Source organism: Cupriavidus sp. IK-TO18 (assembly GCF_015549295.1).
Lineage (GTDB): Bacteria > Pseudomonadota > Gammaproteobacteria > Burkholderiales > Burkholderiaceae > Cupriavidus > Cupriavidus oxalaticus_A.
This window is the reverse complement of record NZ_JADGMP010000035.1, coordinates 56,735-113,175: the sequence shown is the minus strand read 5'-3', so window position 1 is coordinate 113,175 and position 56,441 is coordinate 56,735. Positions and strand designations below refer to the sequence as shown.

The window sequence follows — 56,441 nt, the reverse complement described above, 5'->3', positions numbered from 1 at the left end:
CCATGGGTAAGCCTGCCGGGCCGGCGAGGTAGCCCGCCGGCGCGCCCAGGCCTGTCGTCAGTACGGCGGATTGACCACGACGTACTGCGCGCCCTGCGGCATGTACCAGGTACTGCCGCACTGCTGGTAGACCATGCCGCCGTAGTTGACCGGCACGCAGCTCGGCGGGACCGAGCGCACCATGGAACCCACCACCGCCGACGTCACGGCGACAGTGGCCGTGACCGCAGCGGCCGTCGCCACCGGGTGGTAATCGTTGTCCCAGCCGCAGCAGCCGCCATGACTGTCGACGTTCACGTTGACGTTACGGCTCGTATTGACGTTGACGTTGCGGTTGGCGTTGACGTTGTTGACGCTGGTGTTGCGGACGTTGTTGGTGCGCGCGTCGGCACGCTGGTTGTTCACCTGTCGCGCTTCGCGGTTGGCGCCGCCGGCAGCGGCGCGCTGGCCGCCGGCAGCGTGTCCACCGCCCGCGGCAGGTCCGCCACCGCCGCCATGCCCGCCGCCACCGCGGGCGGCCTCGGCCACCGGTGTCCAGCCGGAGGCCACCAGCACGAGCGCGGCCGAGCACACTGCGAGCGGCTTTGCGAATGTGTAGGTCATGGCAATGCTCCTTTTGTCCATGGTCCCGTTACCGGGTGGCCTTCAGTGGAACGAACTCCGCCTTCCTGGCGTCCTTGGGCGGCGTGAAGGCGAACGCCGAATTGCCGAACTTCGGATTGAGGTTCCACTTGTACAGCGTGACCGATTGCGGCCTGGCCTCGTCGGCCCGGTTGGTGATGACGAGCTTGCGCGGCAGCGGACGGTTGCCGCTGGCGATCCATATCTGCCAGTCGAGCTGCCCCTGGCGGAAGGCATAGTGGTCGCACAACTCGCCGCCGATGATGTCCTGGCCGGCGTTCATCGCCGATTCCATGTTGTCCAGCGGCGCCGCGGGCGTGCCCCACAGGAACAGGTCGGCCGACGGAATCTCCACGCCGAAGCGTTCGCGCAGCCGCTGCGCCAGCACGCCCAGGTTGTCGCTGAAGTTGACCTGCGAGTACGACTTCTGCGCGGGCGAATACAGCGTGACCTGCTTGCCGTCATAGATCAGGTCGCGCTGCGAGCGCGCGCTGCGCATCAGCGCGCGCAGCCGGTCCGGCCGCTGCACATCCAGGTCCGCCATGGCGGTGTGCTGCAGTTTCTGGCCGTCCTGCAGCACCCGTTCACCAGACAGGTCGATAAAGACCTCGAACTGGCGCAGGGATTGCAGGTACTTGCCCATGTCGTTGAGCGCCTGGATCGCTGCAGGGTCGACTGCGTTCGGCTGGGGTTGCGCCTGTGCCTGCACGTTACCGGCCGGTCCCGCGGCGGATGCGGCCGATGACGCGGGCGTTGCGGGTGGCGGCGCGGGCGGCGTACTGCTGCAGGCCGCCAGCGCGATGACAAGCAGGGTCAGGGCCGGTATGCGTGCCATGGTGAACTCCCAATTGACTGGACAATCGCCCGGCCGCATGCGGCTTCAGGCCGGAGATGGAGATGCTGGGGAATCTTCTATGACGGAAGGTGGGAAGTGAAGTGAATCTTTTTGTGGGAGCGGTAAGCCGTGTTGTAGTGGGGGTGCAGTGGGTCGTACCGGCGGGCGGATGGAAGCCGAGCCAGACCGGAATGCCGTGCAAGTCATTTCGGATTCACCCCAGGAACGAGGAGGCGGTCAAGAAAAGCGAAATTCTTGTGTGCCGGGGCTGTTGCTGCTGACCAAGAAGTCGCCGAAGGAACTACTGGCCGCAATCAGGAAAAACGCGCCAGAACAGGCGCGTTTTCTCTCAACCGGCTCCGCTCGATACAGAGGGACGACAGGCCTCAGTCTTGCGCAGCCAGCGCGGAATCCGGTGCGCGGCGAAAGCTGATGGCAAGCCGGTTATAGGCATTCATCAGGCTGATCGCCATCGTGAGGTCAGCGAGTTCTTTCTCGCTGAACACCGCGGCCGCGGCCTTGAAGTCCTCCTCGGGCACATGTGTGTCCGCCACCAGCGTGACCGACTCAGCCCATGCGAGTGCGGCCTTCTCGCGGTCGCTGAACAACGGCCCTGCTTCATGCCAGGCTTGCACGAGCGCGAGCTTTGCAGGGGTGATGCCCTTCTTGATCAGGTCACGGGTATGCATGTCGAGGCAATAAGCGCACCCGTTGATCTGGCTCACGCGCAGATAGACCAGTTCGACGAGCACGTCTTCAAGGCCCGATTGCATGACATAGCCGTACACGCCGCCAAATGCCTTGACACCGCCCGGCGATGCTTTGGTGTAATCCAGTCTCATTTCAAACTCCTAGTTGTCGTTGATCGTCAGTTCCTTGTCGGCCGAGTCGACCACGAACACGGCCAGCAGCTTTGCCGGCTTTGTCTTGCTCGCGTTGCGGCTCACCGGATGGCGGGAGCCAGGCTCCTCGAAGAAGCTCTCCCCCGCCTTGTACACACGTTCCGGTTCGTCATTCACCTTGCTCGCGATGCTGCCCGAAACGACGTATGCATAGATGAACGACGATTTGGCATGGCTATGCGGCAGCGAAGCGCCACCGGGCGGATAGAAAACCTCCACGGCAATGAGCGACTTGCCTGGGATATTGGGAATCTCTTTCGAGAAGTTGGGCTTGACCGTGTCGCCCGCGCCGTGGGCCGAAGCGACCCCGGTAAAGGCCATGCCCGTAGCCGCCACCAGCGAGAGAAGAAAGCGTTGCAGTTTCATGTTTGGCTCCTTGGAGGCTAGAATCATGCGCTCCACCTGGTTCACAAAAAAGAACCAAAAACGCAATTTCTGAATGCACCAGAAGCGATGACGAAGATCCTGGCGCTGAAGCTGGACCGTGCGTCCAGGACTTCACTGGCGGAACAGATACGGCTGGGTATCACCGCTGCCATCGAGAGTGGCGTACTCGTTCCGGGCGCCAGATTGCCTTCGTGGATGGACCTCGCTGCCCAGCTTGGAGTGGCTCGAGGCACCGTCAAGACAGCGTACGAGCGGCTGACCGATGCGCAACTGGTGGTCTCGTCGCGCGCCGGCGGGACCAGGGTTTCCGACCATACCGCGGTCGCAAGGCCTGTCGCGGAACAGGCGCGCTCGGTCGAGTCGGATCTGCGCTCGGAGCTGTACCAGCACTTCCTGCCCGGTCCCGCGGTCTTTCAGATGGGCGTGCCGGCATCGGATTGCTTCCCTGCCACCTTGTTCGCGCGGCTGCGATCGCGTGCGGCACGTGACGAGGTGGAGGCGCCGGCGGCCTACCCGGATCCGCGCGGCGAGCATGAACTCCGGCGAGAAATCGCCGCACACCTGGCCTTGTCGCGAGGTATTGAATGTCAGCTCTCGCAGATCTTCATTACCACAGGCTTTTCGGGGGCGCTCGGTGTAACGCTGCGGGTGATTCAGGCCGAGGGCCGAAAAGCCTGGGTCGAGAACCCCGGATTTATGCCCAGTCGCAGGGCCATGTCACTTTCCCGGCTCACGACCGTTCCCGTTCCTGTGGACGAAGATGGCATCGACGTCAGCTATGGCGAAGAGCATGCACCGGATGCCGCGGTGGCCCTGGTCACCGCAGGGCAACAGGCGCCTCTGGGCCCGACACTGTCGCTCGGTCGTCGCGTGCAACTGCTCGAATGGGCAAGCCGCGCGGGTGCCTGGATCATCGAGGACGACTACCTTGGCGAACTCCAGCTCAGGCGCCGGGCGGCTCCCGCACTGGCATCGCAGGATCGGGCGGGACGGGTCATCCATATCGGGTCTTTCAGCAAGACGCTCAGCCCGACGCTGCGGCTCGGCTTCGTCGTCGTGCCGCCCGGCCTGGTATCGCGCTTCGATGAAGTCGTCGCCTGCCTTGCTTCCGCGCCCGGGCCGGCGGTGCAGATGGCGACGGCCGAGTTTATGCGCGATGGGCACTATATGCGGCATCTGCGTCGTATGAAACGCATTTACGCAGCCCGCAGCGATGCGCTTCTGGCGGCGCTCAGTGCCAGGGGATTCCAGGCCTATCCGGCAGGCCTTGCCGTAGTGGTGAGGCTGCCGGACGGCGCCGACGACAAGAGGATCGCCCGGGAAGCCTATGCCTACGGGCTGGCGCCCGCACCGTTATCGGGCTGGTACTGCTCTGCCTCCACGCAGCGGTCTGGCCTGCTTCTTGGTGTCGCGACAGCGATTGAACACCAGGTCCCGGCCGCCTGCGATCGCTTGCAACACCTGATCCGCAAGTTTTCGTAGGGCAAGGGCACTGGACCCGGCGCCGCGGCCTGGCCGCCTGGCTGGCGTGGCGGCTGCATTCCGTCTATGGCACGCCGTGGGGCGACGCCGCCTGGAACGGGCTGTTCCATGCCATTTCCCGCGTGAGCGCGGCGCCGCCAGCCGCGCCTGCCCTGCCCGCCTATCGCGCCGGCGCCGACCGCAGGAAGCCGGCCGAAATCTCCGCCGCCAGCTGGACGATCGCGTCGGCCTCCTCCGCGCTCAGCGCACCGGTGAAGCGCGCGTCGCCCCAGTCGCCGCAGATCAGGGCCACGCAGCGATTGCGCACCCGCACCGGGATCAGCAGCAGCGCGCGGGCATCGGGCATGGCTTCGCGATACCAGCGCGGCACGCGGTGCGCGGCCTCCCTGTCAAAGGTGTCCTCGATCAGCAAAGGCCGGTCCGCCAGCGTGGCGAAGTGGAACACGTCCGGAACGAAGCCCTCTTCGAAGGACAGCTGGTCGAGCTTCTCGCGCATGCCCTCGCCAAAGCCGAGCCGCGCGCCGAAGCGCCTGGCCGATGGGTTGAGCAGCATCAGGAAGCAGCGCGAGAAGTTCAGCGCGCGCATTGCCGACTCCAGCGCAAAGGGCGCCAGCTCGGCAATGGACATCGCCCCGCCCTCCTGCCGGACTTCCGCGACGGCGCGCTGCAGCCTGGCCAGCGCATCGGCGGGCTTGCTGCCTTGCTGGCCGGCGTCGTCGCCGGCCTGGCTGGCGGCGTCCGTGGCTGCCATCGAGGTCGTCAGCGCCCTGGCCTGTGCCAGCGCCTGCCCGAGATGCGCCGGCTCCAGGCCGAGCCGTTGCGCCGCGGCCAACAACGGATTGGCGGCCTGCAGCGGACTGTCGGCGCGTAGGGAACTGTTGGCCCGAACAGGGCTTTCGGCCAATGGATCATCCTGCCCCGCCAGGATCGAAGCGGCCGCCTGCGACGACAGCCGGGCAACGGCGCCCAGCCAGCCGGCATGCGTCTCCGGCATGGCGCCTTCCGGTAACGGGGGCGCGCTCATGGCGCCGGCGATCAGCGGGGGTAGGCGCCATTTGACGGCAGCCGCCCGGGCGATCTCGCCCAGCGACACGCCCAGGACTTCGCGGCAGGCATCGTCCTCGCCGATCTGCTCGCCGGCCTCGCACACGGCGGCAATGCGGTCCCACGCCTCCGGCACATACAGGACCAGCAGCAGCCGGCTCACATGGTGCATCAGCGTGCAGACCACGGCCTCTTCCCCGTCGGCGATGCCGCGCGCTTCGGCCAGTGTCCGGGTGAATTCCGCCGCCACCATGGCCTGCTTGAGCGCTTGCGCGGCCCGTGGCCGGTTTTCCGGCATGGTCTGGAAAAAGTCGAGCACGCGCACGCCCAGCGTCAGGTGGATGACCGTATCCACCCCCAGCACCATGATCGCGCGCGAAACGGTGGTGACCTCGCCGCCGAACGACCGGTACATGGCGGAATTGGACAGCCGGATGATCTTCTGCGACAGGCTGAAGTCCGACAGGATGCTGCTGGCCATTTCGCCGACGTTCCGCTCCGCATCGAGCGAACTGAAGACATGATCGATGCAATACTGCAGCGTCGGGAAATCGCCCTGCTCGGCGAGCCTGGCCCATAGCTGGTCGAGGAATGCCTGCTTATCCATGGCCATGCCTCACCGCGGCAGCAAGGTCGGGGCGTCCAGGCGCCACCTGCCCGCGGCGAAAGCCGCCTCGAGGTCGGCGGGACTCATCGCGCGCCCATAGTGCCAGCCTTGCGCCATCTCGCAGCCCTGCGCGGCCAGCAACTCGCGCTGGCATGCCGTCTCGACGCCTTCGGCGATTGCCGCCAGCCCAAGCTCGCGCGCCAGCGAGAGCACCGCATAGACGATGGTCTGCGCGTGCGGCGAGTCGGCCATGTCGGCGACGAAGCTGCGGTCGATCTTCAGTGCCGACAACGGAAACCGGCGCAGATACGACAGGCTGGAGTAGCCGGTGCCGAAATCGTCCACGGCAAAGCGGATGCCCAGCGCCCGCAATTCGGTCAGCACGCTGCCCGCCGCTTCGGGATCGATCATCAGCGCGCCTTCGGTAATTTCCAGCACCAGCCGGCCGGCGCTGACACCGGTATCGCGGATCGCGCTGCGCACCTGGTCGGCGAAGCCGGGATGGCTGAACTGTACCGGCGACACGTTGACCGACACGTAGCCGACCTGCGCACCCTTCGCATCCCACATGGCAAGCTGGGCGCAGGCGCAACGCAGCACCCAGGCGCCGAGATGATGGATCAGGCCGTTGTTTTCCGCGACCGGCACGAAAACCTCGGGAGACACGGCGCGGCCGGCCCGCTCCCATCGCATCAGCGCCTCGACCGCGCACAGGTTGCTGCCGTCGAGGCTGACGATGGGCTGGTACTGCAGCGACAATTCGCCGTGATGCACGGCCTCGAACAGGTCTTGCTCGATGCGGAACTGCTCGTTCAGCTTCTCGTCGAACTCCGGCGAATAGCGGAAACAGCGATTGCCGCCCAGCGCCTTCGCCTCGTACATGGCCCGGTCGGCGCGTCGCAGCAACTCGGCGTCGGAATCCTCGCCGCCGGTGGCGAAGGCCAGCCCGATGCTGGTGGTGACGCGGATCTGGCGCGCCGATAGCTGGAAGGGCTGCCGGCAAATCCGCATGACCTGGTCCAGGATGTCTGCGGCGGCCTCGTCGGTTGCGATGTCTTCCAGCAGCAGGACGAATTCATCGCCGCCCAGCCGCGCCACGGTGTCCGTCCCGCGCAGCACGCCGCGCAAACGGGCCGCCATTTCCTTCAGCAAGGCATCGCCGGCGCCATGCCCGAGGGAATCGTTGATCTTCTTGAACCCGTCCAGGTCCATCAGCGCGACAGCGAGCCGGTGTCCCGCCGGATGCTGCCCGGCCAGGTACTGTTCAATCCGGCCGCGAATGAGGTCGCGGTTGCCGATCCCGGTCAACGGATCGATCTGCGACTGTTCCGTCAGCTGCTGCAGCTTCTGCGTCCACGCCGTGACATCGGTCCCGAACAGCAGCAGCGACGCCTGCCCCGCCTCGTCGGTGTCGCGGCGGATCCGCATATCGAAATAGCGGCTTCCCGCCGAGGCATCCGTGAACCGGACGGTGGTCCGGCGGGCCTGGCCATCCAGCAGGCAGGCCTGCCACAGCGCGGCGGTGCGTTCGTATTCTCCCAGGGGAAGAATGTCGCGCATGGCCGCACGGGCCAGGTACTCGTACGGAACGCCCAGCAGCGCCCCCGACGCACGGGTGGCGTGCAGGATCTGGCCGGTCGCGCTGACATGCAGGGCCAGTCCTTCCGACGCTTCCAGCAAGGCCCAACCGTGCCGCCCGGCGGGGGATGGCGGCGCGCGATCCGCCTCGTCGTCGCGGGCCCATTCCGCTTCGTCATTCGCCAGGACGGCGTCATACGTGAATGCGTGCATACGGTGAATCGACCCGCCCTGCCCGGCCACGCTGTCGCCGGGAATCGTTGTCATGCCGGGACCTTGACGACAGGGCGCGTCAAGCCTGTCGGTACCCCGCACGGTATTTTGTGAAGGCCCGATTCTATTACGGCGCAAGGCGAATAAGGAAGCACACGAGCCGGGCTGTGGAAACGCCGCGACGCCCATGCGGCCAGCGGCGCTCGCGGCCGGATTGCCGGCAACGCGCCGTATGCCGAAAAACCGGATCTAACGTACAGTGAGCCGTCCCGGCGATGGACAAACCGTTGTGGATTGCCGAGACTTGACCAGGTCCGCGTGCGTCGCCCTTGATTACCCCTGTGCCGTCCTCTGCCATGCCACCGTTGCCCGCACCTTCCCTACTCGATGCAACGCTTCGCACCGTCGCGCGCCGCTACCGCCTGCCGGCCAGTGCCGCTGCAATTTCCGGACTGCAGTCACCCAGCCCGGCCACCACGCTCGCGCTCGCGATCGAACAGGCGCGCGCCACCGTGGCACGAGGCGAAGCACCCGCCGCGGCACTGAAGGAACGCTTCATCGACGCGCTCGCGCAACTGATCCGCGAAGCGCTGTGCGCGGATGCGGGCGACCCGGTGTTCCTGGCCATGGTCATGCGGCACCGGGCGCCGCACGTGCGCGAGTACGCCTCGCTGTCCGCCGGCGCCGACCAGGACCGCCGCGAAATCCGGGCCGCCGTCAATGCGATCGCCCATCCGGGCCGGCAGCAACGCCTCGTGCCAGGTCCGTGGCGCGAGGCATTGGCCCGGCTCCACGCCTGCGCCGCCGCGTCATCGTGGTCCGCGCTGCACGATGCCGTGCGCAGCCTGGCCGATCTGCCGGAGATCGCGAACGGGGCCCCGGGCCTCGCCAGGCTGCTCGACAGTCCCGCGCTGAAGCGCTTGCAGCGTCTTGATGCGCTGGCGTCCGATGACCAGGTGCGCCAGTACCAGCTGCTGTGGGAACGGCATGGCCCCCGCTCCGGCAGCGCCGGCGCCAGTGCGCAAGGCGTCGCCGCCCGCCAGCGTGGCGCTGCCACCGAAGCACAGACCGCACAGGCACTGGAGGCACTGGCGCGGCAACTCAATGAGGCCGAGCGAGCGAGCGCGTCATACCGCGTCGTGACCTCGATGCGCGTACCGGCTTCGATCCCCGCCGAGCATGAACGCGCCAAGACCGAATGGGATGCGGTCCTGCTCAGGCAGCTGCCGCCGATCGAGGAAATACCGGTTTGGGAGATCTGCCTGCTCGCGGAGGCCAAGGCCTCCGTCGATGCCGCCACTACCGACCTGCCCAAGCTGCTGCGCGGCTTGCGCTTGCTGGCGCATGCCGACAAGGACGCGGTCTATGCGTTCGAGACGCGGCAAGGAACGGTACGCCTCCATGGTGCCTCGCTGAGCGCGCTGCGCGCCGACGCGGCCGGCGTTGCCGGCACGGTGCTGTATTGCTGCGATGCGCCAGCCGAAGCCGGACCGCGCCTGCTCGGCGCCGCCAGCCGGATGCAGCTGCTGTCGGCGCACGCCAGCCTTGAATTCGCCAGCGCGCTGGCGCTCGCGCAAACGGCGCAAACCTCGGATACCGCGGATACCGCGGATATGGCCGTACTTGAGCCGGTCTGGCACCAGCTATTGGAATCGCCCCGCTGGCACAGCGTGCTCAACCAGTATCCCACGCTGTGGCAAGTGCGCGAACTGATGGTCCATCCTGATGACCTGATGGCCGCGATAAACAGTATCCGCGACTGACGTGCCCGGGGCGGCAACGCTGCCCTACTGCGCAAACAACGTCATCTGCCCCGTCAGCAGCCGCTCGAAATCATCGTCCAGGAACGGCAGGATCGCGTCGGCAATCGGCTGCAGCTGCTTGCCGACGTAGTGGTCGTAGTCAATCGGGGCCGAACGGCACTCGAGCGGCTCCGGCCCTGCCATGGTCATCACATAGCTGATCCAGCCGCCCTGCTGGTACTGGCGCGGGCGCCCGTGGCGCTGGTTGTAATCATCGGCGATGCGGGCGGCCCGCACGTGCGGCGGCACGTTGCGCTGGTACTCCTCCAGCTTGCGCCGCAGCCGCTTGCGATAGACCAGCTGCGCGTCGAGCTCCCCCGCCAGCGTGCGGCGCACGATGTCGCGCACATAGTCCTGGTACGGCTCGCGGTTGAAGACCTTTTCATAAAGCGTCTGCTGGAACTGCTGCGCGAGCGGCGACCAGTCGGTGCGCACCGTCTCGAGCCCCTTGAACACCATCTCGACCGTGCCGTCTGGCCGCTCCACCTGGCCGGCGTAGCGCTTCTTGCTGCCAAGGTCGGTGCCGCGGATGGTCGGCATCAGGAAGCGGCGGAAGTGGGTCTCGAACTGCAGTTCAAGCGCGCTTTCCAGGCCATAGGTCTGCCACAGGTGGTCGCGCCACCAGTCGTTGACGTAGGCCACCAGGCTGCGGCCGATCTGCTGCGCATCGGCTTCGGTGCGCGCGCGGCGCAGCCACACGAACGTGGAATCGGTGTCGCCATAGATCACCTCGTAGCCGCGTGCCTCGACCAGCGCGCGCGTCTGCCGCATGATCTCGTGCCCGCGCATGGTGATCGACGAGGCCAGTCGCGGATCGAAGAAACGGCACCCGCTTGACCCCAGCACGCCGTAGAACGCATTCATGATGATCTTGAGCGCCTGCGCCAGCGGCTTGTTGCGGTCGCGCTTGGCCGCCTCGCGTCCCTGCCAGACCCGCGCGACGATCGCCGGCAGGCAGTGCTTCGTGCGCGAGAAGCGGGCGCCGCGAAAGCCGGGCACCGAGTCGGCATCGTCCGGATGCGCCAGTCCCTCGACCAGGCCGATGGGATCGATCAGAAAGGTGCGGATGATCGACGGATAGAGGCTCTTGTAGTCCAGCACCAGCACCGATTCATAGAGTCCGGGGCGCGAATCCATGACGAAGCCGCCGGGGCTTGCCTCCGGCGCCAGCTCGCCGAGGTTGGGCGCGACATAGCCCTGGCGGTGCATCAGCGGCATGTAGAGATGCGTGAAGGCCGCCACCGAACCGCCACTGCGGTCCGCCGCCAGCCCCGTGACCGTGGCGCGCTCCAGCAGGAACGACAACAGCTCCGTCTTTTCGAAGATGCGCGTCACCAGCTCGCAATCGCGCAGGTTATAGCGCGCCAGCGCCGGCTTGTCCTGCTCGAACATGCGGTCGATGGCATCCATGCGGTCGTACGGATTGTCGATCGCCTTACCCTCGCCGAGCAGGGCCTGCGCCACCGATTCCAGGCTGAACGACGGGAAGCTCCACGTGGCCGACCGCAGCGCCTCGATGCCATCGATGATCAGCCGGCCCGGCGGGCTGGCGAAATAGTGCTGCTGCGCGTTGTGCTCGCGCCATTCCATCTCCGCGCCGCCGCGGCCGAGGCGCAGCGGTAGCTGGAACCGCCGCGCATGCTCGACCAGCACGCGCAGGTCGAACTGGACCAGGTTCCAGCCGATGATCGCGTCGGGGTCGTGCCGGGCCAGCCACTGGTTCAGCTTCTCCAGCAACTCTGGCCGTGTCGCGCAGTATTCAAGGGAGAAATCGGCAGCGGCCGGCTCCTGCGGCGCAGCGCCCAGCATGTAGACCTCGCGCTGGCCGCAGCCTTCGAGCGCAATCGAATAAAGCTCGCCAAATGCATTGGTTTCGATATCGAGCGACACCAGCCGCAGCGTGGGCCGGTAGTCCGCCGCGGGTTTCAGCTGGGCGCTGCACAGCACGCCGTCGCTGTCCGGTTCGCCCTCGAACCAAACCGGCGCCGTGATGAAGCGCTCCATCAGGTAGCGCTCGGGCGGGCGGATATCGGCTTCATAAACGTCGATGCCGGCGTCGCGCAGCGAACGGCCGAGCTGGATCAGTTGCCGGTGCTGCTGGCAATACAGGCCCATGACCGTCCTGCCCCGAAAGTCCTGCAGCTTCAGCGGGCGCAACTCGACCTCGCGCTCGCGGCGTAGCAGCGCCTCGGCACGTTCGCGCTGTGCCTCGGGGATGAATGCGATCGACGGCTGATACGGCAGGCGCAGCCGGCGCGGCCCCTCGTCGGTGGCCAGCCAGACCTCGACCTCGGTGCCGGCCGGGGTATCGCGCCAATGCCGGGTAAGGATGAAACCCTGCTGGAGTGCCACGCTTAGGCCTTCTGTGATGAAACCATGATCGAGGCGATTTTAGCGTCACAGCATGCGCGCAGCCTCATCGAGCAGCTGCATCGGCGACAGCATCCCGGCGCGGGCCACGCACACCAGCGAGAAAGTGCGAACCAGCGGCGGATTCCCCGGAACCCGCGCGGTCATCAACTGGAGGTCCGCGCCGGGCCCGGCACTGCCCGGCGGCACGACGATGTTCATGGGGCTCAGCCGCACCGCCTCCCGCTCCACCACGAAGCTGGCTTCGGCATGCGTCAGCACGTCGACCAGCGCCTGCAGCTGCCTGTCCGGCATGCCGGCCCGGCCGCCCGGTGCGTCAGGCGCTTCAGTTTCACTAAGGGCGGCGAGCGCGGCCTCGTTCTGTGCCACCTGCTCGCGCAGCCGCTCCGACTCGTCGGCTTGCGTGTCGGCGCTTTCGCCAAGCACGCTGCGCATGCCGACGCCCTGCTTCTCCAGCAGGTGCAGCCGCGTGGTCAGCAACGCCTGTTCGCGCTCGATGCGGTCGCGGCGGGTCGTGCCGCCGGCGACCTCGGCCAGTGCCTGCAGCGCGAACTGGTCCAGCATGCGGCAGGCGATTTCCTCGCGCAGCGCCGCTTCGGTCGCTGCGCAGATCCTGACCCGGTGATCGACGAAGCTGACCGTGGTCTGGGGCACCTCCGTGCGCATCACATCGCCTTCCAGCGCCACGCCCAGCGTGCGGCGTTCCTGCTTTTCCATCCCGAGCACGCAATAGGCCTCGGTGGCGGACGCCGAGCCGCTGAAATAGTCGCGCAGGTCCGATGACCGGCTGAATACCGGCATGACGTCCTGGGCCGTGGCAAAGAAGGCATGGATGTACGGATCGCTGTTCCAGGTGGCTTCGCTTGCTGGCGAAGCCGGCGGCAAACCCGCCACGACATCGCGCACGTACCGGTCTGCGATGGCCAGCGCCGGGGCAAGCCGCTTGCGATAGCCGCCGACCAGCCGCACGTAAGGACAGAGCCGGGTCACGCGCTCCGCCAGCGCGGCGCGCTCCGCATCGCGCGCTCCGTCAGAATGCTTGCCGCGACGGCGCAGCCAGTTGAGGACAGTCATCGCATGGCACCTCCATGGCGCGATCGGTTGGCTTGCGGCGCAGGCAAGCCCGGCAGGCTACTGGCCATCCGCTTCGGCCTGCCGCGGTGCCGCGCGAGTGCGCGGCAGCTTGCGGTGGGCGAGCAACAGCAGCGGTGTCGTCGCCATCGACAGCGCCACGACGACCGTGACGACGGAGAGCTGCTCGGCATCGATCAGGTTCGCCGCCTGCGCGGCGCCCATCACGACAAAGGCGAACTCACCGCCCTGCGACAGCAGGATGGCGAAGTAGACGCGATGCTGGCGCGGCATGCCGATCTGGTTCGCCAGGTACATCAGCGCGAGGAACTTGCCCACTACCAGCGCGACTACCAGCACCGCCACCAGGAGGGGCCTGTTGGCCAGCACCGAGAAATCGATCGACATGCCGACTGCGATAAAGAACAGGCCGAGCAGGATGCCCTTGAACGGGGCCATGTCCGATTCGATCTCGTGGCGGCATTCGGACCCGGCCAGCAACAGGCCGGCCAGGAAGGCGCCAAGCGACATCGACAGGTGGACCACATGCATCAGCAGCGCGATGCCGATGACCCACGCCAACGCAAAGATGGTAAAGATCTCGCGGGTGCCGCTGCGCTGGATCATGCGCAACACGTACTTGAGCACGAAGCGCCCAACGAGGACGACCGCCGCGATCATGGCCAGCGCCTTTGCCGCCGAAACCCACCCGCCCGACATGCCGTCGCCCGCCGCAACCGGCGCAAGCAGTGGTAACAGCGCGATCATCGGGATCGCGGCGATGTCCTGGAACAGCAGGATGCCGAAGCTGGATTGCCCGACCGGCGCCTCCATCAGCCGGTTCTGCTCCAGGATCGCGATCACCATCGCCGTGGAAGACAGCGACAGCGCGAAGCCGGCCGCCACGCCCACGCGCCACTGCACGCCGAAGACAATGAAGATTACCGCCAGCAGCGCCGCGCACAGCGCAACCTGGATCCCGCCGTAGCCGAAGATGGAGCGGCGCATTGCCCACAGCTTCTCGAAGTCCATTTCAATGCCGATGATGAACATCATCAGCACGATGCCCAGCTCGGACACGTCCAGGATCGAGTTGACGTCCGTGACCAGCCTCAGCCCCCAGGGGCCGATCACCGCGCCCGCAACCAGGTAGCCCAGCACGGAGCCAAAGCCGAAGCGCACCGACAGCGGCACGGCGATCAGCGCCGCGGCGAGGAAGATTACCGCGTCAACCAGCAGTTGTTCCACATTCCCCTCCCGAGGAGATGACGGGGCGATAGCCCGCGTCGTTTCGTGGTTCCCCGCTGCAAGTCGGGCACAGGCCGACCTTTGCGCGAGGTAACGGCTTGGATACGTATTACATCATCCACGGCGAAGTATAGGCCGGACGGCGCCCGCCGGATCGGCGTTCCGCTATGCGCCCGGCGCCACACGCGGCTGTCCTGGCCGGTGTCACCGCTCAGTCCAGCCGGTCGAACAAGGGCTGAACCAATGCAAAGAGGGCGACCCACCGGATCGCCCTCTTCTCTTCCTGCGCCCCGTCAGGCGACAACGATCCGGCGCGGGTCAGCCAGCGCCAGCGCTTCGGCGCGGTCCGCGCTCGGCGGGTAGATCCACTCGGAATTGATCCGCGTCTTCAGCGCCTTGGCGACGCCTCCGGTCAGCTTGACTTGCCGGTTCCAGCCTTCCGTGTAGACAGCACCCCACGGCCCCAGGTCCAGGCAGGTCACATACTTCGGCTGGCTATACGGGATCAGCGTCTCACCCACGAGGTCCGCCGCCACGTTATGCCCTGCCGAACGGCCGAGGTTCATCGCATGCTGGCAGGACATTGCTGCAAAGTTGCCTTCGTCATCGGTCGCGGCGTAGGCGCAATCGCCGGTGGCGAACACCGACTCGACACCCTTTACCCTGAGATCGCGGTCGACGTGCAGCCGGCCAAGGCCATCGCGCTCGGCCGGAATCTGCGCGGTGAGCTCGCTGGCGCGGGCGCCGGCGGTCCAGATCACCGTATCCGCCTCGATGCGCTCGCCGTTCTCGAGGGTGACGCCGGTCGCATCGACGGCCGCGACGCCGGAGCCGAGCTTCCAGGTCACGCCCAGTTCGGTCAGCGCCTGCGTGATCACCGGCCGCGGCCCCGCGCCCAGGTCAGGTCCGACCTCGGCATTGCGCTCCACCATGATCACGTTCACGGCAGCGTCCTCGCCCAGGACTTCACGCAGGCGGGCCGGCATTTCCGCGGCAGTCTCGATGCCGGTGAAGCCGGCACCCGCGATCACCACGGTATTGCGACCGGCGCGCTCCGGGCGGCTGGCCAGCCCATGCAGATGCGATTCGAGCTCCGCGGCGTCGGCGATCTGGTCGACATTGAACGCATGCTGGTCCAGGCCGGGAATCTGCGGACGGAACAACCGGCTTCCCGCAGCGAGCACCAGGCGGTCATAGCCGACGCGCTGGCACGAGCCATCCCCACCGGCGGCCGCAATGCTCACTTCGCGGCTCGCGACGTCGATGTGTTCCACCTTGCCCCGGATAAACCGCACGCCCACGGCCTTGAAGATCTCCTGCAGCGGCGCCTTCATCCCGTTCGGGTTCTGCTCATAGAGACGCGGGCGGACGTGCAGTTCGGGTTCCGGTGCGACCAGCGCGATTTCCACGTCGGTGCGCCCGACCTGGTCAAGCAGACGGGCCGAAGCCAGTGCGCTCCACATGCCGGCAAAGCCGGCGCCAATGACAAGAATACGTTTCGACATCCTCAAGCTCCTGAATCAAACCTCGGTTTCATGTAACAGGGCCGGTGCGAGAAGCGACGACCCTTAACTACGATCATATGAGTCGTAGTTTAAATGCGCAAGATCTTTTTTCGCCGGTGACGCAAAGCGAACCCGCGCGCCGGGCTTGCGCTTTTGCGAACGATCCACTGAAACGGCGAAGGAGGAAGGGAGCGGGAAATGAGACTGAACTGCGCGTGTGTCGGCAAAGCCTCATGCGGCATGTACCCGCCTTCACATTGGCGCCTGTCCTTGACAAAAATACCGATTGGTATATTCTGGCCTGCATGAACAAAGCCGAACGCACCCGCCAGCTGATCGTCGAGAAGACAGCGCCCATTTTCAACACGAAGGGCTATGCCGGAACATCGCTGGCAGACATGACCGCGGCCACCGGCCTGACCAAGGGCAGTGTCTATGGCAACTTTGCCAACAAGGAAGAGGTAGCGCTGGCGGCATTCGACCACAATTGGAAGCAGGCGCAAGCCGCGGTTCGGGACCAGATGGCCACCAAAAGCACCAGCAAGGAAAAGCTGCTTGCCCTGACTGGCGTGTTGGGGAATCTTCCTGCGTGCTTCCCGAAGGGAGGATGCCCGCTGCTCAACACTGCGATTGAAGCCGACGACACCCACCCTGCCCTGCGCGACAAAGCCATGGAAGCGTTCCGGGGCTGGAAGGCGAATCTCGTCTCGGTCATCAAGGCGGGCATTGCCTCCAGCGAGTTCCGGAAGGACGTCAACCCCGAGGAGACTGCCATCACGCTGATCGCATTGATCGAAGGCGCGATCATGATCTCCCGGCTCACCGACAACCCGGCCTACAACCTGGCCGTCATGTCGGCGGTGAAGAAGACCGTCATCGATCTCACCTGATTTTTTTGAGCAAAAATATACCAATCGGTATTTTTTACGGAAAGGAAGTAGCCATGAACGTGCAACTGAAACGGAAAGTCGCCTTCGCGCTGTCGATGGGTGTCGTGACGACGGGGATCATCTCGTTCGCCCTGCTTGCCCTCAACATGGGATTCTCGGAAGGCTTTGCGCTGACCTGGCTGCGCTCGTGGGGCATCGGCTATGTGATCGTGATCCCCGCGATCCTGCTGGTCGGGCCGCGCCTGCAAGCGCAGGTCGAGCGCTGGGTCCATTGATGCCGCATGCCGTTTCCACGAACTACTGACATGCCCAGACCCCTGCTGCAGCGGCTGCTTGCCTTCGTGTTCATCCTTGGCGCTGCCATGGCGTCGGCCATCGCCCATGCCGCCCCCGGCGCCAGGATGCCTGCACCACAGCCCGAAATCGGATGGATCGAAATTGACGCGGACATTTCGCTGAGACGGATGGTCGTGCACCAGCCCGGCGCCAAGGGAACCGTCCTGTTCCTGCATGGATTCCCGGAAACGCTGTACGCATGGAAGGACATCGCCCAGTCGCTGGGCGACGAATTCGAAGTGCATGCCATCGACTGGCCTGGCTACGGGCTCTCATCGCGTCCAACTGCCGACAGGTTCTCCTATGCGCCCCGGGACTATGCCCGTGTCCTGCAGGCATACATCCGCAAGGCTGGCATCGACACGTCGCAGCTGGTCATCTACGCCACCGATATCGGCGCGCTGCCGGCATTGCTGCTCGCGCTCGAGGCGCCGGACATTGCAAGAGCGATCATCGTCGGCGACTTCGCCCCGTTCGACAGGCCGCAGTACATGTACGAAAGCCTGCAAAGCCTGAAATCGCAGCCGTCGGCCGAACTGGCTCGCGTCCAGCTGAACAAGAACCGCGACGATGTCCTCAGGAACGCCTACCGGCGCGGCCTGCCGGCACACGAGCAGTTCGACATCCCGCCAGAGCTCCAGGACGACATGGCGCGCGGATGGAGCCACGGCGCGATGACGTCTGCCGACGCCTTCTATTACTACTACTCGCACTTCACGCGGGACCAGGCGTACCTGGAGGCGAACCTGCACCGGCTCAAGACACCGGTCAAGGTGGTCTGGGGCGAGAAGGACCTCTATATCCGGAAAGAAATGGGCATCGAATTCGCGCAGAAGGCGCATGCGGAATTCACCGTTCTGCCAGGCATCGGGCACTACCCGCATCTGCAGGATCCCCGTCGAACCGAGGCAGACGTTCGCGCCGCATTTCGTTGAATCGCATCAGCAGGCGGCACACGTCAGCAGTCCGATCCAGTCCGCCTGCATCGCGCCGCCGGTACGGCCACCCCGGCGACGCTCGACTCCGCGTGGCAAACCAACTCTCACTCTGGACCATCCTGTTCCAAACCTGCCTCATGAACATGTCCCGACTTTTCCGCCCTGCCAATTGCCGGCGGCAGCCTGCCCATGCTGAACACGCAGCCCCATACCGATATCGAGCGCTGCTGGTACCCGCCAAGCCGTCCCGCCCGACGAACGCGCAATGAAAGAGCATTCCATGAACGCCAAATCGTCGAATAACGCCACCGACCTGTCGCGCCGGTCCCTATTGCTGGGCGGCGTGGCAAGTGCGGCGCTCTCGCTGTTTTCGTCACGCCTGGCTTTCGCCGCGCAGCCCGCGCCAGCGCGCGCCGTGGCGTCGGATGCGATCCGCCCGTTCCGCGCACGCATTCCGCAGCCGGCGCTGGACGATCTGCGCCGCCGCCTGATGGCGACGCGGTGGTCCGATCCGGAAACCGTCGCGGACCGGTCCCAGGGCGTGCAAGTCGACAAGCTGCGGCCGCTCGTGCGCTACTGGGCCACGGGGCATGACTGGCGCAAGGCCGAGGCAAGGCTGAATGCCTGGCCCCAGTTCGTGACGAACATAGACGGTGTGGACATCCACTTCATCCATGTTCGCTCGCGCCATGAGAACGCGCTGCCTCTGGTCATGACGCACGGCTGGCCCGGCTCCGTGTTCGAACTGCTCGACAGCATCCGCCCGTTGACGGATCCGACCGCTTACGGCGGCAGCGCGGCCGATGCGTTCCATCTCGTGATCCCATCGCTGCCGGGCTTCGGCTTTTCACAGAAGCCCAATGACACCGGCTGGAATGCGGACCGCATCGCCCGCGCGTGGGACGTGCTGATGAAGCGGCTTGGCTATGCGCGTTACTTGTCGCAAGGCGGCGACTGGGGCGCGATCATCTCCGACGCACTTGGCCGCGCCGCGCCCGAAGGGCTGCTCGGCATCCACGTCAACCGAATCGAACGCGGCACGACGCTGCCGCCCGCGCTCGCCATGGCGCTGAAGACCGGCGAGCCCGCACCCTCTAACCTGAGCGCCGGGGAAAAGCAGGTGTTCGACGAGGCCAGGGATTTCCTGAACAAGGGATTCGGCTACGCCGCCCTGATGCAGACGCGTCCGCAGACCATCGGCATTGGCCTGGCCGATTCGCCGGTGGGGCTGGCGGCCTGGATCTATGACAAGCTGGCCGACTGGGTCTACACGCGCGGCGATCCCGAACGGGCGCTGGGCCGTGACGCGATCCTCGACAATATCTCGCTCTACTGGCTGACGAACACCGGCGAATCCAGCGCCCGGATCTACTGGGAAACGAGCAACACACCGGCAAGGACCGGCCCCGTTACCGTTCCGGCGGCAGTGACAGTCTTTCCCGGCGAGGTCTACCGGCCACCGAAGGCCTGGCTGGCGCGGGCGTATCCCAACCTGGTCTATTACAACCAGGTCGCCAGGGGCGGTCACTTTGCGGCCTGGGAAGAGCCGGAGTTGTTCAGTGCGGAGGTCAGGTCGGCATTCCGGCCGTTGCGCCAGACAGCCCAATAGATCGGGATAGGCCGTGTCGTGAACTGGTCCTGTACTGCATTTATGCAGCCTGTGACTGTCCCGGCACGGACTGGCTTCTGGCAGCCATCAGGCCCGGGATGGAGTCCTATGGTAAGGTTGGCAGCATGATTTCACGGACTTCGACTGGTGATGTATGGGGCGCATTTGTTTGGTGCCGGGAGAGTGATGCAGCGTGAGTGATGCGAAGCGGGAAACGCAACGCACGCTGGCCGAGAAGGTTTCAACCAGCAGGGCCTTGCGCCTGAGCGTGCCGCCAGAGGCCAGGCCCGCGCCGGTCAACCGGAGGGACTGGCTGCGCCAGAGGAAAGAGCAATTGCAGGCTGCCCGCGCCGCCGCAAGGAAGAGGCGCGAACTGCTGAGAGCCGAAATCATGTCGGCCGTGCAGGATATTGCCCGCGAAGAGCGCGCAGCCGCGCGGCTGGAAGCCGAACGCCTGAAGGCGGAAACCAGGACCGCGCAGGCGTTCGCGCGCGAGGACGCGCGTGCCGCCGCCAAGTTCGAGCGCGGCCAGCCAGCCCGCCCGACGAACAAGCGAAAGACGCTTTCCAATGAGAAACGCAAGCTGGTCTCCTACGGCGACCTGTTGCGGATGCGCGGGTGATCGGGCAGAAGTTTCGACAGAGCGGAAGCGGGCTTCTCACCCATCGCAGTCCTGCTCATCCCGCGGGCTCTGCGGGATAAGCTACGTCAGCGCTCCGGGCTCCTGGCAAACCACTTCGATGTTGTGCCCGTCCGGGCCAATGACAAACGCTGCATAGTAGTTCGCGTGGTAGTGCGGGCGCAGACCAGGCGCTCCATTGTCCTTGCCGCCCGCCTCCAGCGCCGCGCGATAGAAAGCATCGACCTGCTGGCGATTCTCGGCCGTGAATGCCAGGTGAAGATGCGCGGGCTTCTCCTCGGTCTGGAACAGGCACAATGAGGCCTTGCGCTTCGAGCTAAGCTCGACACCATACGTTGGCACCCCCTCCGAGACCACAGCAACACCGAGCGGTTCTAGTGCCTTGAGGAAGAACGCCTTGCTCGCTGCATAGTCGCTGACGCCGAACTTGACGTGGTCAAACATGAGTTCTCCTGAGGTCTGTAGGCCTGCGCGAGGATTCTAACCCTTCCATCCAGGGACTCAGTGCCGGCCAGGGCGCCCGCTTGCTGGCCGTGCCGGAGACGGGGAGCGAACACGCCGGTGTTGGTACTCCGCCCATCCCTGATCGCACCAGTGTACGGCGCCACCCAACACCGCATGGGATGCGCGCGCCGTCAGCATCACCCCCGAGCCGCTGGCATGTTGAAAGCTGCGCCAACCCCCGACAGGCACGATGATTGCGATTCCCGGTCAGAGCGCCCCGCTCGCCAATCCTTGGGAGAACTGCCATGAGTACCCTGATCATCCGCGACCTTGCCGGTTACCGCACCCTCGACACCAGCGCCATGTCTTCGATTCACGGCGGCATCTATCGCACGCCGCCGCAGATCCTGGCGTTCGAGCTCACCCATCTGCCGGCGACGCCGGATGGCCGTGTGCTTGGCACCGATGGCCAGTTGCATGTCCCTGTGATCTGACGGCTTTCGCCCGGGGGCGGGTACGTACGCTGGTCAGTTGAACACGTCCTGCCGATAACGCCCCGCCGCAACCAGCGCCGCGAGCCAGTCCGAAGCCGCCGCTTCCGTCATCCCGCCCTGCTCCGCGGCGATCCGGATCAGCGTTTGCCTGACCGCCGGCGCCATGTGCCGGCCGTCGCCGCAAACATAGAACACAGCGCCTGCGTTCAGCTGCGCCCAGACGTCCGCCTGCCGCTGCCAGAGCAAATCCTGCACGAAGCACGGTGCGCCATCGACGACCGAATACGCCGCATGGACTTCGGCCACGCCCTGCTCTTGCCAGCGCGCGACGTCGTCACGGTACAGCCAGTCGTGCGCAGGGTGCCGGCAGCCGTAGTACAGCTGCACCGGCCTCACCGCCTCCCCCGCGGCCTGCTGCGCCGCGCGTTCCTCCAGGAAGCCACGGAACGGCGCGATGCCCGTCCCGGGCCCGACCAGGATCATCGGTACGTCCGGCGCTTCGGGTGCGAACGGCGGATGGGGCGTGCGGATCGCGCCCGCTACCACCGCGCCCGGCGCCAGGCCCTGCAACCAGGTGGACGCGACGCCACGGAACAGGCCACGGCCAGACAGCGCCGGCGCGCAGACCGTGCCGACGGTGATGGTGGCCACATCCGGCGAGACCAGCGGCGACGACGCGATGGAGTAGAACCGTGGCCGCATCGGCACCGTGCAGGCGAGCAGGCCGGCCAAGTCCAGTCCGATCGCAGGGAACCGGTCGAGGATGTCGCCCAGGCCCAGCCTGCGCTGCACCACCTGTGCGGCATAGCCAGCCGCTTCATCGTCCGAGGCAAGCTGCTGCAGCGACTGCCGCGTGAACGGGCAAGGCGTTGCCTGGGCGAGGCTGCGCAGCGTCTGGCGCGACACCACGTCCTGCAGCTCCACGAAATGCGTCAGCAGCTGCCGCGCGGAGAGCGCCTCGCCAACCGGCAGCCCGCGCGCCGCCCCTGGCGCGGCGGACAAGGTGACGATGGCGTCCGGGTCGACATCGATCCGCTCGCAAATCGCCGTGACAGTTTCAGGCTGGTTCTGCGGATAGACGGCCAGGTGGTCGCCGGTGTGGTAGCGCACGCCTTCCGGCAAGCGCAGCCGGATGTCGCGCGTGGATGTCCGCGGCGCCTCGCGCGCGAAGTCCCACAGGCCGTCGGGATCGTTCACCAGTTCGGTGTTCGATAGCACAGTGAAGCCCTGCGCATTGGGCGGCAGCGTCGTCGCGCGGATCTCAGCCACGCCGCGCAGCTGTACCTGCACTGCTGGCACTTGCGGCAAGGCGCTGGCGGCGTCGCCGCCCTGCAGCGCCTGCCACAGCAACGCCAGCCAGCGTTCCGCGGCCTGATCGAAGTCGCCGTTGCCATCGGCCTCGCCACGCGGCAGCAGTGGCGTGGCGCCGGCGCTGGCGAAGAATTCGAATACCCGGCGCGGGAAGGCCTGGTACGTAGGCCATTGCGAATTGCCGCAGCCCAGCACCGCAACGCGCAGGTCCGGTGCGCGGTAGTCGCTGGCTGCGCCGCTGTTGAGCAGGTCCTCGAAGCGGCGCGCCGAGTCCGGCGCACGGCCGTTGTAGGTGGCGGCAACGATGACGGCCAGGCCGCTGGCCGGCAACGCATCGGCAATCTCGTCGAGGTCGCGCAAGGTGGCGTCGAAGCCCGCTGCAAGCGCGCCGGCGTGGACCTGCTCGGCCAGTTCGCGCGCGGTGCCCAGGCTGGATCCGCACAGCACCGCAAGCGCCCGTCCCGCGCCCCGCACTTCCGCGCCAGCCGGCGGCGCCTGCTCTGCCCCGGCGACCGGCATCCCGACGATGCGCTCGTGCGGCCGGCGCCGTCGCGCGCGCACGGTGAAGCCGTCAGGCTTGATCGTCAGCGTTTCCTTGATGCGGAACTGGTAGTCGTGCGCATCGGTGAACTGGAAATTGCGCAGCATCAGCGCCAGCGCCAGCTTGGCCTCGGTCAGCGCGAACTGGCGGCCGATGCAGGCGCGCTCGCCATTGCCGAACGGCATGTAGGCGTGGCGCGGCAGCCTGGCTTCGTTATCGGGCAGGAAGCGGTCGATGTCGAAGCGTTCGGGATCGGCCCAGACCCTGGGGTCGCGGTGCAGCGCGGTCAGCACGACGGACACGCGGCGGTCCTTGCGGATCAGGTAGCGGCCGCCGAGCAGCGTGTCCGCGTACGGCGCGACGGCGAAGGCGGGCGCGGTGGGCCACAGGCGCAGCGTTTCCTTGAGCACGCGGTCGAGCACCGGCAACCGCGCCAGGTCGGCATACACCGGCGCAGCGTCGCCGGGCAATACCGCATCCACCTCGGCATACGCCTGCGCCATCACGCCGGGATTGCGCAGCAGCTCGTACAGCGCGAAAGTCAGCAGCCCGCTGGTGGTCTCATGGCCGGCGATCAGGAAGGTGATGACCTGGTTGCGGATGTTCTCGTCGTCCAGGCGCTGGTCGGTGTCGGGATCGCGTGCTTCGAGCATCAGCCCGAGCAGGTCCATGGCGGTGCCCTGCCGCCCGCCTTCGTCGGCGGCGCGGCGGCGCCTGATCACGTCGTCGACCAGTTCGCGCATGAAGCGCGTGTCTTCGTCGAACTTGCGGTGCACCGCGTGCATGAAGCGGTCCTGCAGGCCAAGGCGCGTGAGCCTGGACATCGCCTCTCCCAGCGCGCCGACCATGGCCTCGATAAACGGGTGCAGCTGCGCACTGGCGAACGAGTCGAAGTCATAGCCGAAGCCGGACAGCGCGATGGTGTCGAGCGTCAGCCGCGTCATGTCGTCGGCCACGGCGATATCAGCGTCGGGACCCTGCCGGTCCCATTTGTCGACCAGCCGGTTGGCCACGCGCAGCATCACCTCGAAATACCCCTTCATCGCGCGCTGGCTGAACGCCGGCATCAGGATGCGGTGCGCCTTGCCCCAGTTGGCCTCGTCGGTGTGCGCGGTGAACAGGCCGTCGCCGGCCATGCCGCGCAGGTAGGACAGCGGCGGGCCGATGTATTTGCGGAAACGCGCCGCATCGCACACCTCGGCCGCCAGCGCGACCGACGTCACGAACGGCACGCACCGTCCGGCGAAGTCCAGTTCGAAGATGCCGTCATGGTGGCGGCTGCGCGCCAGCAGGTGCTGCCCCACCGTGCCCGGCTTGATCTGCAGCAGGTTGCCGACCAGGGGCCAGCCGGGATCGCGCGGGATCGGCTCGGGCGCGGTCGGGGCGGCGGGATGCGCTGGCTGGGCAAGGGCTTCGGTGCCCGGTGACACGGTAGGCTGCGGCATGACTCGGGGGCGATCTGCGCTATTTGTAGTGAGGTCCGGGGGCCGGCGGGGCGATTGCCATCTGCCGCCGCTTCGTCTAATGTAGACAACTGTCTACACCCGGCGAAGGGTAGACAAGCGTAGACACCGTGTCAACGCAGCGTGTCGACCAAAAACCGAGCATCACTACTAATCCGCATGGAAGCCATTGCCGACGGCAAACGCCGCCTGATCGACGCCGCGCTGAAGCTGGCCGCCGCCAAGCGCAGCTTCGCGGCCCTGAAGCTGCGCGAAATCGCGCGCGAAGCCGACCTCAACCCCAATACCTTCTACCGGCATTTCCACGACATGGAAGACCTGGCGCTGACTGCAGTGGCCGAGGCCAGCGCCGAGTTGCGCCCGATGCTGCGCTCGGTGCGCTGGGCCGCGGCGCGCGACAACCCCAACGAGGTGGCCAGCCGCGCGTGCGAGGCGCTGTTCCTGTATGCCCGGCGTCACCCCGATGCGTTCGTGGTTGGCGTCTGCGGCATCACCGGTCCGCAGCCGGCGCTACGTGCGGCAATCCGCGCGGTGCTGCACGACATCGCCGCCGAGATGGCCGACGACATCGAGCGGCTCGAACTCTGTCCGCAGCTCTCGCGACCGCTCGTCGATGAATTCTGCGCCTATGTCGTGCCCCACCTGTTCCACCAGTGCGTCGACTACATCGAAGCCGACAGCGCCGGGCGCCGCCGGCTGATGGAGCGTTCGGTGCAGCTGTGCTGCTGGCTGCTGGTCGGGGCAGCGGGAGCCCACGCGGCGAAGCCGCGTACGCAAGGCCGCGCACAGAAGGCAGCGGCCCATTAGTTTGCAAGCGGGACTACGGGGCTACGGGGTCTTGGGCGGCACGATGGTCGCACCGGGCTCCACGGTGCGCTCGTGATGCATCTTGGGCATCATGTTGCTGTTCAGGTGGAACATCACCCACAGTGACCCGGTCAGCGTGATCACCACCAGCGTCAGCGTGAACATCAGCGACAGCATGTTCCATCCGCCTTCCGATTTGGCGTTCATGTGCAGGAAGTAGATCATGTGGACCACGATCTGCACCGCACCGATCAACAGGATGACGATGGCCGTGGTGCGGGATTTTTCGAACACCCCGCCCATCACCAGCCAGAACGGTATCGCGGTCAGGAAAACCGACAGCACGAAGCCGGTCAGGTAGCCGCCCAGCGTGGCGTGCGGCCCCACGTCTTCCTCGTGCTCGTGGCCATGCCCGTGGCCGTCCAGCGTCTCGTCATGCGCGCTCATGGCAGGGCCCCCATCAGGTAGACGAAGGTAAAGACGCCGATCCACACGACGTCCAGGAAGTGCCAGAACATCGACAGGCACATCAGCCTGCGCTTGTTGGCGGTGATCAGCCCGTGCCGCGCCACCTGCGTCATCAGCACGACCAGCCAGATGATGCCGAAGGTCACGTGCAGCCCGTGCGTGCCGACCAGCGCGAAGAACGAGGTCAGGAACGCACTGCGCTGCGGGCCGGCGCCCTGGTGGATCAGGTGCGCGAACTCATACAGCTCGACCGCCAGGAAGGCCGCGCCGAAGACGCCGGTGATCGCCAGCCAGATCTGCGTGCCGGCGATCCGGTTCTGCTGCACCTGCAGCATGGCAAAGCCATAGGTGATCGACGACAACAGCAGGAAGGTGGTGTTCAGCGCCACCAGCGGCAGCTCGAACAGCTCGGCCCCGGTCGGCCCGCCCGCGTATTCGCGGCCCAGCACGCCATACCCCGCGAACAGGCACGCAAAGACCAGGCAGTCGCTCATCAGGTAGAGCCAGAACCCGAGCAGCGTGCCGTTCTGCGGGTGGTGCTCTTCGGTCAGGTGGAAGGTGAAGCCCCCCGGCGGCATGTCATCCGCCGCGGAGGTGCCGCTCACGTACTGGGGATAGGTGGTCTCAGCCATGGCCAGCCATCAGTTGTGTGCGCGCCGATTCGGTCCCGACCACCTGCTCGGCCGGAATGTAGTAGTCGCGCTTGTAGTTGAAGGTATGGATGATCGCGCCGATGATGATCGCCGCGAACGACGCCACCACCAGCCACCAGATGTGCCAGATCAGCGCGAAGCCGCACAGCGTGGACAGCCCCGCCAGCACGATGCCGGCCGCGGTGTTCTTCGGCATGTGGATGGGATTGAAGCCCTGCAGCGGCCGCTGGTAGCCGTTCTGCTTCATGTGCCACCAGGCATCGGTATCGTGCACCACCGGCGTGAAGGCAAAGTTGTATTGCGGCGGCGGCGACGAGGTGGACCACTCCAGCGTGCGGCCGTTCCACGGGTCGCCGGTCAGGTCGCGCAGCTCCTCGCGGCGCAGGAAGCTGACCACCAGCTGGATGATGAAGCAGGCGATGCCGATGGCAACCAGCGCGGCGCCGAAGGCGGCGACCTGGAACCAGATCTGCAGCGACGGATCGTCGAAACGGTTCATCCGGCGCGTCACGCCAAGCAGCCCCAGCCAGTACAGCGGCATGAAGGCAAAGTAGAAGCCGGTCAGCCAGAACCAGAACGAGGCCTTGCCCCAGGACGAGACCAGGCGATAGCCGAATGCCTTGGGGAACCAGTAGTGGATGCCGGCCATCAGCCCGAACACCACGCCGCCGATGATCACGTTGTGAAAGTGGGCGATCAGGAACAGGCTGTTGTGCAGCGAGAAGTCCGCCGGCGGCACCGCCAGCAAGACCCCGGTCATGCCGCCAATGACAAAGGTGACCATGAAGCCGATGGTCCACAGCATCGGCGCCTCGAAGCGGATCTTGCCGTGGTACATCGTGAACAGCCAGTTGAAGATCTTGGCGCCGGTCGGGATCGAGATGATCATCGTCGTGATCCCGAAGAACGAATTGACGCTCGCGCCCGACCCCATGGTAAAGAAGTGGTGCAGCCACACCAGGTAGGACAGCACCGTGATCACCACCGTGGCGTAGACCATCGACGCATAGCCGAACAGGCGCTTGCGGCAGAACGTGGCGACCACTTCGGAGAAGATGCCGAACACCGGCAGCACCAGGATGTAGACCTCGGGGTGGCCCCAGATCCAGATCAGGTTGACGTACAGCATCGCGCTGCCGCCCTGGTCGGCGGTGAAGAAGTTGGTGCCGACGTAGCGGTCGAGCGACAGCAGCGCCAGCGCGGCGGTCAGCACCGGGAAAGCGGCGATGATCAGCACGTTGGTGCACAGCGCGGTCCAGGTGAAGATCGGCATGCGCATCAGCGTCATGCCTGGCGCGCGCATCTTGACGATAGTCACCAGCAGGTTGATGCCGGATAGCAATGTCCCGACCCCGGCCACCTGCAACGACCATATGTAGTAGTCGACGCCGACATCCGGACTGTGGATGATGCCGGACAGCGGCGGATACGCCAGCCAGCCGGTGCGCGCGAACTCGCCGAGGAACAGCGACATCATCACCAGGATGGCGCCGCCCGTGGTCATCCAGAAGCTGAAGTTGTTGAGGAACGGAAACGCGACGTCGCGCGCGCCGATCTGCAGCGGCATGACAAAATTCATCAGCCCCGTGACCAGCGGCATGGCCACGAAGAAGATCATGATCACGCCGTGCGCGGTAAAGATCTGGTCGTAGTGGTGCGGCGGCAGGTAGCCCGCGTTGTCGCCGAAGGCGATGGCCTGCTGGATGCGCATCATGACCGCGTCGGCAAACCCCCGCAGCAGCATGATGATGCCCAGGATCACGTACATGATCCCGATCTTCTTGTGGTCGATGCTGGTGAACCACTCGCGCCAGAGATAGCCCCACAGGCCGTACTTGGTCACCGCGCCGACCAGCACCAGCCCGCCCAGCACCACCACAGCAAAGGTGCCGATCAGGATGGGCTCATGCAGCGGGATGGCTTCCCACGTCAGCCGTCCGAAGATCAAATTGGCGAGTTCCGAGCGCTCGGGCATGTTTGTCACCTGGGGCCTGAAGTAACCAACCGTGGCCGATGGTAGCTGGCCAGTACCGCTGGGAGAAAAGGGGATCCGCGCCTTACTGCAGCAGCAGCCGGCCCTCGTTGCGTGCAGTGCCGTCCGCGAACGCAGGCGCAACCGCCTGGGTGTTGCTCGCGGTGCAGATCTCGCGTGACGGGTCGAACTTGCCGCGGCTGCGGTCGAGTGCCATGGTGTCGGCCAAGCACCGGCCGCCGCTCACGCAGCGGTTCAGGATCAGGTCATAGAGGCCGGGCGCCACGCTGGCGTAGCGCTGCACCGGCACGCGCTCGCTGGGCTGCGCGAGCTGCAGGTAGGCATCTGTCGACAAGCCCTGGCCCGAGGACTTGACCTGCTGGATCCAGCGGTCGAAATCTTCGTTCGACAGCCCGTGGAACTTGAAGCGCATGTTGGTGAAACCCTCGCCGCTGTAGTTGGCCGACATGCCCTCGTATTCGCCGGGCTTGTTGATCACGGCGTGCAGCTTGGTTTCCATGCCGGGCATGGCGTAGACCATGCCGGCCAGCGACGGCACGAAGAATGCATTCATCACCGAGGTGGCGGTGATGTGGAAGGCAATGGGCCGGTCCACCGGTGCCGCGACCTCGTTGACCGTGGCGATGCCCTGCTCCGGATACAGGAACAGCCATTTCCAGTCCATCGCCACCACCTGCACCGGCAGCGGCTTGACGTCTGCGGTCACGGGCCGGTTGGCGTCGATGCGCGTGAGCGGTCGGTAGGGATCGAGCTGGTGGGTGCTGACCCAGGTCACCGCGCCGAGCGCGATGATGATCAGCAGCGGCGCGGCCCAGATCGCCAGTTCCAATACCGTGGAATGGTCCCAGTCCGGGTTGTAGGGCGCGTCGGTCGCGCTTTCACGGTAGCGCCACGCGAATGCCAGCGTGAGGATGATCACCGGCACGATGATCAGCAGCATCAGGCAGGTGGCGATGATGATCAGGTCGCGCTGCCGCACGGCCATGTCGCCGGATGGCGAAAGCAGCACTGCATCACAGCCGGACAAGCACGCCATGATGACTACCGCGCCACATCCTTGCAGTAGTCTTCTCGGTACACGGGAATGCGGGACTGCAGTGTCGAAGTGGCCCATAGTCACAGAAGTGGCGTCTGAGGAATATCGGCATGCACCGATGAATCCACCTTTCGATTTTCTATGGCAGTTTAGGCGCTATTCTTGTGACTGTGCGAGTTTAAGTGCAGTATCGAAGCACTCCTGTCGAGAGGAGACTGACGATGGCCAGCCTGACCCACCAGCACCGAGCGTCGCCGACTGCACCTCCGGCCCCCGGCCACCATGATGTGGCACCTGCCGAAATCGCCACTGGCGTGGTGATCGGGCGGGCGTCGGAGTACTTCGATTTCTTCGTCTACGGCATTGCTTCCGTGCTTGTCTTCCCGGCGGTCTACTTTCCGTTCGCGAGCGAGCTGGCCGGGCTGCTGTACAGCTTCACGATCTTTTCCTTCGCGTTCATCGGGCGGCCGTTCGGCACGGCCCTGTTCATGCGCATCCAGCGGCGCTGGGGGCGCGGCATCAAGCTGACCGCATCGCTGTTCCTGCTTGGCACCGCCACGGTGGGCATTGCGTTCCTGCCGTCGTACGCATCGATCGGGGCCGCGTCGATCTACCTGCTGGCACTGTTCCGCTTCCTGCAGGGCATCGCCTTCGGCGGTTCATGGGACGGCCTGCCGTCGCTGCTGGCGCTGAACGCGCCGGAAGACAAGCGCGGCTGGTATGCAATGGTGGGCCAGCTTGGCGCGCCCTCCGGCTTTATCATCGCCGGCGCGCTGTTCCTGTTCCTGCATACCAGCCTGACCCCGCAGGAGTTTATCGAATGGGGCTGGCGCTATCCGTTCTACGTGGCCTTCGCCATCAATGTGGTGGCGCTGTTCGCGCGGCTGCGGCTGGTGGTCACGCACGAATACACGCGTTTGCTGGAAGAAGACGAACTGGAGCCGATCAGCACGCTGCAGATGGTCAATGCCCAGGGCTTCAACATCTTCCTGGGCGCGTTCGCGGCGCTGGCCAGCTATGCCCTGTTCCACCTGGTCACGGTGTTCCCGCTGTCGTGGGCGGTGCTGCACCAGGAGCAGACGATTTCCGCGGTGCTGGCGGTGCAGATCGCGGGCGGCTTTATCGCGTTTATCGGCACGCTGATCTCGGGCTGGCTGGCGGACCGCATCGGCCGCCGCACGACGCTGGCGACGATGGCGGTGCTGATCGGTGTTTTCAGCCTGGTCACGCCGTGGCTGCTGGGTGGCGGCGCCACTGGCCAGAATATTTTCATCCTGGTCGGATTCGGCCTGCTGGGGCTGTCGTACGGGCAGGCGGCGGGCGTGGTGACTTCCAACTTCGAACCCCGCTTCCGCTACACGGGGGCCGCTCTGACCACGGATTTCGGCTGGTTGTTCGGCGCGGCGTTTGCGCCGCTGGTGGCGCTGGGGCTGTCGTCGCTGTTCGGGCTGGTGGCGGTCAGCCTGTACCTGCTGTCTGGCGTGATCAGCACGCTTGCGGCACTGCGCATCAGCCGGGCGCTGGGGACGCCGGAGCTGTAAGGGAACGCGCCCGGTACGCGCCCATCTGGACAAAAGGAAGAAAAAGAAATGAAGACGTTGGCGCTGCGCACGCGGTGAAACTAACCGCGGCAGCGCCATGCGATTGTCAGCTCTGGATCAGCGCAGGCCGAAGAAGCTGAGCACCGCGAGGATGATGACAACCGCGCCAACTAGCCAGACGATATTCATGGCGGCTCCTTGGTGATGTCCGTAGGGACGTGGACGAGGTGACGGGCCGGATGGCTCACCTGCCCTTGTCCAGCAACAAGCGTGCCGTAGCTGCGCAAGCACTATTTCACGTTGCGCGGGCAGTATGCTGCCCCGGCGTGGGGGACGCGCCGCCAGCGCGCCAGGGGCCAGTGCAATGGCGTGAGGCGCTTATTACAAAATCGTTTCAACCGGCGTGACGGATGCGGCGCGGGCTCATGAGCCACCCGTGGCCGCAGTTGTCAACGCGCCCGGCCTGACTGGCCCGAGCGCTATGCCGCCTGCGGCTCGACGCCGCGCGCCAGGCGCCGGATCGCCTGCGGCGGCTGGCCATAGGCCCGCAGGAAGGCTCGCCGCATGCGCTCGCGGTCGTTGAATCCGGTATCCCGCGCCACCACATCGATGGCATGGCGCCCGCTCTCCATCATCAGCCTTGCTGCCTCGACGCGCAGGTGCTCGACCGCCTTCGCCGGCGTCTGGCCGGTCTCGTCCCGGAAAGCGCGCGCGAACTGCCGCGGGCTCAGGTGCGCCGCCTCCGCCAGTTGCTCCACTGAGAGTTCGCTTTGCAGGTTCTGCCGCGCAAAGTCCAGTGCGGCACGGATGCGGTCGGAGCGCGGCTCGAGGTCGAGCAATGCCGAGAATTGCGATTGCCCGCCGGCACGGCGGTGGTACACAACCAGCTTTTTCGCCACGTCGCGCGCGACCGCGCCGCCGGCGTCTTTCTCCACCAGCGCCAGCGCCAGGTCGATGCAGGCCGACATGCCGGCCGACGTCCACACCGGGCCGTCGATGATGAAGATCCGGTCCTCTTCCACGCCCACGTTGGGAAAGCTCCGCCGCAGCTGTTCCGCGTAGTACCAGTGCGTGGTGGCACGGCGGCCATCCAGCAGCCCGGCCTCCGCCAGGTTGAAGGCACCGGTGCAGGTGGCGCCGATGCGCCGCGAGGTACGCGCCGCACGCTGCAGGAACCTGACCAGCGCCGGCGGCGTGGGCGTGATGTCGTTGTCGCCGACCACCAGCACGGTATCGAAGCGGCGCCTGCCGAATGGCTCGGTGCTGACGGCGAAGCCTCCGGAGCACATCACCGGTCCGCCCTGCTCCGAGAGCAGATGGACCTGGTACAGCGGGGTGCCGAGGGTCCGGTTGGTGAACTCCAGCACCGTTGTCACTGCCAGGTTCATCGCCTGGAAACCAGGGTACAGGGCGAGCGCTACGTGATGCATGATCGGCGTCCTTGAGTGGCAGGAAAGGTGGCACATTCAGTTTTGATGCCACGCCATTGTGCCCCGGATCACGGGATGGCGCGCGGCGGTCCGCCGCTCTCGACTGAATTCAGGACTGCCAGCCATTCGAAGCCGCGCGCAGCGCACTTCCGGCGGACTCTCGCGTGGCGTGGACGCGGCTGAATGCCGCCCGCAAACGGCATTCCGGGCACGTGTTTGTACCGCTTTGTATCCGCCGCCAGCATCGATACGAGTCCTGACAGAATCGCCTTTGACCCGCTACAGGGCAGATACACCGGTCTTCTTTAATGCTTCTCGTGGCCGGCGGCAAAGACAAAGCCCCGGCCGCGCAGATACGCAAACCCAGGCAGATCCACTGACATAAAGGAAACCGATCATGGCTACCCAATTCACCCAACGCATCATCTTCGCCATCGCCCTGGCCGCTGCCGCCGCCGGCGCACAAGCCGCACCGGGCGCACGCGACCCGTTCAGCGAAGGCGCACGCGCCGTCCAGGATGCACGCAGCCCGTTTGCCGATGGCGCGCGCAGCGTGCAGGACGCTCGCAGCCCGTTCACCGATGGCGCACGCGGCGTGCAAGACGCTCGCAGCGCGTTTGCCGATGGGGCACGCATCGTCGATCCGTACAGCGACGGCGCACGCACCCTTGCTGGCCTGGATCGCACCGGTCCGTCCGCCGATCCGGCGCGCTCGATCGATCCCTACCTGGACGGTGCGCACGCGTGAGGGCGCGGCATGCGCCGTCGCACATCAGTGCATGACAAGAGGGCAGGCTATCCGTTGCATCCGATGCAACGATGCCTGCCCTGCCCCTTCAGATCTGCGGGAACGCCTTCATCACGTGCCGCAGCATGCTGCCGGCCACCGGCGAAAGATGCCTGCCCGCCCGCGTGATGATATGGATGCGGCTATTGTTCAAAATCGGGTTGGCCAGCGGCAGCGACACCAGTTGCCTGAACTGCGCGCCCTTCAGCGGCACCGAGCGCGGCGTCAGGATGTAGCCGAGCCCCATCGCGGCAAACTCCCAAAGCACCTTGAATGAGTTGGTCACCAGCATCGGCTTCAGCGTGATGTGCTCGTCCAGCTCGGCCGCCTGCACGTGCTTGCGCACGCCAAACGATTCCGCCAGCGCCGCGCCCTGGTGCGCGGCCAGGTCCGCCAGGGTCAGCGCGCGCCGGCGCCGCGCGAGCGGATGGTCCTTGCGCACATGCACGCGGATCGGCGACAGCCGCGAATAGTGCGAGCGCAGCCGCACGTCGTCGGGCGGTTGGAAGGCGAAGCCGATATGCGCCAGGTCTTCCAGAATATGGCGGACGGTTTCGTCGGTGCCAGCCACCTGGATGCTGCAGGTGACGTCCGGGTGCTTGCTCAGGAAGCCTTGCAGCACCGGCTCCAGCACGAGGTCCACGAAGCCCTCGCCGAATACCAGCTCGACATGGCCGCGCTGGGCGTTCTTCAGGTTGTTGACCTCGGCCAGGAAGGTATCGTTCAGATCCTGCTGGCGCCGCGCGAACAGCGCCAGCAGGCGCCCCGCGTCGGTGGCGACCACGCCGCGCCCGCGCCGCTCCAGCAGCGTCAGGCCGGTGTCCTGCTCCAGCTTGGCCACGGCGCGGCTTACCACCGAGGGGTCCAGCTCGAGGACCTCGGCCGCGCCGCGCACCGTGCCGGTTTCAATGATCTGCAGCAGGCACATCGCCCGCTTGCGGTCCAGCACGTCATCCATCTTTGCTCCCCTTTGCGTGGTCATGCCCGGTCATGCCGGGCCGTTTTTGGATTGTTGCTATTTATACAACGTTTCTGCCACAGCATTGTCATGGATGCCGCGGCCAAGGGCGGAGAGAATAGGCCAAAGACCACGTACGCCGACAACCATGACCCAGTCCCCCACCGCCAGCCTGCGGCAGGCTGTCCAGGCCATCGCGCCCGAGTTTGTCCGGATCCGCCACCAGATCCACGCCCATCCCGAACTCGCCTTCGAGGAGCGACGCACCAGCGACCTGGTCGCTGAACAACTGGCGGCGTGGGGCTACACGGTGCATCGGGGCCTGGGCACGACCGGGGTGGTCGGCACCCTGCGCAAGGGCGACGGCAGCAAGGCCATCGGCATCCGCGCCGACATGGACGCACTGCCGATCCAGGAGCAGACCGGCCTGGCCTACGCCAGCACCATCGCCGGCAAGATGCACGCGTGCGGCCATGACGGGCATACGGCGATCCTGCTGTGCGCGGCGAAATACCTGGCCGAGTCGGTCGATTTCAACGGCACGCTGAACCTGATCTTCCAGCCGGCCGAGGAAAACGAAGGCGGCGCGCTGCGCATGCTGGAGGATGGCCTGTTCGAGCGCTTCCCGTGCGACGAGGTCTACGCGCTGCATAACTCGCCGGGAATGCCGGTCGGCCAGATCGGCGTGATCGCCGGCCCGGCGATGGCATCGTTCGACCGCGCCACGGTCACGCTGCGCGGCCGCGGCGCGCATGGCGCCATGCCGCACCACGGCATCGACCCGATGCAATGCGCGGCCAGCATCGTGCTGGGCCTGCAGTCGATTGTCAGCCGCGAGATCGATGCGCTGAAGTCGGCGGTCATCACGGTGGGCTCGATCCAGGCCGGCAGCACCTACAACGTCGTGCCGGAAAGCGCGACGATCAAGATCGGCGTGCGCACGCTCGATCCCAAGGTACGCACGCTGGTGGAAACGCGCATCCGCGAATTCGTCACGACCCAGGCGCAAAGCTACCAGCTCCAGTCCGATGTGGTCTACGAACGCAAGTACCCGGTGCTGGTCAACCATGCCGCGCAGACTGAATACGCGCGCGAGGCCGCCATCCGGCTGGTGGGCGCTGACAACGTGGTCGAGCGCCCGCCGGTCATGGGCAGCGAAGACTTCGCCTACATGCTGGAACAGCGGCCCGGCGCCTATATCAGGCTCGGCAACGGCCTGGGCGAGGACGGCGGCTGCATGGTTCACAACCCCCTGTACGACTTCAATGACAAGGCCCTGCCCGTGGGCGCCGCATTCTGGGCGCACCTGGCGCAGGGCTACCTGGTTTGAGCATCGCTATTTTCGGGAGTCTTCATGCATTCACTGAACCGCCGCCGCTTCCTGCAACTGGCCGGCTGTGCCGCCGGCAGCTCGGCACTGGGCACACTACCCGCGCTTGCCGCTGAAAGCTTTCCCGCCCGGCCGCTGGCGCTGGTGGTGCCGTATCCGGCCGGCGGGGCCAGCGATACCTCGGCCCGGATCTTCGGCGAATCGATCGGCAAGAGCGTCAAACAGCAGGTCGTGGTCGAGAACTACGGCGGCGGCACCGGCCTGATCGGCGCCAACAGGGTACTGGCCGCACCGGCCGATGGCTACACCTTCTTCCACGGTTCGATCAATGAAGTGTTCCTGGCCCCGCTGCTGAACCCGGCCGCGCGCTACAAGCCGCAGGACTTCATGCTGGTCGCGCCGATCAGCGATGCCAATATCGTGCTGATGGCCAGGAACGGCCTGGCCGCCGACAGCCTGGACAAGTTCCTCGACCTGGCGAAGCAGAGCAAGGCCAAGCCGCTGACCTATGCGACCGTCGGCATCGACTCGATCTATCACCTGATGGGCGACGCGCTGGCCGCCAGGCTCGGCGCACCGCTGCTACACGTGCCGTACAAGGGCGGCGCGCCGGCGCTGCAGGGCCTGGCGGGCGGCGAAGTCGACTTCGCCATCCTGCCCTACCAGTCGAGCTTCGACGCGATGCAGCAGCAGGGCCGGCTGCGGATCCTGACCAGCTTCTCCAGGGCGCTGCCGCCGGCGCTGAAGCACGTCCCGCTGATTTCGCAAAGCAAGCAGATCCCCGACTTCGAATACACCATCGGCGGCGGCTATTTCGTCAAGGCCGGCACGCCGGCGGACCGCGTCACGGTGCTGCGCAAGGCGATCGGCGAAGCGCTGGTCAAGCCGGATATCCTGGGCAAGCTGGAGGCGGAAGGTCGCACCGTCGCCAAGCCCACCGACAGCCAGGCGCAGGCGAACCAGGCGTTCGACCAGTACATGACGCGGGTCACGCAGCTGATCCGCAGCGTGGGGCGCAAGACCAACGCCTGATTTGCGGTCCCGCCGCTGCGGACCATGCCGGTGTTGGCGGATAATGCGCGATTCGCCAACACCGCCTTCGCCATGCAAGCAAGCCGCGCCGGCTCCGGACGCATCGACTGGACCACCCTGTTCCTGCTGACTTTCCCGCCGCTGAGCTGGGCGGGCAACGCCATCGTCGGCCGCCTTGCAGCGGGCTCGGTGCCGCCGATCACGCTGAATTCCGTACGCTGGGTGCTGGCCGGCCTGCTGCTCGCGCCATTCGCCTGGCGCGGTGTGCTGGAGCATCGCGCGGCGCTGCGCCGGCACGCCGGCGTCATCATGGCCATGGGCGTGCTGTCCATCGGCAGCTATAACGCGCTGCAGTACCTGGCACTGACCACGTCGACGCCGATCAACGTGACGCTGATCGGTGCGTCCACTCCGCTGTTCCTGATCGTGATTGGCGCCCTGTGCTTCCGCGAGCGGGTCAAGCCACTGCAAGTGGCGGGCGCGCTGCTGTGCCTGGTCGGCGTGTCCTTCGTGCTGGTGCGCGGCGAGCCGGCACGGTTGGCCCAGCTCGACCTCGTGCCCGGCGACCTCTACATGCTGGCCGCCACCATTGCCTGGAGCGCCTATACCTGGCTGCTGCGCAAGCAACGGCCCGACGTACCGCTGCCGGTCCTGCTGTTTTCCCAGATCGTCGCCGGCGTACTGGCGAGCGCGCCGGTGACGGCATGGGAACTGATGGCCCAGGACCAGCCCCTGCCCTGGAACGGCAAGGTCGCCGCGATCCTGCTCTACGTGGCGACGATTCCTTCGCTGCTCGCCTACTTCGCCTGGGACCGCGCCATTGCCCGGGCTGGCGCGCAACTGCCGGTGTTTTTCATCACGCTGACACCGGTGTTCGCGGCGCTGCTGTCCACGCTGCTGCTGGGCGACTGGCCGCGCTGGTATCACGGGGTGGGGCTGGCGGCGATCGGGGCGGGGATCTGGCTGGCGCAGCGGCGGTAGGCGGCTGCGTGAAGATTGCCCTGGCGGCTTGCCCAGGGCCTCACATCGATACCCGTCACCGCCATCGCCTGTCGCGGCCCGAGCCGGCGGGCGCACAGCGCTATTAATTGCAGGCCGCCGGCCTACAGGCGCGCTCGGGAAAGCCGTAGAATCCGCGGTGACCTATCGATCCCGCCACGTGAATCCGTCCAGCACCCTGAAGATGAAGAAGGCTTTCCCCCACTGCGCCGCCCTGATGGCCGCGTTTGCAGCATTGGCCGCGCATGCCGCCCCGCAGGCAGCGGCCACCGCCCCCACGACTACCGTCACCACCACCGCTGCCGCCTCCAATACCGCGGCACCACTGGGCCTGGAGCTTGGCAAGTCGAAATGCGCACGGCTCGCCCCGGCGGAAAACCATGCCCGCACCGGCAAGTCCGAATGGGCCGGCGGCGATACGGTGGAGCTCAAGCGCCTGGAGCGCTTCCACCTCGCCGGCCTGACACGCGTGACGCTGAACTGCGACGCGCAGGATACGGTGGCGCTGATCACGATGACCTTCGACCGTGCGGCGCTGGAAGACGTGCGGGGCAAGCTCGATGCGCGCTACGCGTCGCTGCGCAAGACCGAAGCCTCGGCGGAGAACGGCTATGCGGAATGGGCCGCGGCCAATGGCAGCCTGGAACTGCTGTACGGCCGTGACGGCAAGCACTTCACCGTGGCCTACTGGGCCCGCAACGCCAAGGCAAAGTACTTCTCCTACAGCGGTGCCGGCAGCAAGCCGGCCGCTGCGGCTGCACCTGCAGCGCCGGCAGCGCCGCAGCCCGCGCCGCTGTAATGCAACGCGGGCGCTCCGTTCAGTAGCCGGCCCGCCGGTCGACCTGGTTCAGCAGCGGCCGCCCGTCGCGCGCGCGGCGCAGGTTTTCGATGCACTGCTGCGCGACCAGCTCGTACGACGGATCGGCGGCGATATGCGGCGTCGCCTCGATGCGCGGGTGGGTCCAGATCGGGTCGTCGGCCGCCGGCGGCTCCTTGGCGAACACATCCAGCGCCGCGCCGGCAAGGTGGCCTTCGTCGATCAGCGCGAGCAGGTCGGCTTCGACCACATGCTCGCCGCGCCCCACGTTGATGAAGTAAGCGCCCTGCGGCAGCCGCGACAGCGTCTTGCGGTCGAGCATGCCGTTGGTCTGCGGCGTCAGTGGCAGCGTGCAGACCAGGATATCGGTCTGCGCCAGCATGGCGTCCAGCCCGTCGTCGCCGGTAAAGTCCGCCACGCCGGGCAGGTGCTTGGGGCTGCGGCTCCAGCCCGCCACCGGGAAGCCGATGGCCGCGAACATGCGCGCCACCTCGCTGCCGATCTCGCCCAGCCCAAGCACGCCCACGCGGCAGCGCGACAGCGCGCGCCCGCGATGGCGTTTCCATTCGCCGCGGCCCCGCTGCTCGGCATACACCCCCAGTTCGCGGGTATGGCGCAGCGCCATGGCCAGCACGAAGTGGGCGATGCCGGTCTGCTGGCCGGGATCGACGATGCGCGTGACCGGCATGTCCTGCGGCAGGTCCGGCGCGGCCAGCAGCTTGTCGACGCCGGCGGTGGCGGCGCAGACCAGCCGCAGCTTCGGGTAGGCGGGCAGCACGCCCGGCTTCAGGCCCCAGGCGATGATGGCCTCGACCTCTTCCGGCACGGCGGCTTCGCGGCCGTTCCAGATGGTGATGTCCGGCGCTTGCTCGCGCAGCAAGGCCGTGATGGGGACCGCCATGAACGACGGCAGGTGAACAAGAATGGCCATGGTCAGGTGTGGCTCAGTTGCGGCTCAGTTGCCGGCTCAGTTGCGATAGTCGGGGTTGATGCGATCCAGGCGGCGCAGCAAGCCGGGCCAGGCCAGGTTAGAGCCCTTGCCCTTGGTCGCCTGGCGCGCCTGCTGGCCCATGTTGGCGCTGGCGGCTTCGGGCACCATGGTCAGCGGCGTGCCGCCGCTCTGCGCCAGGATCTGGATGCGGCAGGCCGACTCCAGCGTGTACATGGTCAGGAAGGCATCGGACACGGTGCGCCCGCACGTCAGCAGTCCGTGGTTGCGCAGGATCATCTGCTTGCAGCGGCCGAGGTCGGCCACCAGCCGCGCCTTCTCGTCCTCGCGCAGCGCCACGCCTTCATAGTCGTGGTAGGCCAGCCCGGTCAGCGCGAACATCGATTGCTACGAGATCGGCAGCAGGCCCGCCTGCTGCGCCGAGACGGCGACGCCGTGCGAGGTATGCGTGTGCATCACGCAGCCGACCTCGGGGCGTGCTTCGTGAACGGCGCTGTGGATGATGAAGCCGGCCGGGTTGACGTCGTACGGCGTCTCCAGCACGGGCTGGCCCTCGTGGTCGACCTTGACCAGGCTCGACGCCGTGATCTCGTCGAACATCATGCCGTACGGATTGATCAGGAACTGGTCCGGCGCATCGGGCACGCGCGCCGAGATATGCGTGAAGATCAGGTCGTCCCAGCCGAAGTGGGCCACCAGCCGGTAGGCCGCGGCAAGGTCGACGCGCATTTGCCATTCCGCGTCGGAAACGCGGTCTCTTACTGAATCGACGAGCTGGATCTGCGCCATCTGCATGGTCTCCCGGGGGTGAGGTGTGTGACTGGACGCAGGCATTGTCGCGGCGCACCGTGCCAAAGTCTGTTAAGTATTGGACAATCTCGGCTCAACCGGAACGGCAATGAGAAAGCAGGTGGCCAGCAAAGTGAAGCGCATCGAACCCGTGCGGGCGCTGCCGCGCAGCGTGCTGGCCAGCGGCTGGCTGCGCAATGCGCCGCCCCGCGTGCTCGACGCCGTGGCCGGCGCCGCACGCCGGCTGCGCTTTGCCGATGGCGAGATGGTGTTCGCGCGCGGCGATCCGCCGACTTACTTCTGCATGGTGGTGTCGGGGCGCGTGCGCATGAGCCGCGTCAGCAGCGGCGGGCGCGAGTCGGTGTATTCGGTGATCGGGCGCGGACGCTGGTTCGGCGAGATCTCGCTGCTCGACGGCAAGCCGCGCACGCATGACGCCTTCGCGGTCGGCAATACCGAGTTGCTGGTGCTGGACCGGCGCGCATTCGACCGGATCCTGGCGCAGCATCCGGAGGGGATGCACCTGATCGTGCAGCAGATCTGCGCGCGGCTGCGCGTGGCCTTCGACCACGCCGAGAGCGCGGCGCAGGCGCCGGTCGATGCGCGCATGGCGGCGCGGCTGCTGGAACTGGCCGACCGCACCGACCATGTCGTGCAGATCAGCGCCGAAGACCTGGGCGACATGGTCAACCGCTCGCGCCAGACGGTAGCCAAGTACCTGCAGGCATGGGAAGACGCCGGCTGGATCCGGCGCCAGTACCGGCAGATCGAATTGCTGGAGCCGGGCGCGCTCAAGCGGCTGGCGCGGCGCTGAGCACGCCCCGGGATAGCTCAGCTCAGTCGGCCGTGATCTTGCCCACCTCGATCACCTTCTTCCAGCGCGCATACTCCGACGCCTGGAACGCCGTGAACTGCTCCGGCGTATTGGCGACGATCTCGAAGCCCAGGTCGAGCAGCTTGGGCTTGACCGCGGGATCGTTGAGCGCCGCCACCACGGCCGAATGCAGCTTCGCCTTGATCTCCGGCGCCAGCCCCTTCGGCGCCGCCACGGCCTGCCACGAGTAGACCGTCACGCCCTTCACCCCGGCTTCATCCATGGTCGGCACGTCAGGCAGGATCGGCGAGCGCTTGCTGCTGGTGATGGCCAGCGCGCGCAGCTTGCCCGCCTTGATATGCGGGATCGCGGTGTTGATGTTCATGAAGGTGGCATCAACCTGCCCGCCCAGCAGATCGTTCAGCGCGGGCGCGCCGCCCTTGTACGGCACGTGCAGGCCGGCGGTGCCGGTCTGCTGCCAGAACAGCTCGGCGGTCAGGTGGTCGCTGGTGCCGTTGCCGGCAGAGGCGAAGGTCATCTTGCTGGGATGGGCCTTCTCGTAGGCAATCACGTCCTGCAGGCTCTTGTGCGGCGAGTTAGCGGGAACGGCCAGCACATTGGGCGCCTGCACCGCCACGCTGATGTAGTCGAAGTCCTTGAGAGGATCGTAGCCGGCGTTCCGGGTCAGGTGCGGCCCGATCACGAACGGGCCCAGCGACGACACGAACACCGTGTAGCCGTCGGCCGGCGCACGCTTGACCATGGCGGCGCCGATCATGCCGGCCGCGCCCGGCTTGTTGTCGACCACGAAGCTGCCGCCGAACTGCGACTGCATCTTGGCGCCCAGGATGCGGGCGACGTTGTCGCTGGAGCCGCCCGCGGGGAACGGCACCAGCAGCGTGACGGGCTTTTCCGGCCAGGCGGCGTGCGCGGTGGCCATGGCTGTGCCGAGCAGCAGGGATGCGATCAGCTTTTTCATGGGTTGTCTCCTGTTTGCTGTGTGTCTTGTATATGGGTTGTTCGGGGTTACGGCTGCTGGCCGAATTCCGCCTGCTGGCGCGTCCAGGCCCTTGCCTGCTCGCTCAGGCTCAGGCCCAATCCCGGCGCGGTCGGCACCTGGATGCGGCCGTTGCGGATCTGCAGGCGCTCGTTGAAGAGTGGCTCGAGCCAGTCGAAATGCTCGACCCACGGCTCGCGCGGATACGCGGCGGCAAGGTGCACGTGCAGTTCCATCGCAAAATGCGGCGCGAGCATCAGCCCCGCATGCTCGGCCAGTGCCGCCACCTTGAGGAAAGGCGTGATGCCACCGACGCGCGGCGCATCGGGCATCAGGTAGTCCGCGGCGCGGTGGCGGATCAGGTCCCAGTGCTCGGCGGCGCTGGTCAGCATTTCGCCGGTGGCGATCGGGGTGTCGAACTGCGTCGCCAGCGCGGCGTGGCCTTCGTGATCGTAGGCGTCGAGCGGCTCTTCGATCCACACCAGGTTGAACGACTCGAAGGTGCGGCACATGCGCTGCGCGGTCGGGCGGTCCCATTGCTGGTTGGCGTCGACCATGATCGGCACCGCGTCGCCCAGGTGCTCGCGCACCGCGGCCACGCGCTTGATGTCGAGCGCGCCGTCGGGCTGGCCCACCTTGAGCTTGATGCCGCCGATGCCGCGCTCGACCGAAGCCGCGGCATTGACCTTCAGCTGGTCCAGCGGCGTATGCAGGAAGCCGCCCGAGGTGTTGTAGCAGCGCACCGCGTCGCGATGCGCGCCCAGCAGCTTGGCCAGCGACAGGCCGGCGCGGCGGGCCTTGAGGTCCCACAGCGCCACGTCGAAGGCGCCGATGGCCTGCGTCGACAGGCCGCTGCGGCCGACCGACGCGCCCGCCCAGCACAGCTTGTCCCACAGGCGCGCGATATCGCTCGGGTCTTCGCCGATCAGCGCCGGCGCGATCTCGGCCGCGTGCGCGAATTGGCCGGGGCCGCCCGCGCGCTTGCTGTAGCTGAAGCCCAGCCCCTCATGGCCGTTGGCGGTGCGGATCTCGGCAAACAGGATCGCCACCTCGGTCATCGGCTTCTGCCGGCCGGTCAGCACCTTGGCGTCGCTGATCGGCGTGGCCAGCGGCAGGTAGCTGGAAGACAGCCGGATCCAGGCGATGCTGTCGGCGGGTTGGGTGGACGATGTGGTTGCAGTCATGTTCAGGATCCGATTTCGTGGTTGGCCAGCAGCTCCAGCGCGCGCACCAGCGCGGAATGGTCCCAGCCAGCACCGCCGTGGCTCACGCATGCGTTGAACAGCTCCTGGCAGGTCGCCGTGTTGGGCAGCGACACGCCCATTTCGCGCGCGTTGGACAGCGCGAGGTTCAGGTCTTTCTGGTGCAGCCCGATGCGGAAGCCGGGCTCGAAGGTGCGCTTGATCATGCGCTCGCCATGCACCTCCAGCACCTTGGACGAGGCAAAGCCGCCCATCAGCGCCTGGCGCACGCGCGCGGGGTCGGCGCCGGCCTTGGCGGCGAACAGCAGCGCCTCGGCCACGGCCTCGATGTTCAGCGCGACGATGATCTGGTTGGCGACCTTGGCGGTCTGGCCGGCGCCGTTGTCGCCGACCAGCGTGATGTTCTTGCCCATCAGCTCGAACAGGGGCCGCACGGTCGCGAAGGTTGCTTCGGGCCCGCCCACCATGATCGAAAGCGTGCCGTTGCGCGCGCCGACCTCGCCGCCGGACACCGGCGCATCGAGGTACCGGCAGCCCAGCGCGTTGATGCGGCTGGCGAAGCCCTTGGTGGCGATCGGCGAGATCGAGCTCATGTCGACCACGATCTTGCCCTCGCTCAGGCCGGCGGCCACGCCGTCTTCACCGAACAGCGCCGCTTCGACGTGCGGGGTGTCGGGCACCATCAGGAAGATGATGTCGGCGCCCTGCGCCACTTCGCGGCCCGACGCGCAGGCGATGCCGCCCAGGTCGACCAGCGCCCGCGGCGCACCGCTGCGGCTCGACAGCCTGACTTCATGCCCGCCGGCGATCAGGTTCTGCGCCATCGGGCTGCCCATGATGCCAAGGCCAATGAATCCGAGTTTCACGTTTTGCTCTCCTTGCGTTCGGTACGGTTCGGTGTTGTTTGTGGCCAGGCGGGCCTAGTAGCCGCTGCTGCCGGGCGCCGGGGCCGCGGTCTGCCGTGGCTGTCCGGCGCGCATCTCGGCCATGACCTGCTGCGCGCCTGCAGCCATCAGCCGCGCATCGGAACTGACCGTGACGAAGCCGAAGCCTTGCCCGATGCGGCGCAACGCGGCCGCCGGCGCGCCGTTATGGACGCCCGCGAGACGCCCGTGCGCCCTGGCTCGGGCAACCACGTGCTCGATGGCCTGTGCCACGGGCGGGTCGACGTCGTCGAAGGTCGGCCGGCAGCCCAGCGCGAGCGACAGGTCGGACGGGCCGATATAGACGCCGTCGAGCCCGTCGACCGACAGGATCTCGTCCAGGTTCTCCAGCCCTTGCCGGGTCTCGATCATCGCCAGCACCACCACGGTGTCGTTGGCGTGCTGGGCGTAGTCGGCGCCGCCGTACAGCAGCCCGCGGATCGGACCGAAGCTGCGCGCGCCCAGCGGCGGATAGCGCGTGGCGGCCACCAGGCGCTCGGCGTCGGCGCGGGTATTGACCATCGGGCAGATCACGCCATACGCGCCGGCATCGAGCACCTTCATCAGGATGCCGGGCTCGTTCCACGGCACGCGCACGACCGGCACGGTGTCCGTGGTCGAGATCGCTGTCAGCAGCGCCAGTGCATCGGCGTAGTCAAGCGCGCCATGCTGCAGGTCGATCGTGAGCGAGTCCCAGCCCTGGTGGGCCATGGTCTCGGCGGCAAAGGCGCTGGGGATGGACAGCCAGCCATTCACCACGGCCTGGCCCGCCGCCCACATCTTCCGGATCCGGTTCTCGCGCATCTGGGTCTCCCTTGGCATTCGTAATACGTTGTCGTACAACATTTTATGAGGATACGACAAAGATTGTGCTGGGGATTACCCGGTATACTTGGTACTTCAGTCGGAACAATGTGCCGTATATTGGCCTATAAAGTTGCAAATTCCGCCGGTTTAAAACTTTGAGTCCGCCAGAATCCGCCAAGGCGTCGAATTGCTCAATGTTATATGATGACTGATGATAGCTAGGTGGCGACCGAGTAACAATCTATTACACCCACGGCTAGCAAGCTCGGCTATGCTCCCGTCGCCCGCACGAAGCCGCGACACATCCGTCTGCCACGTGCCGTACGGCACCGACGACCGGAACCTTCCATGCCTCGACTTCCTGCCCTCCCCCTTGTTGCCGCCGCGCTGCTGGCCGCGGCTTCCGGCATCGCCCATGCGCAGCACGTTACCGGCGGCATGGGCGAGCCCGTCAGGATCGGGGCATTTTCCGCGCCGGCGGAGCGCATCGACGGCGACCGCCGGCTGACGGCGCCTCGCGGTACCGGGCAGGCCAAGGCCGGCCCGGCACGCCGGCAAGGCACCGCGGGCCAGGCCGCCCGCCCCACCGGCGCGCCGGCATCCCGGCTGCCCGGCCGGCACCTGCCGTAACGTCGCGGCTCGAATATTCCAGCACGCATCCGGGCGCCATCCCCGGCGCCGGGCGCGGCTCGTCTATTCACTATTCCTTACAATTGACGACAGGCCGACGCACTATCCTGCTGCGCATTCGGATCCCCCACAACAAGGAGAAATCGATGAAATCCGTCCTGGCATTGCTCGTTGCGTGTAGCGCCCTGCTCGGCGGCTGCGTGGTTGCCCCGTATGACACGTATGGCGGCGGGGGTCCCGGCTGCCCCCCGGGCCAGGCCAAGAAGGGCAATTGCCGCGTCGACCCGTACGGCAACGAATCCTTCTGTCCGCCGGGCCAGGCCAAGAAGGGCCGCTGCTGATCGTCCCGGCGGCGCCCGGCGCCCCGGCACGTCGGGCACCTGTTGCGCCGGGCATCGCACTGGTCAGAGAATGGCGGATGCGGGCATGACGCCCGCAGGAGAACGCCATGCAGCTTCGCATGCAACTTCGGCTCGCCGGCCGCCTGTGCGCGGCCGCATGGCTGGCCGGCACGCTCGGGGGCTGCGCCACGCTGCAGCCCGTACAGACCGGACAGAAGTTGATCGGCAGCCCGGAAAGTGCCGTGCGCCAGACCTTCGGGCCACCCACCGAGACTTTCCGCCTGGCTGACGGCACCACGCGCTGGCTGTGGTCGCGCCAGCCCTTCGGCCATGAGGTCTACGCCGCCGATTTCGATGCCGGCGGCAGGCTCACCAGCTACCGCCAGATGCTGACCGAAATGGAGGTCTATCGTGCCCAGGTCAATGTCTGGACCAAGAAAGACATGCAGGAGCATTTCGGCCTGCCCCGCGAACCCATCCAGTACTATCCCCTGATGAAGCGCGAGGCGTGGTCGTGGCGGATGTACAAGGACGGCCTGCAGAGCGCGCATTTCAGCGCTTACTTCGATGACGGCGGAGTGCTGCGCCAGACCATGATCATCGTCGACCCGCTCGGCGGCGACTCGCGCCGCTCGCGCTGAACCGGCACGGGGCAACGCACGGGCGCGTTGTCCCAGGCATGCCGGTGTCATTGCCGGCAGCAGGGACTCCCGGGGTCCCGTGCCGTTTTGCGCGCAGAATGGAGGGTAGACCCATCCCTCCACGCGGAAAACGAACGTGACCACTGCGATCCTGCTCGAGAACATTCACCAGAGCGCCACCGCACGGCTGGCCGAAGCCGGCTTGCAGGTCGAACGCCGGACCGGTGCACTGGCCGGTCCTGAATTGCGCGAAGTACTGGCCAGCCATGACATAGTCGGCATCCGCTCGGCCACGCACCTGCGCGGCGACGATATCCGCAGCGCCCCGGGGCTGCTGTCGATCGGCTGCTTTTGCATCGGCACCTCGCAGGTCGACCTGGAGGCCGCCACGCATGCGGGCATTCCGGTATTCAACGCGCCCTTTTCCAACACGCGCTCGGTGGCCGAACTGGTCGTGTCCGAAGCGGTGATGCTGCTGCGCCGGATCCCCGAGAAAAACACGCTCGCGCATGCCGGCAAGTGGGCCAAGGGGGCCAGCGGCGCCTTCGAGGCGCGCGGCAAGACCATCGCCATCGTCGGCTACGGCAATATCGGCTCGCAGGTCGGCGTGCTGGCTGAATCGATGGGCATGCGCGTGGTCTACTACGACGTGCTGGCGCGGCTGTCGCACGGCTCGGCGCGTGCCGCGGGCTCGCTCGAAGAAGCGGTGTCGCAGGCCGAGGTGGTGACGCTGCATGTCCCGGCCACGCCGCGCACCAGGAACATGATCGATGCGAGCGTGCTGGCCGCGTTCAAGCCTGGCGCGATCCTGATCAATGCCTCGCGCGGCAGCGTGGTCGACATTGGCGCGCTGGCCGCGGCGCTGCGCGAAAAGCGCCTGGGCGGCGCCGCCATCGACGTGTTCCCGCAAGAGCCCAAGACCAACAACGATCCGTTCGTCAGCGAACTGCAGAACCTGTCCAACGTGCTGCTGACCCCGCACGTCGGCGGCAGCACCGAAGAGGCGCAGGAGAATATCGGCGCCGAGGTCGCGGCCAAGCTGGCGCACTTCCTGGCGACCGGCGGCACCATCGGCGCGGTGAACTTTCCCGAGGTCGATCCAGGTCCCCTGCAGGCACCGGCGCGGTTGCTCAACGTGCATGGCAACGCGCCGGGTGCGCTGGCCGCGCTCAATACGCTGCTGGCGCAGGAAGGGGTCAACATCACCGGCCAGCACCTGCAGACGCGCGGCACCACCGGTTATGTGGTGACCGATCTCGACCGCGTGCCGTCGGACCAGCTGATGCAGGCGCTGCGCACGCACGCCGGTTTCGCGCGCTCGCGCCTGATCCTGCGGGAAGGCACTGGCCAGGCTGGCTGATGCTGTTGCAGGGCGCCCTGCGCCCCGCTTGCCGGAGCAATGGTCACAGCATTGTTCCAAGTCCCAAGAAATCACTATTGCGGCCACTATCATCAAGTGGCGCATGTTCTGCCCCTACCGTTCGCGCAGTGGCAGCACCGCATCGCTCGGGGCTTGCATCCGCACCACACCGACAGCGGAGTGATGACATGAGATCAATGAAACGAAGCGGGGCAGTTCCCGGCATCACCGGGCAGCTGATAGTGGGTGGAGTCCTGGCGCTGGCCCTGGCCGGCATCGCGGTGGCGCAAACGGGCACGATCACGTTTCGCGGGGCCATCGTCAATCCGTCATGCGGCTTCACGCCCACGGCGGTACAAGTGCACGCGCGCTGCGTCGATGCTACGGGACGGACGGTCTCGGCACCAGTGCCGATGCCGCCGGTGCGCGCCGGCGCGCACGCGCGTGTCGCCACGGCGACGATGCGCGTGGAGCCGGTGTTCCGCAGCCTGCTCGGCGGGCGGCGCGGCAGGCCGGACGGCTACATGATGGTAGTGACTTACCAGTAGGCGTGGCACACGGGCGGCGCGGCCGCCCGTGCTTTCGTTCAATCGAGCCGGATATCCGAGGCGCGGATCGCCTCGGCCCAATAGGCCTGCTCCTGCTTCACTACGTCGGTGAACGCCGCCGGCGATGAACCCTTCAGCAAGATGCCGAGGTCAACCATGCGCGTGCGCAGGTCGGCGTTGGTCAGCACGCGATTGACGTCGACCGACACCTTGTCGACGATGGCGCGTGGCGTTCCCGTTGGCGCGAACAGGCCGATCCATCCCTGCCGCTCCAATCCCGGCACGCCGCCCTCCTGGAACGTCGGCACGTCGGGCAGCAGCGGCGAGCGTGCCTGCCCGGCAACGGCGATCACCTTGAGCTTGCCGGTACGCGCATGCTGGCGCGCCGACACCGCGGCCACCATGGCGGCAGGCAGCTGGCCGCCGAGCAGGTCATTGAGCATCGGGCCCTCGCCCTTGTACGGCACGTGGGTCAGCGGCACGCCCGCGTTGCGGCCGAAGATCTCCATGTAAAGGTGTCCGCTCGAGCCCAGCCCGTACGAACCGTACGGCAGCGGCTTGCCGAGCTTGCGAATGTAGTCGACCAGCTGCCTGATGCTGGCGGCGGGCACGTCGGGCTGCACCACCAGCGCGAGGTGCGACGTTGCCAGTTCGGAGATCGGCGCAAAGTCCCGCACCGGGTTGAAGGTCGCCTTGGTATAGAGGCTGGGCGCCTGCACCAGCCCGGTCAGCGCGAACAGCAGCGTATAGCCGTCGGGCTCGGCCTTGGCCACCATGTCGGCACCGATCATGCCGCCGGCGCCGGGCCGGTTGTCGACCACCACGGCCTTGCCCCAGGCCTTGGCCAGGCCGTCGGCGATGGCGCGCGCGACCACGTCGCCGGTGCCGCCCGCCGCGTACGGCATCACGATGCGCACCGTGCGTGCCGGATAGGCCGCGCCTTGCGCTCGTGCCGTCCAGCCGGTGCCCGCCAGGGCCGCGCCCGCGGCGCCAAGACCCAGTTGCCGCAGTACCCTGCGCCTGCCTTGCTGCATTGCTTGTCTCCTTGGTTTCCTGTCATGGGGCCGGTGGCATCCGGGCAGCGCCCGTGCCGGCCTGTACTGCGCCACGCTGCCGGCCGGCCTCTGCGTGCCGTTCCGGGCAGGTGCCGGTATGGCTCCCTGCTGCGCGCCCAGCGGCGCGTGCGGGCCACTTTAGGCGCGGCACGCGGCGGTGTCGTCCATCGAAAGGAGCAAAATCCCACCGGCCGCCAAAATCGTCCAAACGAACTAGGACGCAACCCTGAGGCACGTGGAAGAATCGGCCGCACTCAAGCCCCGCCCGCGCCATGGCGCCCCAGGAACGTCTTGCACCCGCCTGCCCTTCACGCCACCGCCGGGGCCGTCCGGCCCCGGCCCGCCGTCCTTGCCTCCAAGCTCGCCCCGCCGGTGGCGCATGCGGCCATGTTGCACCGCCCGCACCTGGTGGCGCAGATGGCCGAAGCGCGCGCGGCACGCGTGATCGTGCTGCGCGCCGCCGCCGGCTTCGGCAAGACCACGCTGATGCAGCAATACGCCGCGCATTGCCTGGCGCAGCACCATGCGGTCGCCTGGCTGCGCCTGGACGCCGGCGACAACGACCTGGAGCGCCTGCTGGTGCACCTGGAAGCGGGCCTGGCGCCATTGCGCGGCAAACGTGGGGCGTCGGCCGAGACAGGTGACAGCGGCCCGCGGCTGGCGCACGCCCTGCTCGAGCGGGTGGGCAGCGCGTCACAGCCGTTCGCGATCGTGCTGGACGATCTCGAAACGCTGCATGGCGCACCAGCGCTCGACTTCCTGCAGCAGCTGATCGCGGCTCTGCCACAGTGCGGCACGCTGGTGGCCGGGTCCAGGGCCACGCCGGAACTGGGCCTGGGGCGCCTGCGCGCGCGCGGCCAGCTGCTGGAGATCGCGCCGGCGGCGCTGCGCTTTTCTCTGCAGGAGACCTCCGAGCTGCTGCGCGGCCGCTGCGCCCTGCCGCTGCGCGACCCCGACATCGCCACGCTGCACCGCGGCACCGAGGGCTGGGCCACGGCGATCTACCTCGCGGCGCTGTCGCTGCAGCAGCGCAGCGACCACGCGGCCTTTGTCGCGTCGTTCTCCGGCACACACCTGGAACTGGGCGAGTTCCTTGCCGAAGACATCCTCGCGCGGCAGTCCGACGCCTGCCGCGCCTTCCTGCTAGACACCAGCGTGCTCGGCCAGCTCAGCGCACCGCTGTGCGATGCCCTCACCGGCCGCGACGACGCGCGCCAGATGCTCGACCACCTCGAGCGCGCCAACCTGCTGCTGTTCCCGCTCGACGCCGAGCGCAACTGGTTCCGCTACCACCGCCTCTTCGCCAGCTTCCTGCAGCACCGGCTGGCCGCGCAGGCACCGGGCCGCGCGCCGCAGCTGCATCTTGCCGCCGCGCGCTGGTACCTGGCCAACGGCTACCCGGTACCGGCTGTTGACCACCTGCTGCAGGCAGGCCGCCACGACGAAGCGCTGGCCGCAATCGCCAGCGAATCGGGCGCGCTGCTGGCCACCGGCCGCGTGCGGCTGCTGCTGCGCTGGTTCGACCAGGTTGCACCGGCGGCGCTGGGCCGGTTGCCCACGCTTGCGCTGACGCGCGCCTGGGCGCTGCTGCTCAACCGCCGCCACGGCGAGGCCATGGCCGCGGTCGAGCCCTTCCTGGCGCAGGCAGCGGTTGCCGACACCAGCGTGGCCGTGGAGGCGCAGACGCTGCACTGCGTGGTGCTGGCCATGGCCGACCGGGTCCAGGCCTGCCGCGACGCCGCCACGGCCCACCTGCACCGGCTCGCGCCGGACGACAGCTTCCAGTACTGCATCCTCGCCAATTCGCTGGCCTATGCGCTGATCTGCACGCACCGCTACGACGAGGCCCGCAGCGTGCTGTCGCGCGCCATGCAGCGCGCGCCGCGCCCGCTGCCGATGCGCGGCATCACCGACAGCCTGGAAGGCGTGATCGATCTGGTACAGGGCCGGCTCGGCAATGCGCTGGCACGCTTGCGCGCGGCCTCCGGCGGCAGCTGGGGCGGCTGGAGCGCGACGCCCGGCGAAGTCACCGGCGGCAAGCCTTCCAGCGACATCTGCTGGGCGCAGGCACTGTACGAGCACGATGCCATCGACCATGCCGAGCGGCTTCTCGCCGGCGCGCTGCCCTACAGCAAGGGCAATGGCCCGCCCGACGCACTGATCGCCTGCCACGTGCTGAGCGCCCGCGTGGCGCTGTTGCGCGGCGACCGCGGCCAGTGGCTGCAGCGCCTTGCCGAACTCGAGCAGCTCGGCCAGCAGGCCGGTGCCGCGCGCGCGGTGTGCTCGGCGTGGCTGGAGCGCGCGCGCGTCGCCACGCTGGAAGGCCGGCTCGAAGCCGCCGCCCAAGCCGTGCGCGCCGCGCAGCTGTACGGCGCCTGGGAAGCCGGCGACGCCGCCGGCCACGCCAACGATATCGAGCGGCCGAGCGTGGCGCGTTGCCGCCTCGCCATCGCGCAAGGCGAATTCGCCCACGCTCGCGACCTGCTCGAACCTGCCATCGCCACCGCGCTGGCACACCAGCGCTACTGGCGCCTGATCCGCCTGCGCCTGCTGCGCGCCGCCGCGCTCGACGGCCTGGGCCAGCGCGATGCGGCACTGCAGGATATCACCGAGGCATTGCGGCTGGCGAGCCATGAAGGCTTTGTGCGCAGCTTCCTGGACGAAGGCGAGCGCGTGGCCGCGCTGCTATGCGGCTGGGCTGCCACGCACCTGCCGCAGGCTGCGGCGCTGGGTGTGGCGGCGCCGTTCGTGGCCGGGCTGCTGGCACGGCTGCAGCAAGGCCGTGATGCCGGCACGCAGGCAAGCCCGCCCGCGGTTGAATCGCCCACGGCCAGGGCTGGATCGGCCGATCCGCTGACCGCGCGCGAACTCGAAGTCCTGCATATGCTGTCGGCCGGATACCGCAATCGGGTTATCGCGCAGAAACTGTTTGTCTCGGAACTGACGGTCAAGTCGCATCTGCGCCGCATCCATGCCAAGCTGGGCGCGCAGAGCCGCACCGAGGCCGTCGCGCTGGCGCGGGCGCGCGGGCTGCTTGCGTGAGCCATCGCACCAAATCTTGCAAAAGCCGCCAGAACGCCGCACGAGTGCAGTCTTGACACCTTCGACCGCGCTTCCTTTAATGGTGTTACGCATCAGGTGCATTGCCTGACCACTTTCACCGATTACTTCAAGTCATGATGGAAACCGGGGAAGTCCACGATCCGCAGCGCAAGAAAGAAGAACTGCGCAGCTTCCTGTTCCTGACCGCCGTGATGGTGCCGGTGCTTTCCGTCATCGTCGTGGCAGGCTATGGGTTCATTGTCTGGATGACCCAGCTGGTCAGCGGCCCCCCAACGCACTGAACGCGTGGCGCGCCTTTGGCGCCATTGATGTTAGATAAGAACAAGCTGCAGCACAGACTGAAACGGCATTGAACCGGAGCTTCCGCATGCCCGCAGCCAGATGTGCGATCCCCATCCAGCCGCTGCCAGCCAGCGACGAGTGGCATATTGCCGGTATCGTCGTGCATGCGCATCCGGCCAGCGTGGCGCAAGTGCGCAGCGCCATCGAATCCCTCACCGGCGCAGAGGTCCACGCCGCCAGCGATGCCGGCAAGCTCGTGGTCACCATCGAAGCGCCCACTTCGCGCGCCATTGCCGCGCACCTCACCTACCTCCACCAGCTCCCCGGCGTGCTGTCGGCCGCGCTTGTCTACCAGCACAACGAAGACGCCGATGCCATGAGCGAGACCATCTACGAGGAGGGCGCCAGATGAACATCTCCCGCCGCGATTTCATCAGGCAGACCGCCGTCGCCGCAACGGCATCGGTGGCCGGCGTCACGCTGCCGGCCGGAGCCGCCAACTTTGTCACGGACAGCGAGGTGACAAAGCTGAAATGGTCCAAGGCGCCGTGCCGCTTCTGCGGCACCGGCTGCGGGGTCACGGTGGCGGTCAAGGACAACAAGGTGGTTGCCACGAACGGCGACCCGCAGGCCGAGGTCAACAAGGGGCTGAACTGCGTCAAGGGCTATTTCCTGTCGAAGATCATGTACGGCCAGGACCGGCTGACCAGGCCGCTGCTGCGCATGAAGAACGGCCAGTACGACAAGAACGGCGAATTCGCGCCGGTCACTTGGGAACGCGCCTTCGACGAGATGGAGCGCCAGTTCAAGCGCGTGCTGAAAGAGAAAGGCCCGACCGCGGTGGGCATGTTCGGCTCGGGCCAGTGGACCGTATGGGAAGGCTATGCTGCGTCCAAGCTGTACAAGGCCGGCTTCCGCTCCAACAATATCGATCCCAATGCACGCCACTGCATGGCATCTGCGGTGCAGGGCTTCATGCGCACCTTCGGCATGGACGAGCCGATGGGCTGCTATGACGATTTCGAGGCGGCCGATGCCTTCGTGCTGTGGGGCTCGAACATGGCCGAGATGCATCCCATCCTGTGGACCCGCATCACCGACCGGCGCCTGAGCCATCCCAAGACCCGCGTGGCGGTACTGTCGACCTTCACCCACCGTTCGTTCGACCTGGCCGACATCCCGGTCATCTTCAAGCCTCAGACCGACCTGGCGATGATGAACTACATCGCCCACTACATCATCAAGAACAACAAGGTCAACAAGGACTTCGTCAACAAGCACACGGTGTTCAAGGAAGGCGTGACCAACATCGGCTATGGGCTGCGTCCCGAGCATCCGCTGCAGAAGGCGGCCAAGAACGCGGCCGATCCCGGCGCCTCGCGCCCGATCACGTTCGACGACTTCGCGCGCTTCGTGGCCAAGTACGACGCCGATACCGTCAGCAAGCTGTCGGGCGTGCCCAAGGCCAAGCTCGACCAGCTGGCCGAGCTCTATGCCGATCCCAACATCAAGGTGATGTCGCTGTGGACCATGGGCTTCAACCAGCATACGCGCGGCAGCTGGGCCAACAACATGGTCTACAACCTGCACCTGCTGACCGGCAAGATCGCCACGCCGGGCAACAGCCCGTTCTCGCTGACCGGACAGCCGTCCGCGTGCGGCACCGCGCGCGAGGTGGGCACCTTCTCGCACCGGCTGCCGGCGGACATGGTGGTGACCAATCCCAAGCACCGCGAAGAAGCCGAGCGCATCTGGAAGCTGCCGGCGGGCACCATTCCCGACAAGCCGGGCTACCACGCCGTGCTGCAGAACCGCATGCTCAAGGACGGCAAGCTCAATGCGTACTGGGTGCAGGTCAACAACAACATGCAGGCGGCGGCAAACCTGATGGAAGAGGGCTTGCCGGGCTACCGCAATCCCGCCAACTTCATCGTGGTGTCTGACGCCTATCCCACCGTCACCGCGCTGGCGGCGGACCTGATCCTGCCCAGCGCGATGTGGGTCGAGAAGGAAGGCGCCTACGGCAATGCCGAACGCCGCACGCAGTTCTGGCACCAGCTGGTCGATGCGCCGGGCGAGGCGCGCTCCGACCTGTGGCAGCTGATGGAGTTTTCCAAGCGCTTCAAGGTCGAGGACGTCTGGCCCGCCGACCTGATCGCTAAGAAGCCGGAATACCGTGGCAAGACCCTGTTCGACGTGCTCTACCGCAACGGGCAGGTCGACAAGTTCCCGCTCAAGGAAGTCAGCACCGAGTACCACAACGCCGAGGCCAAGGCCTTCGGCTTCTACGTGCAGAAGGGGCTGTTCGAGGAATACGCCACCTTTGGCCGCGGCCATGGCCACGACCTGGCGCCGTTCGACGCCTACCATGAGGCGCGCGGCCTGCGCTGGCCGGTGGTCAACGGCAAGGAAACGCGCTGGCGCTACCGCGAAGGCAGCGATCCCTACGTGAAGGCCGGCACCGGCTACCAGTTCTATGGCAACCCCGACGGCAAGGCGGTGATCTTCGCCCTGCCCTACGAGCCGCCCGCCGAATCGCCCGATCAGGAGTATCCGTACTGGCTGGTCACGGGGCGCGTGCTGGAGCACTGGCATTCCGGCTCGATGACGCGCCGCGTGCCCGAGCTGTATCGCGCCTTCCCCAACGCGGTGGTGTTCATGCATCCCGAGGACGCCAAGGCCATGGGCCTGCGCCGCGGCGTGGAAGTGGAAGTGGTGTCGCGGCGCGGGCGCATGCGCTCGCGCCTGGAGACCCGCGGGCGCGACGCGCCGCCGCGCGGGCTGGTGTTCGTGCCGTGGTTCGACGCCAGCCAGCTGATCAACAAGGTAACGCTGGATGCGACCTGTCCGATCTCGCTGCAGACCGACTTCAAGAAGTGCGCGGTCAAGATCGTCAAGGTCTAGCGCGGCCGATACCACAGGGAGACGCCATGAAACCGAGTCGATCCTGGCTGCCACTGCTGGCCTTGCTCACGCTGCTGCTGGCGGTGCTGGCGGCGTTGCCGCTGCCGGCGCGCGCGCAGCAGCAACAGCAGCAGGGGGTGGTCGATGCCATGCGCGGGCCCACCCCCATCGCCAACGAAAGCAAGGCGCCGATCCTGTACCCGACCGAGAACAAGGACATCCGCCGCAACCGCAACTACACCATGCAGCCGCCGACGATCCCGCACAAGATCGACGGCTACCAGCTCGACAAGGACTTCAACCGCTGCATGTTCTGCCACGCGCGCACCCGCACCGAAGAAACCCAGGCGATCCCGGTCAGCATCACGCACTACATGGACCGCGACAACAACGTGCTGGCCGAGGTGTCGCCACGCCGCTATTTCTGCACGCAGTGCCACGTGCCGCAGGCGGACGCCAAGCCGCTGGTGGGCAATAGCTTCATCGATGTCGAGCAGATGCTCAAGCGCAAGCTCGGCGCCAAAGGAGCAGCCGACACCAAGGGAGCGGCCAAATAAGGGAGCAACCAGATAGCAGCGCCCGGCCCCGACCTCAACCTCATTGCGGATGCGCGCCATGCTCGACCTGCTCAAGCGCTACTGGCGGACCATCAACCGGCCCAGCGCGTATTTCAGCCTGGGCTTCCTGACGCTGGGCGGCTTTATTGCCGGCCTGGTGTTCTGGGGCGCGTTCAATACCGCGCTGGAACTGACCAACACCGAGCAGTTCTGCACCGGCTGCCACGAGATGCGCGATAACGTCTACCAGGAGCTGCAGGGCACCATCCACTTCACCAACCGCAGCGGCGTGCGCGCCAAATGCTCGGACTGCCACGTGCCGCACAACTGGACCGACAAGATGGCGCGCAAGATGCAGGCGTCCAAGGAGGTCTGGGCCAAGATCTTCGGCACCGTC

General features: G+C 66.8%; 52 protein-coding genes and 1 pseudogene (2 of these 53 running past the window's edge). 28 read left to right on the top strand and 25 right to left on the bottom strand.

Annotated elements, in window-relative coordinates; genetic code table 11:
• On the top strand, positions 1-10 hold the final stretch of the coding sequence (locus tag IPF36_RS27535; RefSeq protein WP_195431490.1) for an aconitase family protein. Its footprint begins 1,964 nt before the window's first position; only the last 10 of its 1,974 coding nucleotides appear in the window; its start codon lies beyond the left edge, outside the window; the stop codon is at positions 8-10.
• A 47-nt stretch (positions 11-57) separates the two neighbouring features.
• Here the strand turns inward: IPF36_RS27535 and IPF36_RS27530 are convergent, their stop codons facing one another.
• The 4 genes from IPF36_RS27530 to IPF36_RS27515 form a co-directional block, all read right to left on the bottom strand.
• Positions 58-603, bottom strand: coding sequence for a hypothetical protein (locus IPF36_RS27530; RefSeq protein ID WP_133095296.1), 546 nt, complete (start codon positions 601-603; stop codon positions 58-60).
• A gap of 28 nt (positions 604-631) precedes the next feature.
• Positions 632-1,456 (bottom strand): DUF2092 domain-containing protein, encoded by an 825-nt coding sequence (locus tag IPF36_RS27525; protein ID WP_135703737.1) that lies wholly within the window; start codon positions 1,454-1,456, stop codon positions 632-634.
• A 386-nt stretch (positions 1,457-1,842) separates the two neighbouring features.
• The gene (locus tag IPF36_RS27520; protein WP_133095298.1) at positions 1,843-2,298 is read right to left on the bottom strand and encodes a carboxymuconolactone decarboxylase family protein; all 456 of its coding nucleotides are present in this window, start codon (positions 2,296-2,298) and stop codon (positions 1,843-1,845) included.
• A gap of 9 nt (positions 2,299-2,307) precedes the next feature.
• Positions 2,308-2,724 carry a cupin domain-containing protein gene (locus IPF36_RS27515; protein WP_133095299.1) on the bottom strand — a complete coding sequence of 139 codons (417 nt, stop codon included), beginning with the start codon at positions 2,722-2,724 and terminating at the stop codon, positions 2,308-2,310.
• A gap of 87 nt (positions 2,725-2,811) precedes the next feature.
• Between IPF36_RS27515 and IPF36_RS27510 the strand changes: the two genes are divergently transcribed.
• Positions 2,812-4,227, top strand: coding sequence for a PLP-dependent aminotransferase family protein (locus IPF36_RS27510; protein ID WP_135703735.1), 1,416 nt, complete (start codon positions 2,812-2,814; stop codon positions 4,225-4,227).
• 160 nt (positions 4,228-4,387) lie between these two features.
• Here IPF36_RS27510 and IPF36_RS27505 read toward each other — a convergent pair whose 3' ends face one another.
• Both IPF36_RS27505 and IPF36_RS27500 read right to left on the bottom strand, forming a co-directional pair.
• Positions 4,388-5,878: an HDOD domain-containing protein gene (locus tag IPF36_RS27505; RefSeq protein ID WP_135703734.1), complete on the bottom strand. Its 1,491-nt coding sequence runs from the start codon at positions 5,876-5,878 to the stop codon at positions 4,388-4,390.
• Between the two features lie 9 nt (positions 5,879-5,887).
• Positions 5,888-7,723, bottom strand: a complete 1,836-nt coding sequence (locus tag IPF36_RS27500) for a bifunctional diguanylate cyclase/phosphodiesterase (protein ID WP_255519917.1) — start codon at positions 7,721-7,723, stop codon at positions 5,888-5,890.
• A gap of 302 nt (positions 7,724-8,025) precedes the next feature.
• Here IPF36_RS27500 and IPF36_RS27495 point away from each other — a divergent pair, with 302 nt between their 5' ends.
• Positions 8,026-9,432, top strand: a complete 1,407-nt coding sequence (locus IPF36_RS27495) for a 3-deoxy-D-arabino-heptulosonate 7-phosphate synthase (protein WP_195431487.1) — start codon at positions 8,026-8,028, stop codon at positions 9,430-9,432.
• Positions 9,433-9,456: 24 nt separating this feature from the next.
• Here the strand turns inward: IPF36_RS27495 and IPF36_RS27490 are convergent, their stop codons facing one another.
• From IPF36_RS27490 to IPF36_RS27475, 4 genes are all read right to left on the bottom strand, one after another.
• Entirely contained in the window at positions 9,457-11,823 is a 2,367-nt protein-coding gene (locus IPF36_RS27490; protein WP_195431486.1) for a DNA polymerase II, read from the bottom strand.
• A 45-nt stretch (positions 11,824-11,868) separates the two neighbouring features.
• A complete protein-coding gene (locus IPF36_RS27485; protein ID WP_135703731.1) occupies positions 11,869-12,915 on the bottom strand; it encodes a hypothetical protein in 1,047 nt (348 codons plus the stop codon).
• A gap of 57 nt (positions 12,916-12,972) precedes the next feature.
• Entirely contained in the window at positions 12,973-14,160 is a 1,188-nt protein-coding gene (locus tag IPF36_RS27480) for a monovalent cation:proton antiporter-2 (CPA2) family protein (protein ID WP_133095305.1), read from the bottom strand.
• A 293-nt stretch (positions 14,161-14,453) separates the two neighbouring features.
• Positions 14,454-15,665: an NAD(P)/FAD-dependent oxidoreductase gene (locus IPF36_RS27475; protein ID WP_135703730.1), complete on the bottom strand. Its 1,212-nt coding sequence runs from the start codon at positions 15,663-15,665 to the stop codon at positions 14,454-14,456.
• A 305-nt stretch (positions 15,666-15,970) separates the two neighbouring features.
• Between IPF36_RS27475 and IPF36_RS27470 the strand changes: the two genes are divergently transcribed.
• From IPF36_RS27470 to IPF36_RS27450, 5 genes are all read left to right on the top strand, one after another.
• Complete coding sequence (locus tag IPF36_RS27470) at positions 15,971-16,555, top strand: TetR/AcrR family transcriptional regulator (RefSeq protein ID WP_135703729.1); 585 nt, start codon at positions 15,971-15,973, stop codon at positions 16,553-16,555.
• Positions 16,556-16,608: 53 nt separating this feature from the next.
• Entirely contained in the window at positions 16,609-16,830 is a 222-nt protein-coding gene (locus IPF36_RS27465) for a DUF2798 domain-containing protein (protein ID WP_133095308.1), read from the top strand.
• 30 nt (positions 16,831-16,860) lie between these two features.
• A complete protein-coding gene (locus tag IPF36_RS27460) occupies positions 16,861-17,826 on the top strand; it encodes an alpha/beta fold hydrolase (RefSeq protein WP_195431484.1) in 966 nt (321 codons plus the stop codon).
• Between the two features lie 283 nt (positions 17,827-18,109).
• The gene (locus IPF36_RS27455; RefSeq protein ID WP_195431482.1) at positions 18,110-19,438 is read left to right on the top strand and encodes an epoxide hydrolase family protein; all 1,329 of its coding nucleotides are present in this window, start codon (positions 18,110-18,112) and stop codon (positions 19,436-19,438) included.
• A gap of 193 nt (positions 19,439-19,631) precedes the next feature.
• Positions 19,632-20,060 carry a hypothetical protein gene (locus IPF36_RS27450; RefSeq protein WP_133095311.1) on the top strand — a complete coding sequence of 143 codons (429 nt, stop codon included), beginning with the start codon at positions 19,632-19,634 and terminating at the stop codon, positions 20,058-20,060.
• Between the two features lie 81 nt (positions 20,061-20,141).
• On the opposite strand, the gene IPF36_RS27445 is transcribed toward IPF36_RS27450, so the two are convergent.
• Positions 20,142-20,522, bottom strand: a complete 381-nt coding sequence (locus IPF36_RS27445) for a VOC family protein (protein ID WP_133095312.1) — start codon at positions 20,520-20,522, stop codon at positions 20,142-20,144.
• A 305-nt stretch (positions 20,523-20,827) separates the two neighbouring features.
• Here IPF36_RS27445 and IPF36_RS27440 point away from each other — a divergent pair, with 305 nt between their 5' ends.
• Positions 20,828-21,016 carry a hypothetical protein gene (locus IPF36_RS27440; RefSeq protein ID WP_133095313.1) on the top strand — a complete coding sequence of 63 codons (189 nt, stop codon included), beginning with the start codon at positions 20,828-20,830 and terminating at the stop codon, positions 21,014-21,016.
• Between the two features lie 33 nt (positions 21,017-21,049).
• Here IPF36_RS27440 and IPF36_RS27435 read toward each other — a convergent pair whose 3' ends face one another.
• Positions 21,050-24,313 (bottom strand): bifunctional cytochrome P450/NADPH--P450 reductase, encoded by a 3,264-nt coding sequence (locus IPF36_RS27435; RefSeq protein WP_195431480.1) that lies wholly within the window; start codon positions 24,311-24,313, stop codon positions 21,050-21,052.
• A 177-nt stretch (positions 24,314-24,490) separates the two neighbouring features.
• Between IPF36_RS27435 and IPF36_RS27430 the strand changes: the two genes are divergently transcribed.
• Positions 24,491-25,138, top strand: a complete 648-nt coding sequence (locus IPF36_RS27430) for a TetR family transcriptional regulator (protein ID WP_133095315.1) — start codon at positions 24,491-24,493, stop codon at positions 25,136-25,138.
• 21 nt (positions 25,139-25,159) lie between these two features.
• On the opposite strand, the gene cyoD is transcribed toward IPF36_RS27430, so the two are convergent.
• From cyoD to cyoA, 4 genes are all read right to left on the bottom strand, one after another.
• Positions 25,160-25,585 carry a cytochrome o ubiquinol oxidase subunit IV gene (gene cyoD, locus IPF36_RS27425; RefSeq protein ID WP_133095316.1) on the bottom strand — a complete coding sequence of 142 codons (426 nt, stop codon included), beginning with the start codon at positions 25,583-25,585 and terminating at the stop codon, positions 25,160-25,162.
• Positions 25,582-26,238: a cytochrome o ubiquinol oxidase subunit III gene (gene cyoC, locus IPF36_RS27420; protein ID WP_133095317.1), complete on the bottom strand. Its 657-nt coding sequence runs from the start codon at positions 26,236-26,238 to the stop codon at positions 25,582-25,584. Before cyoC ends, cyoD begins: the two co-directional genes overlap by 4 nt.
• The gene (gene cyoB / locus IPF36_RS27415; RefSeq protein WP_135703725.1) at positions 26,231-28,234 is read right to left on the bottom strand and encodes a cytochrome o ubiquinol oxidase subunit I; all 2,004 of its coding nucleotides are present in this window, start codon (positions 28,232-28,234) and stop codon (positions 26,231-26,233) included. The genes cyoC and cyoB overlap by 8 nt, the downstream gene beginning before the upstream one ends.
• A gap of 82 nt (positions 28,235-28,316) precedes the next feature.
• Positions 28,317-29,288: a ubiquinol oxidase subunit II gene (gene cyoA, locus IPF36_RS27410; protein ID WP_240745766.1), complete on the bottom strand. Its 972-nt coding sequence runs from the start codon at positions 29,286-29,288 to the stop codon at positions 28,317-28,319.
• Positions 29,289-29,509: 221 nt separating this feature from the next.
• Here cyoA and IPF36_RS27405 point away from each other — a divergent pair, with 221 nt between their 5' ends.
• On the top strand, positions 29,510-30,829 hold the full coding sequence (locus IPF36_RS27405; protein WP_133095319.1) for an MFS transporter: 1,320 nt from the start codon (positions 29,510-29,512) through the stop codon (positions 30,827-30,829).
• Positions 30,830-31,308: 479 nt separating this feature from the next.
• Here IPF36_RS27405 and IPF36_RS27400 read toward each other — a convergent pair whose 3' ends face one another.
• Complete coding sequence (locus IPF36_RS27400; RefSeq protein WP_135703724.1) at positions 31,309-32,259, bottom strand: GlxA family transcriptional regulator; 951 nt, start codon at positions 32,257-32,259, stop codon at positions 31,309-31,311.
• A 397-nt stretch (positions 32,260-32,656) separates the two neighbouring features.
• Between IPF36_RS27400 and IPF36_RS27395 the strand changes: the two genes are divergently transcribed.
• Positions 32,657-33,007: a hydroxyquinol 1,2-dioxygenase gene (locus tag IPF36_RS27395; RefSeq protein ID WP_135703723.1), complete on the top strand. Its 351-nt coding sequence runs from the start codon at positions 32,657-32,659 to the stop codon at positions 33,005-33,007.
• A gap of 88 nt (positions 33,008-33,095) precedes the next feature.
• Here IPF36_RS27395 and IPF36_RS27390 read toward each other — a convergent pair whose 3' ends face one another.
• Positions 33,096-34,004: a LysR family transcriptional regulator gene (locus tag IPF36_RS27390; RefSeq protein WP_133095403.1), complete on the bottom strand. Its 909-nt coding sequence runs from the start codon at positions 34,002-34,004 to the stop codon at positions 33,096-33,098.
• Positions 34,005-34,152: 148 nt separating this feature from the next.
• Here IPF36_RS27390 and IPF36_RS27385 point away from each other — a divergent pair, with 148 nt between their 5' ends.
• The 4 genes from IPF36_RS27385 (at position 34,153) to IPF36_RS27370 (ending at position 38,164) form a co-directional block, all read left to right on the top strand.
• Positions 34,153-35,334, top strand: a complete 1,182-nt coding sequence (locus tag IPF36_RS27385) for a M20 aminoacylase family protein (RefSeq protein ID WP_135703722.1) — start codon at positions 34,153-34,155, stop codon at positions 35,332-35,334.
• 24 nt (positions 35,335-35,358) lie between these two features.
• Positions 35,359-36,366, top strand: coding sequence for a tripartite tricarboxylate transporter substrate binding protein (locus IPF36_RS27380; RefSeq protein ID WP_135703721.1), 1,008 nt, complete (start codon positions 35,359-35,361; stop codon positions 36,364-36,366).
• Positions 36,367-36,438: 72 nt separating this feature from the next.
• A complete protein-coding gene (locus tag IPF36_RS27375) occupies positions 36,439-37,347 on the top strand; it encodes a DMT family transporter (RefSeq protein ID WP_195431476.1) in 909 nt (302 codons plus the stop codon).
• Between the two features lie 202 nt (positions 37,348-37,549).
• The gene (locus tag IPF36_RS27370; RefSeq protein WP_195431637.1) at positions 37,550-38,164 is read left to right on the top strand and encodes a hypothetical protein; all 615 of its coding nucleotides are present in this window, start codon (positions 37,550-37,552) and stop codon (positions 38,162-38,164) included.
• A gap of 19 nt (positions 38,165-38,183) precedes the next feature.
• On the opposite strand, the gene IPF36_RS27365 is transcribed toward IPF36_RS27370, so the two are convergent.
• Both IPF36_RS27365 and IPF36_RS27360 read right to left on the bottom strand, forming a co-directional pair.
• A complete protein-coding gene (locus tag IPF36_RS27365) occupies positions 38,184-39,113 on the bottom strand; it encodes a glyoxylate/hydroxypyruvate reductase A (protein WP_135703718.1) in 930 nt (309 codons plus the stop codon).
• A gap of 36 nt (positions 39,114-39,149) precedes the next feature.
• A pseudogene (locus IPF36_RS27360) lies at positions 39,150-39,920 on the bottom strand (class II aldolase/adducin family protein).
• 109 nt (positions 39,921-40,029) lie between these two features.
• On the opposite strand from IPF36_RS27360, the gene IPF36_RS27355 reads away from it, so the two are divergent.
• A complete protein-coding gene (locus IPF36_RS27355) occupies positions 40,030-40,734 on the top strand; it encodes a Crp/Fnr family transcriptional regulator (protein ID WP_135703717.1) in 705 nt (234 codons plus the stop codon).
• Positions 40,735-40,756: 22 nt separating this feature from the next.
• Here the strand turns inward: IPF36_RS27355 and IPF36_RS27350 are convergent, their stop codons facing one another.
• Genes IPF36_RS27350 through IPF36_RS27335 form a run of 4 tightly spaced genes read right to left on the bottom strand, consistent with a single transcriptional unit; the run spans position 40,757 to position 44,660 of the window.
• Complete coding sequence (locus tag IPF36_RS27350) at positions 40,757-41,713, bottom strand: tripartite tricarboxylate transporter substrate binding protein (RefSeq protein ID WP_135703716.1); 957 nt, start codon at positions 41,711-41,713, stop codon at positions 40,757-40,759.
• Positions 41,714-41,760: 47 nt separating this feature from the next.
• Positions 41,761-42,915, bottom strand: coding sequence for a mandelate racemase/muconate lactonizing enzyme family protein (locus IPF36_RS27345; protein WP_133095330.1), 1,155 nt, complete (start codon positions 42,913-42,915; stop codon positions 41,761-41,763).
• A 2-nt stretch (positions 42,916-42,917) separates the two neighbouring features.
• Positions 42,918-43,799 (bottom strand): 2-hydroxy-3-oxopropionate reductase, encoded by an 882-nt coding sequence (gene glxR, locus IPF36_RS27340; protein WP_084254807.1) that lies wholly within the window; start codon positions 43,797-43,799, stop codon positions 42,918-42,920.
• Between the two features lie 54 nt (positions 43,800-43,853).
• The gene (locus IPF36_RS27335; protein ID WP_133095332.1) at positions 43,854-44,660 is read right to left on the bottom strand and encodes an HpcH/HpaI aldolase/citrate lyase family protein; all 807 of its coding nucleotides are present in this window, start codon (positions 44,658-44,660) and stop codon (positions 43,854-43,856) included.
• A gap of 351 nt (positions 44,661-45,011) precedes the next feature.
• Here IPF36_RS27335 and IPF36_RS27330 point away from each other — a divergent pair, with 351 nt between their 5' ends.
• The 5 genes from IPF36_RS27330 (at position 45,012) to IPF36_RS27310 (ending at position 48,183) form a co-directional block, all read left to right on the top strand.
• Positions 45,012-45,293, top strand: a complete 282-nt coding sequence (locus IPF36_RS27330; protein WP_135703714.1) for a hypothetical protein — start codon at positions 45,012-45,014, stop codon at positions 45,291-45,293.
• 146 nt (positions 45,294-45,439) lie between these two features.
• Positions 45,440-45,634, top strand: a complete 195-nt coding sequence (locus IPF36_RS27325) for a hypothetical protein (protein WP_133095334.1) — start codon at positions 45,440-45,442, stop codon at positions 45,632-45,634.
• A 119-nt stretch (positions 45,635-45,753) separates the two neighbouring features.
• Positions 45,754-46,275: a hypothetical protein gene (locus IPF36_RS27320; RefSeq protein WP_133095404.1), complete on the top strand. Its 522-nt coding sequence runs from the start codon at positions 45,754-45,756 to the stop codon at positions 46,273-46,275.
• A 136-nt stretch (positions 46,276-46,411) separates the two neighbouring features.
• Entirely contained in the window at positions 46,412-47,635 is a 1,224-nt protein-coding gene (gene serA, locus IPF36_RS27315) for a phosphoglycerate dehydrogenase (protein WP_135703713.1), read from the top strand.
• Between the two features lie 197 nt (positions 47,636-47,832).
• On the top strand, positions 47,833-48,183 hold the full coding sequence (locus tag IPF36_RS27310) for a hypothetical protein (protein ID WP_195431475.1): 351 nt from the start codon (positions 47,833-47,835) through the stop codon (positions 48,181-48,183).
• Between the two features lie 38 nt (positions 48,184-48,221).
• Here the strand turns inward: IPF36_RS27310 and IPF36_RS27305 are convergent, their stop codons facing one another.
• Positions 48,222-49,217, bottom strand: a complete 996-nt coding sequence (locus tag IPF36_RS27305; RefSeq protein ID WP_133095337.1) for a tripartite tricarboxylate transporter substrate binding protein — start codon at positions 49,215-49,217, stop codon at positions 48,222-48,224.
• Between the two features lie 408 nt (positions 49,218-49,625).
• On the opposite strand from IPF36_RS27305, the gene IPF36_RS35030 reads away from it, so the two are divergent.
• The 6 genes from IPF36_RS35030 to IPF36_RS27275 all read left to right on the top strand — a co-directional run.
• Positions 49,626-52,280, top strand: coding sequence for a LuxR C-terminal-related transcriptional regulator (locus tag IPF36_RS35030; RefSeq protein WP_304524028.1), 2,655 nt, complete (start codon positions 49,626-49,628; stop codon positions 52,278-52,280).
• 137 nt (positions 52,281-52,417) lie between these two features.
• The gene (gene napE, locus IPF36_RS27295) at positions 52,418-52,582 is read left to right on the top strand and encodes a periplasmic nitrate reductase, NapE protein (protein ID WP_029044694.1); all 165 of its coding nucleotides are present in this window, start codon (positions 52,418-52,420) and stop codon (positions 52,580-52,582) included.
• An 86-nt stretch (positions 52,583-52,668) separates the two neighbouring features.
• Complete coding sequence (locus IPF36_RS27290) at positions 52,669-52,995, top strand: chaperone NapD (protein WP_133095339.1); 327 nt, start codon at positions 52,669-52,671, stop codon at positions 52,993-52,995.
• Positions 52,992-55,487, top strand: a complete 2,496-nt coding sequence (napA, locus tag IPF36_RS27285; RefSeq protein ID WP_135703710.1) for a periplasmic nitrate reductase subunit alpha — start codon at positions 52,992-52,994, stop codon at positions 55,485-55,487. Before IPF36_RS27290 ends, napA begins: the two co-directional genes overlap by 4 nt.
• Positions 55,488-55,513: 26 nt before the next feature.
• Positions 55,514-56,044, top strand: coding sequence for a nitrate reductase cytochrome c-type subunit (locus tag IPF36_RS27280; protein WP_195431472.1), 531 nt, complete (start codon positions 55,514-55,516; stop codon positions 56,042-56,044).
• A 58-nt stretch (positions 56,045-56,102) separates the two neighbouring features.
• On the top strand, positions 56,103-56,441 hold the 5' portion of the coding sequence (locus IPF36_RS27275; RefSeq protein WP_116319902.1) for a cytochrome c3 family protein. Its footprint extends 249 nt past the window's final position; the window shows 339 of its 588 coding nt (coding positions 1-339); the start codon lies at positions 56,103-56,105; its stop codon lies off the right edge, out of view.

Coding starts and splice junctions, on each gene's coding strand:
- IPF36_RS27390 (WP_133095403.1), bottom strand. CDS start 34,004: ATGGATGACGTGCTGGACCGCAAGCGGGCGATGTGCCTGCTGCAGATC.
- IPF36_RS27525 (WP_135703737.1), bottom strand. CDS start 1,456: ATGGCACGCATACCGGCCCTGACCCTGCTTGTCATCGCGCTGGCGGCC.
- IPF36_RS27375 (WP_195431476.1), top strand. CDS start 36,439: ATGCAAGCAAGCCGCGCCGGCTCCGGACGCATCGACTGGACCACCCTG.
- IPF36_RS27505 (WP_135703734.1), bottom strand. CDS start 5,878: ATGGATAAGCAGGCATTCCTCGACCAGCTATGGGCCAGGCTCGCCGAG.
- IPF36_RS27310 (WP_195431475.1), top strand. CDS start 47,833: ATGAAACGAAGCGGGGCAGTTCCCGGCATCACCGGGCAGCTGATAGTG.
- IPF36_RS35030 (WP_304524028.1), top strand. CDS start 49,626: ATGTTGCACCGCCCGCACCTGGTGGCGCAGATGGCCGAAGCGCGCGCG.
- IPF36_RS27400 (WP_135703724.1), bottom strand. CDS start 32,259: ATGCATCACGTAGCGCTCGCCCTGTACCCTGGTTTCCAGGCGATGAAC.
- IPF36_RS27290 (WP_133095339.1), top strand. CDS start 52,669: ATGCCCGCAGCCAGATGTGCGATCCCCATCCAGCCGCTGCCAGCCAGC.
- IPF36_RS27530 (WP_133095296.1), bottom strand. CDS start 603: ATGACCTACACATTCGCAAAGCCGCTCGCAGTGTGCTCGGCCGCGCTC.
- IPF36_RS27280 (WP_195431472.1), top strand. CDS start 55,514: ATGAAACCGAGTCGATCCTGGCTGCCACTGCTGGCCTTGCTCACGCTG.
- IPF36_RS27380 (WP_135703721.1), top strand. CDS start 35,359: ATGCATTCACTGAACCGCCGCCGCTTCCTGCAACTGGCCGGCTGTGCC.
- IPF36_RS27455 (WP_195431482.1), top strand. CDS start 18,110: ATGAACGCCAAATCGTCGAATAACGCCACCGACCTGTCGCGCCGGTCC.
- IPF36_RS27515 (WP_133095299.1), bottom strand. CDS start 2,724: ATGAAACTGCAACGCTTTCTTCTCTCGCTGGTGGCGGCTACGGGCATG.
- IPF36_RS27385 (WP_135703722.1), top strand. CDS start 34,153: ATGACCCAGTCCCCCACCGCCAGCCTGCGGCAGGCTGTCCAGGCCATC.
- IPF36_RS27465 (WP_133095308.1), top strand. CDS start 16,609: ATGAACGTGCAACTGAAACGGAAAGTCGCCTTCGCGCTGTCGATGGGT.
- IPF36_RS27430 (WP_133095315.1), top strand. CDS start 24,491: ATGGAAGCCATTGCCGACGGCAAACGCCGCCTGATCGACGCCGCGCTG.
- napA (WP_135703710.1), top strand. CDS start 52,992: ATGAACATCTCCCGCCGCGATTTCATCAGGCAGACCGCCGTCGCCGCA.
- IPF36_RS27470 (WP_135703729.1), top strand. CDS start 15,971: ATGAACAAAGCCGAACGCACCCGCCAGCTGATCGTCGAGAAGACAGCG.
- cyoC (WP_133095317.1), bottom strand. CDS start 26,238: ATGGCTGAGACCACCTATCCCCAGTACGTGAGCGGCACCTCCGCGGCG.
- IPF36_RS27305 (WP_133095337.1), bottom strand. CDS start 49,217: ATGCAGCAAGGCAGGCGCAGGGTACTGCGGCAACTGGGTCTTGGCGCC.
- IPF36_RS27475 (WP_135703730.1), bottom strand. CDS start 15,665: ATGTCGAAACGTATTCTTGTCATTGGCGCCGGCTTTGCCGGCATGTGG.
- IPF36_RS27520 (WP_133095298.1), bottom strand. CDS start 2,298: ATGAGACTGGATTACACCAAAGCATCGCCGGGCGGTGTCAAGGCATTT.
- IPF36_RS27330 (WP_135703714.1), top strand. CDS start 45,012: ATGCCTCGACTTCCTGCCCTCCCCCTTGTTGCCGCCGCGCTGCTGGCC.
- IPF36_RS27325 (WP_133095334.1), top strand. CDS start 45,440: ATGAAATCCGTCCTGGCATTGCTCGTTGCGTGTAGCGCCCTGCTCGGC.
- IPF36_RS27445 (WP_133095312.1), bottom strand. CDS start 20,522: ATGTTTGACCACGTCAAGTTCGGCGTCAGCGACTATGCAGCGAGCAAG.
- cyoA (WP_240745766.1), bottom strand. CDS start 29,288: ATGGCGTGCTTGTCCGGCTGTGATGCAGTGCTGCTTTCGCCATCCGGC.
- IPF36_RS27355 (WP_135703717.1), top strand. CDS start 40,030: ATGAGAAAGCAGGTGGCCAGCAAAGTGAAGCGCATCGAACCCGTGCGG.
- cyoB (WP_135703725.1), bottom strand. CDS start 28,234: ATGCCCGAGCGCTCGGAACTCGCCAATTTGATCTTCGGACGGCTGACG.
- cyoD (WP_133095316.1), bottom strand. CDS start 25,585: ATGAGCGCGCATGACGAGACGCTGGACGGCCACGGGCATGGCCACGAG.
- IPF36_RS27320 (WP_133095404.1), top strand. CDS start 45,754: ATGCAACTTCGGCTCGCCGGCCGCCTGTGCGCGGCCGCATGGCTGGCC.
- IPF36_RS27495 (WP_195431487.1), top strand. CDS start 8,026: ATGCCACCGTTGCCCGCACCTTCCCTACTCGATGCAACGCTTCGCACC.
- IPF36_RS27365 (WP_135703718.1), bottom strand. CDS start 39,113: ATGGCCATTCTTGTTCACCTGCCGTCGTTCATGGCGGTCCCCATCACG.
- IPF36_RS27485 (WP_135703731.1), bottom strand. CDS start 12,915: ATGACTGTCCTCAACTGGCTGCGCCGTCGCGGCAAGCATTCTGACGGA.
- IPF36_RS27395 (WP_135703723.1), top strand. CDS start 32,657: ATGGCTACCCAATTCACCCAACGCATCATCTTCGCCATCGCCCTGGCC.
- IPF36_RS27350 (WP_135703716.1), bottom strand. CDS start 41,713: ATGAAAAAGCTGATCGCATCCCTGCTGCTCGGCACAGCCATGGCCACC.
- IPF36_RS27435 (WP_195431480.1), bottom strand. CDS start 24,313: ATGCCGCAGCCTACCGTGTCACCGGGCACCGAAGCCCTTGCCCAGCCA.
- IPF36_RS27500 (WP_255519917.1), bottom strand. CDS start 7,723: ATGACAACGATTCCCGGCGACAGCGTGGCCGGGCAGGGCGGGTCGATT.
- IPF36_RS27460 (WP_195431484.1), top strand. CDS start 16,861: ATGCCCAGACCCCTGCTGCAGCGGCTGCTTGCCTTCGTGTTCATCCTT.
- IPF36_RS27510 (WP_135703735.1), top strand. CDS start 2,812: ATGACGAAGATCCTGGCGCTGAAGCTGGACCGTGCGTCCAGGACTTCA.
- IPF36_RS27440 (WP_133095313.1), top strand. CDS start 20,828: ATGAGTACCCTGATCATCCGCGACCTTGCCGGTTACCGCACCCTCGAC.
- IPF36_RS27370 (WP_195431637.1), top strand. CDS start 37,550: ATGAAGAAGGCTTTCCCCCACTGCGCCGCCCTGATGGCCGCGTTTGCA.
- napE (WP_029044694.1), top strand. CDS start 52,418: ATGGAAACCGGGGAAGTCCACGATCCGCAGCGCAAGAAAGAAGAACTG.
- IPF36_RS27335 (WP_133095332.1), bottom strand. CDS start 44,660: ATGCGCGAGAACCGGATCCGGAAGATGTGGGCGGCGGGCCAGGCCGTG.
- IPF36_RS27405 (WP_133095319.1), top strand. CDS start 29,510: ATGGCCAGCCTGACCCACCAGCACCGAGCGTCGCCGACTGCACCTCCG.
- IPF36_RS27345 (WP_133095330.1), bottom strand. CDS start 42,915: ATGACTGCAACCACATCGTCCACCCAACCCGCCGACAGCATCGCCTGG.